We start from the raw sequence: 57,671 nt of genomic DNA, 5'->3' as shown, positions 1-57,671 counted from the left end.
GACTCAAATGGAAATGCTTTGCCATACGCAAGTGTAACCATAGAAAAAACCTACATCGGAACTTCCACAAATGAAAACGGGGAGTACGAATTAAACATCAAAAAAACAGGTAAATACACCTTGGTTTTTAAGATTTTAGGATACAAAACCAAAACAATATCACAAGAAATTAATACGTTTCCTGTAGTAATTAATGCAACGCTTTCCGATGAACAATATTCAATCGATGAAGTAGTTGTAAAAAGTGGCGAAAATCCTGCTAATGGAATCATCAGAAGCGCTATAGCCAACCGAAAAAAAAACACAGAAAAAACGGATAAATATGAAGCCGATTTTTATTCAAGAGGAATTTTTAGAGTAAAAGATATTCCTAAGAAATTTATGGGAATTGAAGTTGGTGATTTAGACGGGAATGTGGATTCTACAGGTGCTGGAATTATTTATCAATCGGAAACCGTTTCTAAAATTAAGTTTGAAAAACCAAATAATTTAAAAGAAGAAATTATAGCTAGCAAAGTGGCTGGAGACGATAACGGATTTAGTTTTAATACCGCAATTGGTACTAATTATGATTTATATCAGAATACCGTTGATTTTAATATTCCAATGATTTCTCCTATTGCTTCTAATGCTTTTACGTACTACAAATATAAAATAGAAGATTCATTTACAGATAGTTATAATAATTACGTATATAAAATAAAAGTTACTCCAAAGCGCGATAAAGAACCCGTTTTTGAAGGTTATATTTATATTATTGACGATACATATGCCATTTATGCAGCCGATTTAGATATTAAGGGATATAGAGCACAGCAAGAGTTTTTAGAATCGTTTAAGTTAGTGCAGAATTTCAATTATAATCCAGATTCTAAAATGTGGGTAAAAAGCTTACAATCATTTGATTTTAAGGCAGGTGTGTTTATGATGAAATTCAATGGGAAATTTACACACGTGTTTAGTAATTATAATTTTGTGTCTAATTTTGAAAAGAAAACCTTTGGTAGTGAAGTAGTTACGTTTGCCGAAAAATCGAATAAAAAAGAAGATTCGTATTGGTTAGAAAATCGTCCAGTGCCTTTAACGGAAGAAGAAACTACCAATTATGTTAAAAAAGATAGTGTTTATAAAGTTCGAAATTCTCAAGTGTATATGGATTCTGTTGATGCGGTTTCTAATAAATTTAAAGTCAGTAAGTTGATTACGGGATACTCGTTTCAAAACAGTTTTAAAAATAAAAGATTCAATTATCAAGGATTATTTAATTTGTCTTCTTTTAATTTTAATACCGTTCAGGGATATCATATCGGTTCAGGATTTTCGTACTCAAGTTATAATGAAGAAAAACAAAAACGAACTGTAATTAACTCAGATTTTCAATACGGATTTTCAGATAAACGCATCCGACCAACGGCGTCTTTTTATCATAAATTCAATAATACAAATGATGCTTATTTTCGACTTTTAGGTGGGAATAAAGTCAATCAATTTAATAGTTCAGAACCTATTTCTAAAATTGAAAACTCAGTAAGTTCGTTAATTTTTAAGAATAATTTTATGAAATTATACGAAAAAGAATTTGTTGAAATAGGAGCAGGTAGAGAAGTCGTAAATGGTCTGTTTTTAAATGCGAATGTTGCCTATGAAAACAGAAAGCCATTGTATAATACCACAGATTTTGCTATAAATAAAACGGATGATGTGTACAGTTCAAACAATCCATTAAATCCAAATTCTGATGTGCTTCCAGCGTTTAATGAACACCATGTCACTAAGTTTAGTTTGAGTTCTCGAATTGTTTTCGGTCAAAAGTACATTACCAGACCCGATGGAAAAATGAATATGAATGAAGGAAAATATCCAACGCTTGGTTTTACTTATACAAAAGCATTTTTAGCTACAGCAAAAGCGTATGAATATGACTTTTTAGAAGCACGTTTAAATTATAACAAAACTTTAGACAACAAAGGTGATTTAGAATTAAATTTGAAAGGAGGATTGTTTTTTAATGCCGACAACATTTCATTTGTAGATTACAAACATTTTAACGGAAATCAAACGCATGTTCGCATTGATGGACAATACAATTCAAGTTTTAATATATTGCCTTATTATTCGCAATCTACTAATAATCAATATTTTGAATTGCATGCAAACTATAATGATAATGGTTACTTTATGAATAAAATTCCGCTAATAAATAAATTAGGTTGGAATTTAGTTGGAGGATTTCACCAATTAGCCACTCCAAATAACAGACCCTATCAAGAAATAACTATTGGTTTAGACCGAATTGGATTTGGAAAGTTTAAAATTTTCCGTGTAGATTATGTTAGAAGTTTTCAAGGAAACAACTTCGGACAAGGATTTATGTTTGGTTTGAGGTTTTAGGTAGAAATTCCAATAAATTAAATTCCAAGATATAAAAAACCTCGAAATTATATAGTTTCGAGGTTTTTTGTATTTAAAATTTTGTGGTTCTCTGTGTTTTCTTTGCGTTACTTTGTGTAACCTTATTACCCTAAAACCACTAATTTATTTTCTCCGTCGACCACTACTTTAGTTAAGCCGTGTTTGGCTAAACCTTTCATAGCAGCATCCCATTTTTTTCCGCTTAAAGCCGATTTGTCTTTTAAAACACCAATTGGTTGGTTGTTTTCTTTTTCTAATAAACCAACAATGAATTTTTCGTCTTCTGTTAATTCATAAGTCACTTTTTTCTCAGGACGCATTTGTGGGAAAAACAACACTTCTTGAATTGAGGCGTTATTTGTTAAAAACATAATTAATCGGTCCATTCCAATCCCTAAACCAGAAGTTGGCGGCATTCCGTATTCTAAAGCCCGTAAAAAGTCTTCATCAATAATTCCGTTCGCTTCATCGTCACCTTTTTCAGCTAAAGCCATTTGTGCTTCAAAACGTTCTCTTTGATCAATTGGATCGTTTAATTCGGAATACGCATTTGCAATTTCTTTTCCACAAACCATTAATTCAAAACGCTCTGTTAAATCAGGATTTTCACGGTGTTGTTTACATAAAGGCGACATTTCTTTCGGATAATCCGTAATAAAAGTCGGTTGAATGTAATTTCCTTCGCATTTTGCACCAAAAATTTCATCAATTAATTTTCCTTTACCCATAGTTTCATTCACCTCAATTCCCATTCCTTTTGCGGCTTCAAATAATTCAGCTTCCGTTTTTCCAGAAATATCAAAACCTGTGAAGTCAATGATAGATTGCGTCATAGTTACTCTTGCATAAGGCGCTTTAAAGCTAATTTTATGTTCGCCAAAAGTTGTTTCTGGAGTATCGTTTACTTTTGTAGCACAATATTCCAAAAGGTTTTCGGTAAATTCCATCATCCAATTGTAATCTTTGTAGGCTACATATATTTCCATTGCTGTAAATTCAGGATTGTGTGTTCGGTCCATTCCTTCGTTACGGAAGTTTTTAGAAAATTCGTACACACCATCAAAACCACCAACAATTAATCTTTTTAAATATAGTTCGTTAGCAATTCGCATATATAAAGGAATGTCTAAGCTGTTGTGATGTGTCATAAACGGACGCGCAGCAGCACCACCCGGAATGGATTGTAAAATAGGTGTTTCAACTTCCATATAACCACTTTCGTTAAAGAAAGTTCGCATCGCAGTAAATAATTTTGTTCGTTTTACAAACACTTCTTTCACTTGTGGATTAACGACCAAATCAACATAACGCATACGGTAACGCAATTCGGCATCATTAAAAGCATCGTACACTTTTCCATCTTCATCAGTTTTTGGAAAAGGTAACGGGCGTAGGGTTTTACTTAAAAAAGTAAAGTTGTTAACTCGTACGCATTTTGCACCAACTTGTGTAGTAAATAATTCGCCTTCAATTCCTAAAAAATCTCCTAAATCAGTTAATTTTTTAAAAACTTGGTTGTATAATGTTTTGTCTTCGCCTTGGCAAATAAAATCTCTGTTAAAATAGACTTGTACTCTGCCTTCGCTGTCTTGAATTTCAGCAAATGTCGCTTTTCCTTGATCTCTTACACTCATTAATCGCCCAGCAATTACTACCTTTTTTCCTTCTTCAAAATTATCCTTTATGGCTTTTGAAGTTTGCTTTACAGGATATAAATCTGCAGGATAAGGATTGATTCCTAAGTTTCTTAGGGCTTGTAATTTCTCTCTTCTAATGATTTCTTGTTCGGAAAGTTGCATAATATATATTATTTAAGAAGGCAAAGATAAGCAATAGAAATATAGTTTCAAAGTCAGAATTTTTAGCAGAATGATTTAAAATTGTATCTTTGACAAATAAATCTATTTTCGTGTATGAAACAAATTCAACTTCTTGATTTAGGTAATAAAGATTACAAAGCAACTTGGGAGTATCAAGAAGAATTGTTTAAAAGAATTGTGGATTTGAAAATTCTAAATAGAAATGCAACTATTCCAATTCCTACGCCTAATTTCTTTCTTTATGTTACACATCCTCATGTATACACATTAGGTAAAAGTGGCGATGTTTCTAATTTATTACTTTCCGAAAAGCAACTATCAGAAAAAGGTGCTACTTTCTATAAGATAAATAGAGGTGGAGATATCACATATCACGGTCCTGGTCAAATTGTAGGCTATCCAATTTTAGATTTAGAGAATTTTTTTACCGATATTCATAAATATCTTCGATTTTTAGAAGAAGCCATTATTTTAACCCTAGCAGAATACGGATTGAAAACAGAACGCAGTCCTGGTGAAACAGGAGTTTGGTTTGATGTAGGAACGCCATTTGCTCGAAAAATTTGCGCTATGGGTGTTCGTGCTTCTCGTTGGGTAACTATGCATGGCTTTGCCTTAAATGTAAATGCCGATTTAGGCTATTTTGATAATATTATTCCTTGTGGTATTCGTGGTAAGGCAGTAACGTCTATGCACGTTGAGTTGGGTAGGGAAGTAAATGAGGAAGAAGTTAAAGAAAAAATTCTAAAACATTTTTCAGTTTTATTTGAAAGTTCTTTTATTTAGAACTTACAATTCTAATATTAATTGTTCTGGTAATAATCTAAACGTTTTTCTGTGGTACTTTGTAATGCCATATTTTCTAATAGCATCTCGGTGCTCTTTTGTAGGGTAACCTTTGTTTTTTTTCCAATTATACATAGGATATTCTTCGTGAATAGTATCCATAAAATCATCTCGATACGTTTTTGCTAAAATAGAAGCAGCGGCAATACTCAAAAATTTAGCATCACCTTTAATAATAGACGTATTTGGAATCGAGGATAATATTTCAATTTCTTTTGTATTAAAAATTTTTCCTTCTTTTTGTTTCATGCCTAATTTTCCGTTTAAAGGTCTGTTTCCATCTACAATAATATATTCGGGTATTGTTTTCAGTTTTAAAACGCTTTCTTGCATAGCTTTCATTGATGCATTTAGAATATTTATTTCATCAATTTCTACATTATATATATGTGTAAAAGAAAAATCAAATAAATCTTCAATAATAGGTCTCAACTCAAAACGTTTTTTTTCAGATAATTGCTTGGAATCATTTATTGCTTGAAATAACAGGTGCTCTTGTTTTTTTTGCTCTTTTGTAAGTTTAATGTTAGGTGATTGTAAAATAATTGCAGCAGCGGTTACAGGACCAGCCAAACATCCTCTGCCGGCTTCATCCGTTCCGCACTCAATAGTAAAATTACTGTAACATTTATTTAACATAAAATATTTTTTACAAAAATAATTAAATTTAAAACAACATTTAACATTTATTCAACGCTATTATATTGTGGGTTCTACATAGTTTTTAAATCCGAAAAAAATTTTAACACAAAAAAAATGACAATATTGTGAAGTATTATTTGTTTATTTAAGAAATTATTAAGAAGTTTGCGGAATAACTAACTCAAATAAAATTAATATGAGATCGAAGTTCAAATGGATTTTTACGCTTTTAGTAGCGTTTACAATGCAGTTTTCTTTCGCACAACAGAAAACTGTTACGGGTACAGTAACAAGTGATGGCGTTAATTTGCCAGGTGCTACTGTGAGTATTGCGGGTACACAACAAGGTACTCAAACAGATGAGAATGGTAAATTCTCAATTAAAGCATCTCAAGGAGATGTCTTGGAAGTTTCTTTTTTAAATAAAGAGACAAAAACAGTAAAGGTTGGTGCTGGTAACGTTATTAATGTTGCTTTATCTACAATAGATAATGTGATTAAAGAGGTTACAGTATCAGGAGCATTAGGTATTAAAAGAAAAAAAGCTGCTGTAACTTCTTCTTATTCCACTGTGAGTAATGAAGAATTGAAAGCTGCTAATAACCCTGATGCTGTAAGAGCATTAATTGGAAAAGTTTCTGGGGTTACTATTAATGCTACAAATAACAATATTAATGGTTCTAATTCAATTAGAGTTCGTTCTATGTTGTCTATTTCTGGTAATACAGAAGCTTTAGTAGTTATTGATGACGTTATTTCTACTGCAGATGTTTTTGCATCTATACCAGCAGATGTAATTTCAAATGTGACTGTATTAAAAGGAGCTCAAGGAGCTGCTTTATATGGTTCTCAAGGTAAAAGTGGTGTTGTTATTGTAACAACAAAAAAATCTAACACAAATGGAAAAGTAAGTGTTACTTTAAATTCTGTGGTAGATATTGAGAATATTAATTTTGTTCCTTTAAGACAAACTCAATATGGTCAAGGTTGGTATGGTTCTTACGATCCTCAAGAAAATGGTGGATGGGGACCTAAATTTGATGGAGTAGTTCGTCAAGTTGGTTTACCAGATGCAAACGGTAATATTATTGAAGCGCCTTATTCTACTTTAGGTGATGATACAATTAAGGATTTCTACAAAACAGGTTATGTTTATCAAAACAACTTAAATGTTAACGTTGGGGGTAAAGATTCTTATCTTAACTTGAATTTAGGTAATTTAAAGCGTGACTTTATTCTTGATGGAGATACATTTAATAGAAATACAGTTGTATTGAATGCTGGTAAAAAAATAAATAAATTTTCTTTAGGAGGTACAGTTACCTTTACAAATCAAAGAACAAAACAAGCAAATGTTAATGCTGCTACTAGTAGAGGTGATTACACTTTATTAACTAACTTATTGCAAACAGCTTCTAATATTCCAATTTCTCAATTTAAAGATAGAGGTATTTATGGTTGGAATGGTTATTATATGAATCCTTTCTGGGCTAAAGATAATAATAGATTAGAAGAGGTTTCAAACTTTGTAAATTTTGGTTTGAATACTTCATATGAAATAAATAAAAACATTAGTTTATCTCACAATGGTTCTGTTCAAATGAGAAATACTAATCAAACTTCATATACTAATGAATTAGCAAATTCAGCTGATTTTTCTGATGGTGGTTTTGATCAAGCATCATCATTTTATCAATCTGTTTTTGGTTCTACTTATTACTACGGAGATTTTTTAGCTAACTTTAACTATGAATTAACTGATGATATTGGATTGAAATTTAATATTGGTCAAAATATTCAGTATAGTGAAAACTATAGAACTTCTATTGGAGGTTCTAATTTAGAAATTCCAGGTTTTTATAACATAACAAATGTTTTAAATCCTGCAAATCCAAGTGCGTTAAGAAATAGTAGATTTGTTTCTAAAACTACTGGTACTTTTATTAATGCGGATTTAAATTATAGAGATTATTTATTTTTAAACGCAACGATGAGACGTGAAGGAAATAGTGTTGCCAAAAAAGGAAATCAGTTTTATAATTATCCTTCTGTTGGTTTATCATTTGTACCTACTAAAGCATTTGACTTTTTAAAAGGAAAGAATACTTTAAGTAATTTAAAAATATATGGTAACTATACTAAAGTTGGTTCATTAGATCCAATTGGAGCATATCAAATATTAAATACAGGAACTTTAGCATCTAATTTTCCTTTTCCTGATACAGGAAACTCTTATCAAGATTTAACAAATATTACAAATGCAAACATTAAACCTGAAACATATACTACAATTGAAGCAGGTGTTAATTTTGGATTTTTTAAAGATAGATTAACACTTGATGTTGCTGGTTATTTAACTAAAACTTCAGATTTAATTACTTCAACTTCAGCTAGTTCTTTCTCTGGTTTAGGTTCTGCTGTTGACAATAATGGTGAATTAGAAGCAAAAGGTTATGAGATTGATTTAGGTTTTATGCCAGTTAATACTGAAAACTTTAAATGGAATGGTAGAATCTCTTTTTCTGGATATGATACGAAAGTTGTTGATGCAGGTGAAGGAGATCAAATTACACTTTATAGTGGAGGTAATTCAAATGTTGATGGTGAAATTGCAGCTGTTGAAGGATATTCTTTCCCTTATATAGTAGGTACAGATTGGTTAAGAGATAATGATGGAAATGTAATTGTAAACAGTGAGGGTCGTCCTACTGTTGATGCAAAATTCAAAAAATTAGGTCAAGCATTACCTAAGTATATTGTAGGATTAACAAATAGTTTTAACTACAAAGGATTTGGTTTATCATTTACTGTAGATTACAGAACAGGTCATAGTTTTATTTCTCAAACAAAACATAATTTAACTTGGAATGGTCATTTATATGAGTCAGGTGAGTTTGATAGAGAAGTAGGTTTCTTAATGCCAGGATCTGTTATAGATAATCCTGCTACAGCTACTGTTGGAGATTATATTCCTAACACAACTGTATTAACTGGTGGTTTTTATACAGGTTATACTGGAAATGCTAACAGAACTCAAGCTTATTATGGTCAAGCAGCTAATTTAGGGTCTCATAATTTAATTGACGCTACATCGCTTAAAGTTAGAGAGATTGCGTTTAGTTACAGTATGCCTGCGAAAATGATTTCTAAAACTGGTTTAACTTCTTTAAAATTTAGTGTTAATGCAAGAAACCCATTTGTTTTCTTAGCTGATGGTAAATTTATTAAAGCTAAAAACGGTTTAGAGAACAGAGGATATGCTGATCCTGAGACTTCAAGTCAGTTTAATAGTTCAACAACTAACGCAGCACAAAATCCAGGTGGAACAGTATCAAATTCATCAAGAAATGGTGTTGGTATTATTGGTGATGGACAATATCCATCAACTAGAACTTTTGGATTTGCAATTAATGCTACATTTTAACAATAAAAACTTTTAATATGAAAAAAATATTTATTAGCTGTTTTGCTCTTTTATCTTTAATCTCTTGTGAGAATTATTTAGATGTCAATGAAGATCAACAGAATAGACCTGGTTTTGATAACATTACCCCTGCTCAAATGTTTGCAGGTGCAGTTAATGGTTATGTAAATCTTCAAACTATTACTTATAATGACTTTGGTAATAAAATGGCCTATGCATGGGGATTGAATAGTGGTTTTACTACTACTGACCCTGCATATGACTACAATTTTACTAGCAGTAGTTATACTGGTAATTTTGAAAGTACAGCATTGATTGCTGACAATTTTCAAGATATTCTTGATAAACAAGCACTGTTTCCAAATTATTCATATCATTTTGGTGCTGCAAAAGTATTCAAAGTAATGTGTATGGATTATGCTACTGCATTATATGGAGATGTGCCATATTCAAATGCTTTTAATTCTTCAGTTTTAGCTCCTTCTTATGATGATGATAAAGCTATTATACCTCAATTATTTGCGGAATTAGATCAGGCTAGAGACCTTTTTAATAATCCATCTGCAAATGTAATTGATTTTGCAACTGAAGACATAGTTTTTGGTGGAGATACTGGTCAATGGATTCAATTCATTAATACAATTGAATTGAAGATGTTAATGCGTTTATCTAAAACAACAGATGCTAATTTAGTGGCATTAAGAACTTCTCGTTTTGCTAATTTACCAATTGATTTTATTTCATCTGATGTTGCTGTAAATCCAGGTTATAACTCAAGTGCTGTTGGACAAAGAACTCCTATTTTTAGAACTTATGGTTTAAATGAAGGTTTTACTGATTGGACTTCTTCTAATAGAGCTAACGCAGCTGGTGATTACATTGCTAAGTTGTTAAACGGCCAAGCAAGTGGTGTTAGTATGACTGCAACTAGTGTAGTTGACCCTAGACGTTCACGATTATTTACTATTGTTGGAACTGGTGTGGTAGGTAATGTTCAAGGGATTTTCCCTAGTGCAGCTATTTCTAGAGTTGCTGCTTTCTTTCATGGTTATACTGGATTAAGTGCAGCTGATGCTGTTAACAATGGTTGCAGTAGAGATGCTTATTTGATGCTTGCATCTGAAAGCGAATTCTTACAAGCTGAGGCTATGGAAAGAGGTTATATGACAGGTTCAGCACAAGCTAAATTTAACGCTGGTATTACTGCTTCTTTTGCTTTTTACAGTAGAAATTGGGGGTTATTACCAGCTGGTTGGTATACAACCTTAAATCCTTCAACTTATATTGCTGCGATTGATTCTAAAAATGGTTTAGGATGGACTGCTTCTACTAATAAGATTAGTGCTATTATGACTCAAAAATATTTAGCACTTGCAAATTGGCATGGTATTGAATTGCATTTAGATAATTTAAGAACTGGTTTCCCTGTGTTGCCAATGCCAAACGGTGTTTCTCAAACTAATAGACCTTATAGATTAATCTATCCGTCTTCTGAGTATTCATCAAACAGTGCAAATGTTCCAAATATTACAAATGCAGAATTATTTACTGTTAACAGTAAAACACCTTATTATTTACAATAATATAATTAATTATGTTCAAATTAAACCTCGATTTTATCGGGGTTTTTTTTTACAACAAATTCTCAGTACATTTGCCCTTTAAATTGTAAAAATGAGAACCCTACTTATTATATTGTTTTTTGCTTTTTCGTTTTCTTTGTATTCGCAAGAACCAGATACTACTAAAGTTGTAGAATTAAAAGCAGATATTAAACTCTATAAAACCTTCAACACTCTAAAAGATACTGTTTATATTGATACGTCTTTAACTATTCAAGATGAATATAAATACAATTATTTAAGAAAAGATAATTTTGGTTTATTCTCCTTTTCAAATGAAGGCTACCTTTATAATCAATTGGATTATTCTAGAAAATCCAAATCGGTTTTGCCTCAATTTGGATTTAATGCGAAACACGTTTCTTATTTAAATACAAATGATATTTATTATTATTCGGTGCCAACTCCTTTAACGGATATCTATTTCAAAACCGTTATGCGTCAAGGGCAAAGTTTAGATGCATTACTATCAGTAAATACAAAACCAAATTTAAATTTTACGATTGCTTATAAATCAATTCGTTCTGTTGGGGATTATTTTAATAATTTGACTAGTTCTGGGCATTTTAGATTTATAACTAATTATCATTCCCTAAATAAAAAATATTTTTTAAAAGCTAATTTCATCGGTCAAGATATTTTTAATCAAGAAAATGGTGGTATAAAAACGTTGGAACAATTAGATGGAACAAACCCATCTTTCAGTCAACGAGAACGTGTAGATGTTTATTTTAATGATGCTTCTTCCAAATTAAAAGGAAACCGCTATTTTTTAGATCAATCGTATCAATTTTCAACCGGTAATTCTTTGGTAATAAAACATCAAACGTATTATGAAAATAAGTTTTACGAATATATACAAGCCACTAAAAGTGATCGTTTAGGAATTTCCAACACAACTTCTATTAATAATAAAACTCGTTATGATGTTTTTTACAATAAGGTTGGCGTTAGTTTTAAAACAAAAACATTAGGGGAACTTAATTTTTTTATAGATAATTATTCATATAATCAATTTTATGTTATACCACAAAATATAGCATTCAATGCAAATGACAAATACAACTTACACAATCGCGTAACTTCAGTAGGCGGTCAATATGAATTTGATAGAAATAAGTGGAATTTCAATATTGTATTACAAAACGCGATTTCAAAACAACCTTCTTCAAATTTTGAAGCTTTTGCCAAGTATACATTTTCTAATGATAATTTTGTAAAAATATCAGCTCAACAAGTTAGCAAAATTCCAGATAATATTTTTGTTTTTCATAAAAGTGATTATGATAATTATAATTGGAATTCGCCTTTTAAAAACGAAAAAATTAGTTCTATTAAAGTAGAAACAAAAAATAAATGGGTAGATGCTACAATTCAAATATCTAATATTAATGATCATTTGTATTTTTATAATACAACACAACGATTGGATAGCTTGGTTGTAAAACCATTTCAATACAATAAATCTATTCAATATGTTAGCGCTGAAATCGCTAAGGAAATTAAATTCAGAAATTGGGCATTAGATAACAGAGTAAAACTTCAAGAAGTACAGCAAGATGCAAAAATTTTAAATTTACCAAATATTGTTTTACGAAACACTTTGTATTACACCAAATCGGTATTTAAGAAAGCCATGTTGTTGCAAACGGGTGTTACGATAAACTATTTTAGTAAGTATTATGCAGATGATTATATTGGTGTCTTAGGAGAATTTTATGTTCAGGATCAATCAAAAGTTGGAGGATTTCCTGTTTTAGATTTCTTTGTAAATGCTCGTGTGCAACAATGCAGAATTTACCTAAAAGCAGAACATTTTAATGCTTTGTTTACTAATAAAGTAGATTATTTTAACACGCCAAATTCTCCATTTAGAGACTTTCACATTCGTTTCGGATTAGAATGGAATTTCTTTAAATAGTACAAAATCGACCAATTGAAGTTATTTTTTGTAAATCATACAAGAACATGTAACTTTGTCATCACAAAATAATAATATGAAATACGCTAAAAATATATTAGAAACTATTGGTAATACGCCAATTGTAAAAATTAATAAAATTACAGCTGAATTGCCTTGTTTGGTTCTTGGGAAGTTGGAAACATTTAACCCAGGAAATTCTGTTAAAGACAGAATGGCGTTAAAAATGGTGGAAGATGCTGAAGCAGATGGCCGATTAAAACCAGGCGGAACAATCATTGAAGGAACTTCAGGAAATACAGGAATGGGTTTGGCTTTAGCAGCTATTGTTAAAGGGTATAAATGTATTTTTGTAATCTCGGACAAGCAGTCAAAAGAGAAGTCAGATATTTTACGTGCAGTAGGCGCGAAAGTTATCGTGTGTCCTACAGATGTAGAACCTACAGATCCACGTTCATATTATTCCGTTTCAAAACGATTAGGGGATGAAATTCCAAATTCTTGGTATGTAAATCAATACGATAATCCAAGTAATGCAACTGCGCATTATGAGCAAACGGGTCCAGAAATTTGGAAACAAACAGAAGGTAAGATTACGCATTTTGTGGTTGGAGTAGGAACTGGCGGAACGATTTCTGGAGTGGCTAAATATCTAAAAGAACAAAATCCGAATATAAAAATTTGGGGAATTGATACATATGGATCTGTATTTAAAAAATACCACGAAACAGGTATTTTTGATGAAAACGAAATTTATTCGTATATAACTGAAGGAATTGGTGAAGATATCTTACCATTAAATGTTGATTTTTCTTTAATAGACGGATTTACAAAAGTTACGGATAAAGATGCTGCAGTTTATACTCGTAAATTAGCTTTAGAAGAAGGAATCTTTTGTGGAAACTCTGCTGGTGCCGCTATAAAAGGTGTTTTGCAATTGAAAGAACATTTTAAGCCAGAAGACGTTGTTGTTGTTTTATTTCACGATTCTGGAAGTCGATATGTTGGAAAAATGTATAACGATGAATGGATGCGTGAACGAGGATTTTTAGAGGAAAATATTACCAAAGCAGAAGATTTAATCAAGGATCATAAAGACAAACCTTTAATTATTGTTAGAACAGAAGAATTGGTTTCTCACGCTATTGAAAGATTAAAAAAATACAAAATTTCTCAAATTCCTGTAATTGATACGACTGGTTTTGTAGGAAGTTTAGATGAATCAGATTTGTTTAGAAGTTATTTTGAAAACAAAGACATAGCTGATTTGCCTATTAAAGAAGTAATGGGTAAACCTTTTCCGGTTGTATTGGCATCGGCTTCTATAGATGAAGTGTCTAAATTAATAAATAAAGACAATCAAGCGGTTTTAGTAGATTTAGGAAACGGAAAACATCATATTATAACCAAACACGATATTATTAGTTCTATTAAATAGAAAATCTAAATAAATATTTTTAAAACGGATAGCAAAATGTTATCCGTTTTTTTTATATTTGGTTTTACTTAAGTTGATTAAATTATGAACCTAAAAAAAATAATTAACATATTGATTTTTCTTATTGTTAATCAATCTTTTTCACAAGTTGAATTGCCTTTGGGGACCTATTTGTCAGAAAATGAAAAAGAATACATTGTTATAATGGCAAACAATTCTTTTGGATTTATTTCTTATGTTAATGAATCGCCTTATTTATATCAGAAAAAGTATAAAAAAAAGAATAATAATATTGATTGTGGTAGAGGTTTTCTGGTTGATATTTCGGGTTCTGGAAAATATAAAATAGAGAATGATTCAATTAAGTTAACTTTTGTAGAATCAAAATCAATAATAGATAGCCTAAAAATAAGTTATCTTTCAACAGAAAAAAATGAAAACCCTGTAAATGTAACTTTTATACCTCATTATAATTATATAAAAATTGGAATAACAGAAGTAGAAGTTAAAGATTCAAATAATCAAATTATTGCTAATGTTTATGATAATAATCTTTCGCCAAATATAGGCATTTTAAGATTTCCATTAGAATTGATACTTAATGATTATAAAAAATTGATTTTAAGCGAACAAAAGAACCAACAAATTGATTTGTTTATAAATTGTTTCAAAACATACAATATAAATACAAACATTAATAAAACATTCAATATTAAATTTTTAAAAAAAATTATTGAAGAGTAATTTTTTCTTGAATTATTTTTATATTTGTTTTATATATAAGCCAAATTAAAAAGTACACGCCATGCAAGAAGAATTTCTCCATTATTTATGGGTAAATAAGAAACTACCATTTACCCAACTCAAAACACATCTTAACGAAAAGTTAGAAATCAATTATTTTGGACAGTATTTACAAAATGCGGGCCCTGATATTTTTAATGCGCAAATTTCTATCAATCAGCAAAAATGGGCAGGGAATATTGAAATTCATGTGAAGTCTTCCGATTGGTATTTACACAATCACGAGAAAGATGCCAATTATGACAACGTAATTCTTCACGTAGTCTGGGAAAATGATACGCCAATTTTCAGAAAAGACAATTCTGAAATACCAACTTTAGAATTAAAAAAGTATGTATCGCTTTCTGAAATAAACAAATATAAATCATTAATAACTTCTAAATCTTGGATAAATTGCGAAAATCAAATCGGAAAAATTGATAATTTTATTTGGGAAAATTGGTTAGAAAGTTTGTTTTTAAATAGATTAGAAAGAAAATCTGAAATCATAGATAATCGATTAGTAGAAACAAATACGAATTGGGAAGCCGTTTTTTTCGAAATGTTATCTAAAAATTTTGGTCTGAATACAAATGGTGAGTGCTTTTTGCAATTGGCTCAATCTATTCCTTTTTCGATAGTTAGAAGAGAAAGTTTTGATGTTGAAAATTTGGAAGCCTTATTTTTTGGTAAATTAAATTTATTAAATGAGCCTATTGAAGATGAATATCACACAAAATTAGCATCGCATTGGAGCTATCTCAAAATAAAATACAACTTAGAGTCAGAATATGGTTTGCATCCACAATTTTTTAAATTACGTCCTGACAATTTTCCAACAATACGTTTGTCACAATTTACAAATTTAATAGCGAATAATCACAATCTGTTTTCTCAACTGATTCAAGCCAATTCCTATTCTCAAATTAAGCAGTTATTAAAAAGTGAAACATCAGAATATTGGAAAAATCATTATAATTTTTCAAAAACAAGTAAAACAAAAAGTAAAGGTTTAACCACTCCATTTATCGATTTGATACTAATTAATACTGTAATTCCTATAAAGTTTTGTTATGCTAAACATCAAGGAAAATTAAATATTGAAGAATTAATTTCACTTTTAGAATCCATACCTTCAGAAAAAAATGCTATTCTTGAGAAATTCTCAGCTTATAATGTAAAATCCGTAAATGCATTTCAATCACAATCATTATTAGAACTTAAAAATGAATATTGTAATAAAAATAAATGCCTTAACTGCGCTGTAGGTTTGCAATTGTTAAAAAACTAAGTATCTTTATGCTTTAAATGTTTACTCATATATATGTATAACTTACTTCATTTTTTCGAAAAAAACGGATTTTTTGTAGCTTCTCGTTTAGCGGACAGATTAGGGATGCGTGCCACTCAAGTGCGTTTGTTTTTCGTATATATATCTTTTATTACAGTAGGCTTAGGATTTGGCTTTTATTTAACTTTAGCTTTTATATATAAACTTAAAGATTTAATTTACACCAAACGAAGTTCAGTTTTTGATTTATAACAGTAAGCTATGTTACGATTTTCTAAAGGACATTATTTCGGAATTGCAATTTTGATTTGTAGCATTGGGTTGTTACAACTATTTATTTATTGGTTTAATAACCAAAAGGATACAACTACTTTGGATTTAACTCCAGATGAGAAAAATTGGCTTTTAGCTCAAAATGAAATTGATAGTTTAAAAGAAGCAGCTCAAGAAAACTCAAATAAAATTTATCCATTTAACCCTAATTTTATTTCAGATTATAAAGGATATAAGTTAGGAATGTCAGAAGCGCAAATTGATAAATTGCATCAGTTTAGAAAGCAAAATAAATATGTGAATTCAAGTGCAGAATTTCAGAAACTAACAGGTGTTTCAAATGAATGGATGAAACTGTATGCAATATATTTTAAATTTCCAGATTGGGTAACCAATAAAACTTCTAAAAACTATCAGTCGAAACATGAAAATACGTATCAGAAATTTGATAAAAAAGAATCTAAAATTGTAGTACAAGATTTAAATAAAGCCAATCAAGCTGAATTAGAAAAAGCGTATATGATTGGAGAAAAATTAGCGCTTAAAATAATATCTGAAAGAGATAAATTCGGCAGTTTTGCTTCCATGGATCAATTAGGTTTTATTTGGGGAATTTCGCCTGAAGCAATTGCGGATTTGAATAAAAAATTCCAAATTAGATCTTCAGAAAACTTAAAAAAGATAAATATTAACACTTCTACGATAAAAGAACTACAACAATTTCCTTACTTTAATTACACTATAGCTAAGAATATTGTAACTTTTAGAAGTATGAATGGCGATTTTAAAAGCAGTGAAGATTTAACAAATGTTAAGCAATTTCCACTTGAAAAATTAAAAATAATAGCCTTATATTTGGAATTCTAAAACAAACAAATAAAATTTCAGTAATGAATTCATTATATTTTACAGAAGAGCACGAATTATTTAGAAAAAGTTTACAAGATTTTTTACAAAAAGAAGTTGTGCCTCATATTGAAAAATGGGAAAAAACAGGCACGATTGAACGCTTTATTTGGAAAAAATTTGGTGAAATGGGCTTTTTCGGAATTAATTATCCTGAAGCTTATGGTGGATTAAACTTAGATTTGTTTTATACGGTTGTGTTTTTAGAAGAACTTCAAAAAATTAAATCTTCTGGTTTTGCTGCAGCTATGTGGGCACACGCTTATTTAGCAATGACGCATTTAAACGCAGAAGGAAGTGAGGCTATCAAACAAAATTATTTAGCTCCAAGTATCTTAGGTGATAAAATCGGCGCACTTTGCGTAACCGAACCTTTTGGTGGAAGTGATGTAGCAGGAATGCGAACTACGGCTGTAAAACAAGGTGATAAATTCATTATTAACGGTTCGAAAACATTTATTACAAATGGCGTGTATGCCGATTATTATATAGTAGCTGCAAAAACAAATCCAGAACTTGGAAATAAAGGAATTAGTATTTTTTTAGTAGACACAAACGTTAAAGGAATTTCTGCAACAAAATTAGATAAGTTAGGTTGGAGAGCTTCAGATACTGCAGAAATTGCATTTGATAATGTTGAGATTCCTTTAGAAAATTTAATGGGTGAAGAAGGGAAAGGATTTCCTTACATTATGCAGCATTTTGCATTTGAAAGATTAATAATGGCTGTCAATGCTCACGCCAGAGCTGAATATGCTATCGATTACACTATAGAATATATGTCGCAACGAGAGGCATTTGGTAGTAAAATTAATAAATTTCAAGCACTCCGCCATACAATGGTGGAACACGCTACTGAAGTAGAACACTGTAAAATATTCAATTACGCAGCGGTTGCCAGATTAAATAAAGGCGAATACGTTGTAAAAGAAGCTACAATGGCAAAATTGAAATCTACAAAAGTAGCTGATTTAGCTATATATGATTGCTTACAAATGCTTGGTGGTTATGGTTATATGGAAGAATATCCGTTAGCAAGACTGTTAAGAGATAGTCGTTTAGGTCCAATTGGCGGAGGTACTTCAGAAATTTTAAAAGAAATTTTATCAAAAATGATAATTGATAATCAAAATTATAAACCAGCTGTTAAATAGTTGTTTTAAAAATAATTTACAATTTATAATTCATTATTAAAAATAAAAATATACTTTTGCACACTTAACGAGAGGAGGTGTCAATATTATGTTAATTATACCAATTAAAGACGGAGAAAATATCGATAGAGCATTAAAGCGCTATAAAAGAAAATTTGATAAAACAGGAACTGTTCGTCAGTTACGTGCACGTCAAGCTTTCATTAAGCCTTCTGTGACAAACAGAATCAAAATTCAAAAAGCGGCTTACATCCAAAACATGAGAGACAACTTAGAAAGTTAATCCATCATTTTTTGATTAAATACTTTAACCGTTAGATTATAAATTATAAATTTGTATCTAACGGTTTTTTTATGCGCAATAATTTACAATCTCATTTAGAATATCTTGAAAAGGAAAAAAAGTATTCTCCGCTCACTGTGAATGCGTATCAAAAAGATATTTTATCATTTCAATTATTTCTAAACAAAAACCACAATGCGAGTTTATTAGAAGAAGTGAATTATCCTTTAATTCGTAGTTGGATTGTTGAATTGTCGGATGCAAAAATCGCAGCTTCTTCAATTAATAGAAAAATGGCTTCCTTAAAATCGTTTTACAAGTTTCTATTAAAAACAAAGCAAATAGATACTAACCCTTTTGTAAAACACAAATCGTTAAAAACACCCAAACAAGTTCAGATTCCTTTTTCTGAAAAAGAAATTAATACCTTATTTGAATTGCATTTTATAGAAACCGATTTTGATAGTATACGAAATAGATTGGTTGTAGAATTATTATACGCAACTGGAATGCGAAGAGCGGAATTAATTAATTTAGAAACAAATGCAATAGATTTTTATGGCAATACTATAAAGGTGTTAGGGAAAAGAAATAAGGAAAGAATTATACCTTTATTAGTATCCACGACTGATGTAATAAAATTATATTTAACAAAACGTAAAGAACTCGATAATATAAGTGTTCCCGAAAAGTTAATTTTATCTAAAAAAGGAAATAAAATAAGCGAAACGTTTGTGTATCGATTAATAAATGATTACTTTAGTACTATATCTGAAAAGGTAAAAAGAAGCCCCCACGTTCTTAGGCATTCGTTTGCAACACATTTGTTAAATAACGGTGCAGATTTAAATTCAGTTAAAGAGTTGCTTGGTCACGCAAGTTTGTCATCTACTCAGATTTACACGCACAGTAGTTTGTCAGAGTTAAAAAAAGTATACAGCAATGCACACCCAAGAAACAAGTAATGTTTAATTAATACCTATAATTATTATGAAAGTGAATGTACATGCAGTAAATTTTAATATCGACAGAAAATTAGTTGATTTTATTGATGAAAGAATGACAAAATTAGAAAAATATTACGATAAGGTAATTTCTTCGGATGCATTTTTAAAAGTAGAAAATATAAGCGAAAAAGAAAACAAAACAGTTGAATTAAAGGTATTGGTTCCTGGTGATGATTTTATTGTAACCAAACACAGTAAAAGTTTTGAAGAAGCTGCAGATTTAGCAATTGAATCTTTAGAACGATTACTAGTAAAGAGAAAAGAAAAATTAAGAGCGCACAGTTAATTGAAAAAAAGATTTAAAAAAGTTTTGATTAATAAATAAATTACATACATTTGCAGTCCGTTAGAAATAGCGGACTTTTTCTATGTATAGAAATGCCGGTGTAGCTCAGCTGGCTAGAGCAGCTGATTTGTAATCAGCAGGTCGTGGGTTCGAGTCCCTCCACTGGCTCTTTGAAATTTTGTAATCAATAATAGATGAATTTATTTTCTAATTTATATTGGAATTTATAATTTGTTTTTATTGATTTTTAAGTAAGGTTAGGGGAGATACTCAAGCGGCCAACGAGGGCAGACTGTAAATCTGCTGTGAAAACTTCGCAGGTTCGAATCCTGCTCTCCCCACAAACTTTTTTAAATGAATTTATTTGAAACTATTTTAAATAAAATCTTTAAAATTGAGTAATAGAATAATAGGATTAAGAACAAATTTAGGTTTGTTTTTAACTCTGAACTCACAAAAGCCGGTGTAGCTCAGGGGTAGAGTGCTTCCTTGGTAAGGAAGAGGTCTCGGGTTCAATTCCCGACATTGGCTCAAAATAGAAATAATTTTTGAACACTAATAAATAACTAAGATTAAATTTTAAAATCATGGCAAAGGAAACATTCGACCGTTCGAAGCCCCATTTGAATATTGGTACTATCGGACACGTAGATCACGGTAAAACTACGTTAACAGCTGCAATTACAAAAGTATTGTCAGATGCAGGTTTATCAGAAGCAAAATCATTTGATCAAATTGATAATGCTCCAGAAGAAAAAGAAAGAGGTATTACAATTAACACGTCGCACGTTGAGTATTCAACTGCTAACCGTCACTACGCTCACGTAGACTGTCCAGGTCACGCGGATTACGTTAAGAACATGGTTACAGGTGCTGCACAAATGGACGGTGCTATCTTAGTAGTTGCTGCTACAGATGGTCCAATGCCACAAACTCGTGAGCATATCCTTTTAGGTCGCCAAGTAGGTGTGCCAAGAATGGTTGTATTCATGAACAAAGTGGATATGGTTGATGATGCTGAATTATTAGAGTTAGTTGAGATGGAAATCAGAGACTTATTATCTTTCTATCAATATGATGGTGATAATGGTCCAGTTATTCAAGGTTCTGCTTTAGGAGGTTTGAATGGAGATCCAAAATGGGTAGCTACAATTATGGAATTAATGGATGCAGTAGATTCATGGATTGAATTACCAGTTCGTGACGTTGAAAAACCATTCTTAATGCCAGTTGAGGATTCATTTACAATTACTGGACGTGGAACTGTTGCTACAGGTCGTATCGAAACAGGTATTGCTAATACAGGAGACCCAGTTGAAATTATCGGTATGGGTGCTGAAAAATTAACTTCTACTATTACTGGAGTTGAAATGTTCCGTAAAATCTTAGATAGAGGTGAAGCTGGAGATAACGTAGGTTTATTGTTAAGAGGTATTGATAAAGCTGATATCAAAAGAGGTATGGTTATTATTAAGCCAGGTTCAGTAAAACCACACGCTAAATTTAAAGCAGAGGTTTATATCTTGAAAAAAGAAGAAGGTGGACGTCATACTCCATTCCATAATAATTACCGTCCTCAGTTTTATGTACGTACAACTGACGTAACAGGTACTATTATGTTACCACAAGGAAGAGAGATGGTTATGCCAGGTGATAACTTAACAATTGATGTTGAATTATTATCTCCAATTGCATTGTCTTTAGGTTTACGTTTCGCTATCCGTGAAGGTGGTAGAACAGTAGGTGCTGGACAGGTAACTGAAATTTTAGACTAATTTAAAGTCAATAATATTTTTTTAAATCAGTATCGAGCAATCGGTACTGATTTTAACTTACGAGCGTAGTTCAAGGGCAGAATAGTGGTCTCCAAAACCATTGATGGGGGTTCGAATCCCTCCGCTCGTGCAAAATAATGTAAATATCATGTTAAAATATTTCTCTGAAGCATTCGAAGAATTAAAATCAAATGTAACTTGGCCAGAATGGGCAGAAGTACAAAAATACACTATCGTTGTAGCATTATTTTCAGTAATATTTGCTTTAGCAACTTGGGGTATTGATTTAACTTTTACAAAAGTATTAAACGGTTTCTTTAATTTGTTAAAAGGTTAATACGAAATGGCTGATAATAACGTAAAGAAATGGTATGTCGTTAGAGCGGTAAGCGGACAAGAAAACAAGATTAAAGCTTATATTGAGCAAGAAGTTAATCGTGTTGGAATGGCTGATTATGTCTCTCAAGTTCTTGTGCCTACTGAAAAAGTAGTACAAGTAAAAGACGGCAAAAAAATATCAAAAGAAAGAGTATATTTCCCAGGTTATGTTATGATAGAAGCTAACTTAACAGGTGAAATTCCACATATTATAAAATCTATCACCGGTGTTATCGGTTTTTTAGGTGAAACTAAAGGTGGTGAAGCAGTTCCATTAAGACTGGCTGAAGTAAACAGAATGTTAGGTAAGGTTGACGAATTATCTGTAACAACAGAAAACATTAACATTCCTTTCTCAATTGATGAAACAGTTAAAGTTATCGATGGACCTTTCAATGGTTTCAATGGAACAATTGAAAAAATAAATGAAGAAAAGCGTAAACTTGAAGTAATGGTGAAAATTTTCGGAAGAAAAACACCTTTAGAGTTAAGTTTTATGCAAGTTGAAAAAGTATAATTTTTGTTACATATATATAAACCCGCATTAATCGCTTCCAATGGTTAATGTAAAAATTTAAAAAATGGCTAAAGAAGTTAGTAAAGTAGTTAAACTACAAGTTAAGGGAGGTGCTGCGAACCCGTCGCCACCGGTTGGACCTGCTTTGGGAGCTGCTGGAGTTAACATCATGGAGTTCTGTAAGCAATTTAATGCTAGAACACAAGATAAACCCGGCAAAATATGTCCAGTACAAATTACTGTATATAAAGACAAGTCTTTTGACTTCGTTGTAAAAACTCCACCTGCTGCAGTTCAATTAATGGATGCTGCAAAATTAAAGTCTGGTTCAGGAGAGCCTAATCGTAAAAAAGTAGCAAGCGTTACTTGGGATCAGATTAAGGCAATCGCTGAAGATAAAATGGCAGATTTAAATGCATTCACAATGGAAGCTGCAATGAGTATGATTGCTGGAACAGCTAGATCTATGGGTATAACTGTAACTGGAGATTCTCCTCTAAAATAAGAGATATGGCAAAATTGACAAAAAAGCAAAAAGAAGCTGCAGCAAAAATTGAAAAGAATAAATTATATTCTTTAAAAGATGCTTCAGTATTAATCAAACAAATTGCTTCTGCAAAGTTTGATGAATCAGTTGATATCTCTGTTAGACTTGGAGTAGATCCAAGAAAAGCAAATCAAATGGTAAGAGGTGTGGTTGCATTACCACACGGTACAGGTAAAGATGTAAGAGTTTTAGCCTTAGTTACTCCAGATAAAGAAGCGGAAGCTAAAGCAGCAGGTGCAGACCACGTTGGTTTAGATGACTACCTTCAAAAAATCAAAGATGGTTGGACAGATGTTGATGTAATTATCACTATGCCAGCTGTTATGGGTAAATTAGGTCCATTAGGACGTGTTTTAGGACCAAGAGGTTTAATGCCAAACCCTAAAACAGGTACAGTAACAATGGATGTTGCTAAAGCAATTCAAGAAGTAAAAGCTGGTAAAATTGACTTTAAAGTTGATAAAACTGGTATCGTTCATGCAGGAATAGGTAGAGTATCTTTCGATGCTGATAAAATCTATGACAATGCACACGAAATTGTTCAAACATTAATCAAATTAAAACCAACTGCAGCGAAAGGTACTTACATTAAGTCTATTCACTTAACAAGTACTATGAGTCCTGCTATCGCTTTAGATCCTAAAGCAGTATAATTGGTAGTTAAATATATTTAGTATGACTAGAGAAGAAAAATCAATTGCTATTGAAGATTTAACTGCACAGTTAGCAGATGTGAATGTTGTGTATTTAGCAGACATTTCTGGACTTGATGCAGGAACTACTTCAGACTTAAGAAGAGCTTGTTTTAAAGCGGGAATCAAATTAGAAGTTGTAAAAAATACTTTATTAGCGAAAGCTATGGAGGTTTCTGCAAACGACTACGGAGATTTATCATCAACTTTAAAAGGAAATACTTCTATAATGATTGCAGATACCGCAAATGGTCCTGCAAAAATTATTAAAGAATTCCGTAAAAAAGGACAAAAACCTGTTTTAAAAGGAGCATATATTAATCAAGAAGTTTACATTGGTGACGAACTTTTAGATAGCTTAGTAGCTATTAAATCTAGAGAAGAAGTTATCGGTGAAATCATCGGATTATTACAATCTCCAGCTAAACGTATACTTTCAGCTTTATTAAACCACGCTGAAACTAAAGGTGAAGCTGCAGAATAACAAAACAAAACGCACTTAATAAATTACATATTTTAAACACATTAAAGATAGAAAAAATGGCAGATTTAAAACAATTCGCAGAACAATTAGTTAATTTAACAGTAAAAGAAGTTAACGAATTAGCAACAATATTAAAAGATGAGTATGGTATCGAGCCTGCTGCTGCAGCTGTTGTAGTTGCTGCTGGTGGTGGTGATGCTGGTGCTGCTGCTGAGCAATCAGAATTTACAGTAGTATTAAAAGAAGCTGGTGCTTCTAAATTAGGAGTAGTTAAAGCGGTTAAAGAATTAACTGGTTTAGGTCTTAAAGAAGCTAAAGATTTAGTAGATGCTGCTCCAGCAAATGTTAAAGAAGGAGTTTCTAAAGATGAAGCTGAAGGGCTTAAGAAAGCTTTAGAAGAAGCAGGAGCTGTTGTTGAGTTAAAATAATCTCACCCAGTTTATAATACAGGTTTAGGTCTTGGAAATCGTTTCCAACGACCTAAACCATTTTTCGTATAATAAAATTATATAGTTTTATAATTTCGAAAAATGTTTTTTTAAATCAATACGAAGAAAAAAAATAAATTTTATTTGTTTTTAAAGATGTATTGGTTGTAAAAAAAAAGTATAAAATATTTTATAAATGTTGTGTTATCACAAAAATTACTTTTTTTTAATCAAAAATATTATCCATTGATGATTGCTAATCAAACAGAAAGAATCAATTTTGCCTCGACAAAAAACATTCCGAATTATCCAGATTTTCTAGATATTCAGGTGAAGTCTTTTCAAGATTTTTTTCAATTAGAAACTAAATCAGACGAAAGAGGTAACGAAGGTCTTTATAATACCTTCATGGAAAATTTTCCAATAACGGATACTAGAAACCAATTTGTATTGGAGTTTCTAGATTACTTTATTGACCCACCAAGATATACAATCGAAGAATGTATTGATAGAGGTTTAACGTATAGCGTTCCTTTAAAAGCACGTTTGAAATTGTATTGTACAGATCCAGAGCACGAGGATTTTGAAACTATCGTGCAAGATGTATATTTAGGAACTATTCCATATATGGCGCCAAGCGGAACTTTCGTTATTAATGGTGCAGAACGTGTTGTCGTTTCTCAATTACATAGATCACCAGGGGTATTCTTTGGTCAATCTTTCCACGCAAACGGAACTAAATTATATTCTGCCAGAGTAATTCCTTTCAAAGGGTCTTGGATAGAATTCGCAACCGATATCAATAACGTAATGTATGCGTACATTGATAGAAAGAAAAAATTACCAGTTACTACGCTTTTCCGTGCCATTGGTTTCGAAAGAGATAAGGACATTCTTGAAATTTTCGACCTTGCGGAAGAAATTAAAGTGTCTAAAACTGGAATCAAAAAATTCATCGGAAGAAGACTTGCTGCTCGTGTATTAAATACTTGGCATGAAGATTTCGTTGATGAAGACACTGGGGAAGTGGTTTCTATTGAGCGTAATGAAATTATCTTAGATCGTGATACGATTTTAGATAAAGAAAACGTAGAAGAAATTATTGAAGCAGATGTTAAAGTAATTTTATTACACAAAGAAGATAGCAATCAAGCCGATTTCGCTATTATTCACAATACTTTGCAAAAAGACCCTACGAACTCTGAAAAAGAAGCCGTAGAGCATATATATAGACAATTACGTAATGCCGAACCGCCTGATGAAGAAACGGCTCGTGGTATTATCGACAAATTATTCTTCTCTGACCAACGTTACAATTTAGGTGATGTAGGTCGTTACAGAATGAATAAAAAGTTAAACTTAGATATCCCAATGGATAAACAAGTTTTAACAAAAGAAGATATCATTACGATTGTAAAATACCTAATTGAATTAATTAATTCAAAAGCTGAGATTGATGATATTGACCACTTATCTAACCGTCGTGTTAGAACGGTTGGTGAACAATTATCAGCACAGTTTGGTGTAGGTTTAGCTCGTATGGCGCGTACTATTCGTGAAAGAATGAATGTACGTGATAACGAAGTATTTACTCCTATCGATTTGATTAACGCTAAAACGTTATCATCTGTAATTAATTCGTTCTTTGGTACAAACCAGTTATCTCAGTTTATGGATCAAACAAATCCATTAGCAGAGATCACTCACAAACGTCGTTTATCTGCACTTGGACCTGGAGGTTTATCCAGAGAAAGAGCCGGATTCGAGGTTCGTGACGTTCACTATACACATTACGGACGTTTATGTCCTATTGAAACACCTGAGGGGCCAAACATTGGTTTGATTTCTTCACTTGGTGTATATGCAAAAGTAAATGGAATGGGATTCATCGAAACACCTTACCGTAAGGTAACTGACGGTGTAGTAGATTTAGAGTCAACTCCAGTTTATTTAAGTGCAGAAGAAGAAGAAGGAAAAATGATTGCACAAGCAAACATTGAAATGGATGCTAAAGGTAAAATTACTGCTGCTAATGTAATTGCTCGTGAAGAAGGAGATTTCCCTGTGGTTTCTCCATCAGCAGTACATTATACAGATGTAGCTCCAAATCAAATTGCTTCTATTTCGGCTTCATTAATTCCATTCTTAGAGCATGATGATGCGAATAGAGCCTTGATGGGTTCTAACATGATGCGTCAGGCAGTACCTTTATTAAGACCAGAAGCACCTATTGTAGGAACTGGTTTAGAAAGACAAGTTGCGTCTGATTCTCGTGTGCTTATTAATGCAGAAGGTGCTGGTATTGTAACGTATGTTGACGCGGATAAAGTGACAATTAAATACGACCGTACTGACGAACAAAGAATGGTAAGTTTTGATGAAGATGAAAAAACATACAACTTAATCAAATTCAGAAAAACCAATCAAAGTACTACTATTAACTTAAAACCTATCGTAAGAAAAGGAACAAGAGTTGAAAAAGGTCAGGTACTTTGTGAAGGATATGCTACTCAAAACGGAGAATTAGCTTTAGGTAGAAACCTACAAGTTGCTTTTATGCCTTGGAAAGGGTATAACTTTGAGGACGCGATTGTAATTTCTGAAAAAGTAGTTAGAGATGATATTTTTACCTCTATTCATGTAGATGATTATTCATTAGAAGTTAGAGATACGAAATTAGGTAACGAAGAGTTAACGAATGATATTCCTAACGTTTCTGAAGAAGCTACTAAAGATTTAGATGAAAATGGTATGATTAGAATTGGAGCAGAGGTGAAACCTGGCGACATTCTTATTGGAAAAATTACTCCAAAAGGGGAATCAGATCCAACTCCAGAAGAAAAATTATTACGTGCTATCTTTGGTGACAAAGCGGGTGATGTAAAAGATGCTTCATTAAAAGCGTCTCCTTCATTACACGGTGTGGTTTTAGATAAAAAATTATTTGCTAAAGCCGTTAAGGATAAACGTAAGCGTTCTAAAGATAAAGAAGATTTAGACAAACTTGAAATGGAATTCGAAGTGAAATTCACCGAATTAAAAGACAGGTTAATTGATAAATTATTCTTAATCGTAGACGGAAAAACTTCTCAAGGTGTAATCAATGATTTAGGTGAAGAAGTACTACCAAAAGGTAAAAAATTCACTAAAAAAATGTTACAAGCTGTAGACGATTTTGCTCACTTAACAAAAGGACAATGGACTACAGACGAACATACCAATTCATTAATTAACGATTTAGTACACAACTATAAAATCAAATTAAACGATTTACAAGGTGTACTAAGAAGAGAGAAATTTACAATTTCTGTTGGAGATGAATTACCTGCTGGAATTTTAAAATTAGCTAAAGTATACATCGCTAAAAAACGTAAGCTAAAAGTTGGTGATAAAATGGCGGGACGTCACGGTAACAAAGGTATTGTTGCTAAAATCGTTCGTCAAGAAGATATGCCTTTCTTGGAAGACGGAACACCAGTAGATATCGTATTAAATCCATTAGGAGTTCCTTCTCGTATGAACATTGGACAGATTTATGAAACCGTATTAGGTTGGGCAGGTTTAAAAACTGGTAAAAAGTTTGCAACGCCTATCTTTGATGGTGCTTCATTAGATCAAATTAATGGCTATACTGACGAAGCTGGAATTCCAAGATTCGGTCATACGTATTTATACGATGGTGGAACTGGAGAGCGTTTCCATCAACCAGCAACTGTAGGAGTTATCTATATGCTTAAATTAGGGCATATGGTGGATGACAAGATGCACGCACGTTCTATCGGACCATACTCATTAATTACGCAACAACCTTTAGGAGGTAAAGCGCAATTTGGAGGGCAACGTTTCGGAGAGATGGAGGTTTGGGCACTTGAAGCATATGGTGCATCAAGTACTTTGAGAGAAATCTTAACTGTTAAATCAGATGACGTTAATGGTAGAGCTAAAACGTACGAAGCTATCGTAAAAGGTGAAACTATGCCAGAACCAGGATTACCTGAATCATTCAATGTATTAATGCATGAATTAAAAGGTCTTGGTTTAGATATCAGATTAGAAGAATAATTTCAGTATTCAGTGGTCAGTTTTTAGTAGTCAGTCTGAACACTAAAAACTGAACACTGAACACTATATTAATAAAGAGTTTTTAGGATTTATACCCGTAAACCGTTCCGATTTTTTATAGAAATATAACTAGCACTTACAACGTTTATGTTGAAGTTTAGAGAAGTAAGCCGAGGTAGCGTTATGTCTAAAGTATTATTTAGAGGATAACAAGAATCAATTTTAAATTGCACATAAATCAATAGTAAAAACTATGATGAATAATAGAAATAATAAAGACAAAAGTACAGGAGTTAAAAGATTTAACAGAATAACAATTGGTTTGGCATCGCCAGAAGCCATGTTAGGTGAATCAAGAGGTGAGGTGTTAAAACCTGAAACCATCAACTACCGTACACACAAACCAGAAAGAGATGGACTTTTCTGTGAACGAATTTTCGGACCAGTAAAAGATTTCGAATGTGCTTGTGGAAAATATAAAAGAATTCGCTACAAAGGAATCGTTTGTGACCGATGTGGTGTGGAAGTTACAGAGAAAAAAGTACGTAGAGACAGAGTAGGACACATCAATCTTGTAGTGCCAATTGCTCATATCTGGTATTTCCGTTCACTTCCAAATAAAATAGGTTACGTTTTAGGATTACCATCTAAGAAATTAGATATGATTATTTACTACGAAAGATATGTAGTAATTCAAGCAGGTATTGCTAAAGGTCCAGAAGGAGAAGAATTAAACAGATTAGATTTCTTAACAGAAGAAGAATATCTAAATATTGTGGATACTTTACCAATGGAAAACCAATATTTAGATGATAACGATCCAAATAAATTTATCGCCAAAATGGGTGCTGAATGTATTATGGATTTATTAGCACGTACAGATTTAGACGCTTTGTCTTATGATTTACGTCATAAAGCTAATAACGAAACGTCTAAACAAAGAAAAACAGAAGCATTAAAAAGATTGAATGTTGTTGAATCTTTCCGTGAATCTAACAAAAACAGAGAAAACCGTCCAGAATGGATGATTTTAAAAGTAATTCCGGTTATTCCACCAGAATTACGTCCTCTTGTGCCTTTAGATGGTGGTCGTTTCGCAACTTCAGATTTAAATGATTTATACAGAAGAGTAATCATCCGTAACAATCGTTTAAAAAGATTAGTTGAAATTAAAGCGCCTGAAGTAATCTTACGTAACGAAAAACGTATGTTACAAGAAGCGGTAGATTCACTTTTCGATAATACAAGAAAAGCTTCTGCAGTTAAAACAGAATCAAACAGACCATTAAAATCGTTATCCGATTCATTAAAAGGAAAACAAGGTCGTTTCCGTCAAAACTTATTAGGAAAACGTGTGGATTATTCTGCGCGTTCTGTAATTGTTGTTGGACCAGAAATGAAATTGTTCGAATGTGGATTGCCAAAAGATATGGCTGCTGAATTATACAAACCATTCGTTATTCGTAAATTAATCGAAAGAGGAATTGTTAAAACAGTAAAGTCGGCTAAGAAAATTATCGACAAAAAAGAACCTGTAGTATGGGATATCTTAGAAAATGTTATCAAAGGACATCCAGTATTACTAAACCGTGCGCCTACACTTCACCGTTTAGGTATCCAAGCGTTCCAACCTAAGTTAATTGAAGGAAAAGCAATCCAGTTACACCCATTAGTATGTACGGCATTCAACGCCGATTTCGATGGTGACCAGATGGCGGTTCACTTACCTTTAGGTCCAGAAGCAATATTGGAAGCACAATTATTGATGTTAGCGTCTCACAATATCTTGAATCCTGCGAATGGAGCACCTATCACGGTACCTTCTCAAGACATGGTATTGGGTCTGTATTACATGACCAAAGAGCGTTTATCAACTCCTGAACATACCATTTTAGGAGAGGGTTTAACTTTCTATTCTGCGGAAGAAGTAAACATTGCTTTAAACGAAGGAAGATTAGAATTAAATGCTAGAGTGAAAATTAGAGCAAGAGATTTTAATGAAAATGGCGAGTTAGTAAACCAAATTATTCAAACTACAGCAGGTAGAGTATTATTCAATGAAGTAGTACCTGAAGCTGCAGGATATATCAATGAAGTTTTAACAAAAAAATCGCTTAGAGATATTATTGGTAAAATTTTATCGGTTACTAGTGTGCCTACAACAGCTGCTTTCTTAGATGACATGAAAGATATGGGTTACAAATTCGCATTTAAAGGTGGATTGTCATTCAGTTTAGGTGATATTCGTATTCCAGAACAAAAAACGCAATTAATTGCTGATGCTCGTGTACAAGTAGAAGGTATTTCTATGAACTATAACATGGGACTTATCACAAATAACGAGCGTTACAATCAGGTAATTGATATTTGGACATCTGCCAATGCACAATTAACAGAATTAGCTATGAAAAATATCCGTGAAGACCAACAAGGTTTCAACTCGGTATATATGATGCTTGACTCTGGTGCAAGGGGTTCTAAAGAACAAATTCGTCAGTTAACTGGTATGCGTGGATTAATGGCTAAACCGAAAAAATCTACTGCAGGTGGTGGTGAAATTATTGAAAATCCAATTCTTTCTAACTTTAAAGAAGGATTATCAATTTTAGAATACTTCATTTCTACTCACGGTGCACGTAAAGGATTAGCGGATACGGCTCTTAAAACTGCCGATGCAGGATATTTAACAAGAAGGTTACATGATGTATCTCAAGATGTTATTATCAATTCTGTAGATTGTGGAACATTAAGAGGTGTAGAAGTTTCTGCATTAAAGAAAAACGAAGAAATTGTTGAAACATTAGGAGAAAGAATTTTAGGACGTGTAGCATTACAAGATGTTGTAAATCCATTCAACTCTGAAGTTTTAATTCAAGCTGGTGAACATATTACAGAAGCAATTGTGAAAGCTATTGAAGCCTCGCCAATTGAAAAAGTAGAAGTTCGTTCGGCATTAACTTGTGAAGCTAAAAAAGGAATCTGTACTAAATGTTACGGTCGTAATTTAGCAACAGGTAAAATGGCACAAAGAGGTGAAGCTGTCGGAGTAATTGCTGCGCAGTCAATTGGAGAACCAGGTACACAGTTAACACTTCGTACGTTCCACGTTGGAGGGGTTGCAGGGGGTATTTCTGAAGAAGCGGGTATTTCTGCTCGTTTTGCTGGAAAATTAGAAATCGAAGATTTAAAAACAGTAAAAGGAGAAGATGCAGATGGAAAACCTATCGATATCGTAATTTCTCGTTCTACCGAATTAAAATTAGTTGACGTTAATACAGGTATTTTATTAAGTACACATAATATTCCTTACGGTTCTACAATTTTCGTTAAAGACGGAGATAAAGTAGAAAAAGGAGCAACAATCTGTAAGTGGGATCCTTATAATGGTGTAATTGTATCTGAATTTACAGGTAAAATTGCTTATGAAGATTTAGAACAAGGACAATCATTCATGGTTGAAATTGATGAGCAAACAGGTTTCCAAGAAAAAGTAATTTCTGAAGGACGTAATAAAAAATTAATCCCAACCTTACATATTTACGGAAAAGATGGTGAATTAATTAGATCATACAATTTACCAGTAGGAGCACACCTTATGGTTGATGATGGTGAGAAAATTAAAGCAGGAAAAATTCTTGTTAAAATTCCTCGTCGTTCATCTAAAGCTAGTGATATTACAGGAGGTTTACCAAGAATTACCGAGTTGTTAGAAGCTCGTAATCCTTCAAACCCTGCAGTAGTTACTGAAATTGATGGTGTAGTTACTTTCGGAAAAGTGAAAAGAGGTAACCGTGAGTTATCAATTGAATCTAAATTCGGAGATGTTAAGAAATATTTAGTAAAACTTTCTGCTCAAATTTTAGTTCAAGAAAATGACTTCGTAAGAGCCGGAACACCATTATCAGACGGAGCAATTACTCCAGAAGATATCTTAAGAATTCAAGGGCCATCTGCTGTACAACAGTACTTGGTAAATGAAATTCAAGAGGTGTACCGTTTACAAGGGGTAAAAATCAATGACAAACACTTCGAAGTAGTGATTCGTCAAATGATGAGAAAAGTAAGAATCCAAGATCCAGGAGATACATTATTCTTAGAAGATCAATTAGCACATACTTCAGACTTTATTCTAGAAAACGATAAGTTATACGGAATGAAAGTTGTAGAAGAAGCAGGTGATTCTTCAAGCTTAAAACCAGGACAAATTATTTCTCCAAGAGAATTAAGAGATGAAAATTCATTATTAAAACGTGAAGATAAAAACTTAGTTACCGCTAGAGATGTAATTACGGCTACTGCAACACCAGTTTTACAGGGTATTACAAGAGCGTCGTTACAAACAAAATCATTCATTTCTGCGGCATCGTTCCAGGAAACAACTAAAGTATTAAACGAAGCAGCTGTTGCGGGTAAAATTGATACATTAGAAGGATTGAAAGAAAATGTAATCGTAGGTCACAGAATTCCTGCAGGTACAGGTATGAGAGATTACGATCATATAATTGTAGGTTCTAAAGAAGAATACAGCGAATTAATGGCTGGAAAAGAAGAATTTAATTACTAATTCTTATTCTTAATATACTAAAAAAGGCCTAACAGATTTTTTCTGTTAGGCTTTTTTTTAATCAAAAGGTTTTTGTATTATTGTATTGCTTAAGCAGAAAGTAAAAATTTTTAAAATCTTTGCGCACTTTGCGATAATCATTGCGCTCTTTGCGGTTAAGAAAATAAACAATTTTAAAAAAGCTTATATTCCCTTAAATACCTTATATGGTTAATTAAAAAGTCAAAATTTACAATTTATAAATCATAATTAATAAAGTACCTAACACCTAATAAAAATGGAAAACAACAACCAAGAAGGTCAAATCAATATTGAACTAGACGAAAAAGTAGCAGAAGGAACCTATTCCAATCTAGCCATAATCAACCATTCGAATACCGAATTTGTATTAGATTTTATTGCTTTAATGCCTGGCGTACCCAAAGCAAAAGTAAAATCTAGAATTATTTTAACACCACAACACGCCAAACGCTTATTAAAAGCATTAAACGAAAATATACATCGTTTTGAAAGCGCACACGGACAAATAAAAGAGGAAGAACATCCGCCCATTCCACTAAATTTCGGACCAACTGGTCAAGCATAAATATAGAAACTTCTCAAAAAATTGGGAACTTTTTCTTTTTTTATTGATAATTTATATTGTTTACTTATAATTTGTTAATAATGTAATAATAGTGATTTGATATTGCTATTTGTTTAAAAAAATAAATATATTTGTGAATTATATTTATTAAATTAAATTAAATTACATATTATGATAAACAATTACGATTCGGTTGCTGCCCTAATTTTTGCAGGTGCAACCAGTTCTCAAAAAAAAGAAAACACATCGTGCACGGCTACAAAACGAAACTGGCTTTCGTTTGTAACGGTATTTGTGGCTATGTTTTGTTTTTCTATGGCACAAGGTCAAACCTATTTGACCGAAAGTTTTGAAAGCGCATGGTATCTTAATGGAGATATTAATACTGCTGCTACTAATGCAGGTCCTAATGCGCCTTCTGGATGGACTCAAACAAGATTAACTAATGCTTTTGTGCCTGTTGCTTGCGCTGCTGGAGCTCATGATTGGGGTCAATCCACATGGTCTTCTGGTACAACTTGGTCGTCGACTAGTTCTTATCCGACAGGCTGCTCTCCATATGGTGGAGCGCCAAACTCTGTTCCTGCCGGAACTAAATCCTTGTGGTTTTATGATGGTTATACAAATGGGAGTAGTACGCGATTAATTTCTAGTCCAGTTGTTGATTTATCTGTTTCTACTGCACCAGCAGTTAGTTTTTCATACTCTTATGCTGGTTCTGCTGTTGTTACCCTTGAGGGTTCATTAGATGGAGGCACAACATGGAGTACTTTATCAACAATTAGTTCTACAACATCTGGATCTTGGGTAACTAAACTAGTAGTTATTCCTTCTTCGTATAAAGTTGCTACAGCTAAATTTGGATTTAAAGTGGTTTCTTCTTATGGAAGTTATGATGTTTTTATTGACAATGTTGTTATTCGTGAGGCGGTTTTACCAATTGCTCCAATAACTTTTTCAACAACTGCATTAACCTCTGCAGGAATGACGATTAATTGGTTGGATAATTCTACTAATGAAACTGCTTTTAAAGTCTATCGTTCTACCGATAATGTAACGTTTACTCAGGTAGGTACAAACATTGCTTCTACAACAAGTGCTGGTACTGGTACTTCTTATAATCAAGTACAGACAGGTCTTTTGCCTAACACTACTTATTATTATAGAATTTCTTCAGTTTTTGAAGCTGAGTCAGCTTTTTTAACAGGTTCACAAGCTACCAATGCCTCAGGAACGTTTGTATCTGTTTTAACTGGAAATTTTGGAACAGCAGCTACTTGGGATATCAATACGGTACCTACTCAATATGATAGTGTTGTTATTAGTGCGGGACATACAGTAACCATAGATGCAACAGGTCAAGTGGCAAATAATGTTACTGTAGCAGGAACACTTACGTATGGTACAACTCCTACTTCGTTTACAGCTAATGGTAATTTAACAGTTAATACAGGCGGTGTAGTAAATGTGTTTAACGGAACAACAGGTAAAACGCTTTCGGTTGCAGGGAATATTACTAATAATGGAACAATGGATGTTTCAGTTGGAGCTACAACAGCTGGTAATTTAACGTTAAACGGAACAGCAGCACAAACGGTTTCTGGTTCTGGTACTTTTAATACGAGTGTAATTAGAAATTTAACTTTTAGTAATACGAATACTACTACGCCAAATATTATTTGGTCATTTAATAATATTAAAATTGCTTATAATCTTAATTTAACAGGTGCAAGAGTAGATATAGGAACTAATAAATTAACTTTTGGTAATGCGGCAGCTGGGAATACATTAACTGCTCCTATAGGAAGTGGTTTTTTGCCTGGTGCAACATTTGCTAGATGGTGGTCTACAACTTCAACGGGTTCTGCAATAACTGCAGGTAGTGATCCAACAAATGCTACATCTAGATATCCATTTATTACATCTACTGGTTTACAGAGAGCAATGTATCTTACTAGAACAGGTTCTACTACTGGTAACGTGGCAGGAGAATTAGCAGTTGCTTATACGGATGCTAGTACAATAACAACAGGTCTTTCAGTTGTAGATGGTGCTTATACTGTTACCGACAGATTTGATGGAAAATGGACCATTTCAAAAGATTTAAACTACTCTCATGCGGGAGCACATACCTTAGTTGCTTTTGCAAATAATGCATTCTATCCTTCCAATGGTAATTCAAGATTAATGTTAGCAAGTGCTCCATTAGCAGGAACGCATCAAAATGGTACCATTACTCCTGGATCTCAGCGTATTGGTTTAACAACAGCACAATTAATAGCAGGTGATATTTATATGGGTATTAATGCTGCAGATATCCCATTTATTTCAGTTGCAAATGGTGACTGGGAAACAGCTTCTACTTGGAATAAAAATGCGGTACCTACAGCTACAGATATAGTTTATATTGCAAACGGCACTACAGTTGCAATAAATGCTACTGCAGCGGTTTCAAATGCTATGACAATTTATGCTGGAGGAACTTTAAATGTTGCGGGTAGTACTTTAGGAGTTACAACCTCATTAACAAATAATGGAACATTAAACGTAAGTGGTGGTGCAATGTCAACTACAACTACGGTTACTAATAATTCATTATCAACAATTACAATTTCTGGTACAGGAGCATTAACGGTAGGAACAACTATGACAAATAATGGTACTGTTAATGCTAATGCAGGTAACTTAACGGTTACAGGCGGAAGTGCTACGGGTATTTCAAACTCTAGTACAGGAACATTTGTTGTTGCTGGAGGAGCAGTAAGACAGGGTCCAATAGGAGGAGGAAATACAACTTTCTCAAATTCAGGAATCTTAACAGTAAGTTCAGGTACTTTGAATATTAATGGTAATTTATCACATTCAGGTACTCAATTCAATCAAAGTGGGGGTAATATTAATTTAGACCCTAATGCAGCTGGAATTACTTCAAATAGTTCAACTAGTTCCAACTATACATTAAATCTTTCTTCATCATCTACAGGGTCATTAAATTGGACTGGCGGTACGTTAACAATTGTAGACCCACCAGCAACTGCTTCAACTTCACATTATAGTATTTATTACTATATGAATGCGCATTCAGAAGTAACTTCAGGTCATACATTACAGTTTGGAGATGGAATATCTTCAGAAGCTGGTGGTGCTGGTAATTCATTTTTAATTTATAATTATGTAGGTTCATATAAAGGAAACTGGAATAATATTATAGTTAATGGACCTGGAAGTGCGGTTACGGCATCATCTTTGAATCGTATAGTAAAGCAACAATCTTATTCAAATAATATTTATGGAAATTTAACCATTAATAATAATGGAGAGTTTGACATGAACAGCATTGGAATTGGTATAGGTAATAACTTAAATGTAAATACAGGAGGTATATTAACTGCTTCTGGTACTTTAACACTTGCAATTCCTTCTGGTACTAGTACGGTTATAAATTCAAACAATGCACAATCAATTAACGGAGGTGGAACAATAAGAAATTTAAGTACTTCTCCAACTGCTAATTTAACTGGTTTACAATTTGGTAATTCAAATTCTGGAGGGATTACTTTAAACACTCCATTATCAGTAAGTGGAACATTAACGATGTCATCAGGTATTGTTAATACAACCAATACAAATTTGTTATCTTTAGGAACGGCTACAGCAGCTGGGACTTTATCAGGTACGCCAAGTGCTACTAATATGGTAAAAGGGCCATTTGCAAGAACGATAGCTACTGCTAATGCAAATACAAATTATATACTTTTCCCAGTTGGAAAAGCAGCATACGCTCCAATTTCTATAGCGCCTGCTACAACAGCAGTAACTGTTATGAAAGCCGAGGCATTTGACTCTAATACTGGAACTCAAAATGCGGCTATTATTAACATGACAACAGGAAGAAGATGGGAAGCTCCAATAGTTTCTGGAACAGTAACAGATTTGAATGTTCGTTTAGGTGATACTGGAATTTTAGCAACAAGTATTCCAGTTCAAGCTCCTTCAGCATCAGGACAATATACAAACTCATTTGGATCGGTTGCAACAGCTGTTGCTGGAGCAACTACTCAATCTAATACTGTAGTTACAAGTGCAAATTATACAGGTTTCTTAAGTTATGCGAATTCAAATGCTTGTAGCGGAACACCTGCTCCAGGTAATACTTTAGCATCTACAAACGCAATTTGTTTAGGTACAAGTGTAACGTTAAGTTTACAAAATGCAACTTCAGGAACAGGTGTAACATATCAATGGAAATCATCAATAGACGGAATTGCTTATACAGCAATCACTGGAGCTACAAATGCAACCTTATCAGTAACTCCAAATGCTCCTTTATATTATTTATGTGATGCAACTTGTTCTGCGGGTCCATCTACTGGTACTTCAACTGTAGTCCAAATTACATTTTCTAATAGTATTACTGCTACAACTCCTGGAACTCGTTGTGGAACAGGAACGGTTAATTTAAGTGCTACACCAAGTACAGGTGCGTCTGTTAAATGGTATGCAACAGAAATTGGTGGTACTACACTTGGAAGTGGAAACTCATTTACAACACCAAGTATTGCTACAACAACTACATTCTATGTTGGTTCAGAATCTGCATCACTTGGTACTGCTCAAATTGGAAATGGAGTTACAACTTCTGGAACAAACCTTTCAGCATTTAATAATTATAGAGCAAGTGCAAAATATCATATGATATACACGGCTAGTGAATTAGTAGCTATTGGACTGAGTGCTGGTAATATTACTTCAATTGCATATAATGTAACTTCATTAGGTTCAGCGGGTACGAATGCTAATTATACAGTAAAAATTGGTACTACTACTTTGTCAACTTTTGCTAATACTACTTTTACAACCCCAACATTTACAACATGTTATGGTCCTTCAACCTATGTTCATACCGCAAATGGATGGCAAACTATAAACTTTACTACTCCATTTAATTGGGATGGTACTTCAAATATTATTATTGAAGTTAGTCATGATGGTATTGATGCATCTGCCAGCGCAAATACTTTATATACTGCTACAACAGGTAATACTGTATTGTACTCATATAATGCTAGTGATTTAAATAACACTTTATCTACAAATAGATTTAATGTATTATTTGCAGGACAAGTAGCTTGCCAATCTAATAGATTACCAGTGTTGGCTACAGTTACTACACCACCTGTATTAACTTTAAGTGCATCGACTGCAATAATATGTGAATCTGACAGTACACCTTCAATAACAGTGACTTCAACTGTTGGAGATTATAATACTTACTCTTGGTCGCCTAATAGTGGTGTAACAGGAAATGAAAGTACAGGTTGGGTGTTTAATCCATCAGTTTCTACAGTTTACACATTAACAGCTACACAAACAAGTGGTAGTTTATGTTCAACGACTGCTACATTCGCAATTACAGTGAATCCAAGACCATCTGTTATGTCAATTACTCCATCACCTGCACCAGTATGTTTGGGAACAGTCCAATCTTTGGTAGTAACTGGAGGAACGTTAAATAATGTTTCTATATTAAATGAAAATTTTAATGCATCTACTAATTCTTGGACATTATTAAATGCTTCAACAGGCGGAACACCAGCAGATGCGGAATGGACTTTAAGAAATAGTGGATATATATATTCTACTTATGGAACATTCAGTTCAAATGATGCGTCACAGTTTTATTTGTCAAATAGTGATGATCAAGGAAGCGGAGGTACAACAAATACTACCTTAATATCACCATCGTTTGCAACAACTAATTTTACAGCTGCAACAGTATCTTTTTGGCATTATTATAGATCATCTGGAACAGCAAAAGTTCAATATTCAACAGATGGAGGAACAATTTGGACAGATATTCAATCATATTCTGCAACAACAGGTGCAATAGCAGGTTTTGTTCAAGCTAATTTAGTATTACCTGCTGGTGCATTAAATCAAGCTAATGTTAAAATTAGATTTAAGTATGATGCATCTTGGGGGTATTTCTGGGCAATTGATAATGTATCTGTCTCAGGTACACAAACACAACCTGTTACATGGTTACCTATAACAAATTTATTTTCAGATGCAGCAGCAACAATACCTTATTTAGCGAATACAAATGCTTCAACAGTTTATTTCAAATCTGCAACCGCTGCTTCTGCAATCACTTATACTGCAACGACGACTACAGCATTAGGCTGTTTTAGAAGTTCTTCTGTTCAGGTTACAGTTAATGCATTACCAAACGTAGTAACAGTTGCTCCAACTAGTGTGTGCTTTGGAAGTACAGTTGATCTTACAGCATCATCGGTAACAATAGGTTCAGATTCTGGATTAACATTTACATATTTTACAAATGCTTTAGCAACTACCGCTTTAACAAATCCGAGTGCAGTAGTAACTTCTGGTACGTATTACATTAAAGGTACAAATGCCAATGGTTGTTCAGTAGTTGTGCCAGTTATAGTAACAGTCAATCCGTTGCCAGTGTTAACAATAACTGCCCCAGTAACAGTTTGTAGTCCAGCTACCGTGGATATTACAGCAAGTGCAATTACAGCAGGTTCAGATACAGGGTTAACATTAACATATTGGTCAGATAGTAATGCTACAACAGCTTTAACAACGGCTAGTGCGGTAACTACCTCTGGAACATATTACATTAAAGCAGTTAATGCAAATGGTTGTGTGAAAATTATGCCAGTAAGTGTAACAATTAATGTTACAAATGCACCAACAGGAACCGCTTCTCAAGCATTCTGTGGTTCGGCTAATTTATCTCAATTAGTAACTACAGGTACTAATATCAAATGGTACAATGCTGCTACAGGTGGTACAGAATACCCTGCTTCATTATTGCCTTTAGTTGGGTTAACAAATGGAACTATATATTATGCTTCACAAACAGTTAATGGTTGTGAAAGTACAACTAGATTTGCAGTAACAGCAGTTGTTAATCCAATTCCATCGGCACCAAATGCAACAGCTCAAACTTTCTGTAATGCAGCTTTAGTTTCTGATTTATTGCCAAACGGTTCAGCTTATACTTGGTATGATGCTTCAACAGGAGGAAACGTTGTTGTATCAACAGCTTCTATTTCTTCAGGAACTTATTATGTATCACAAACTTTTAACGGTTGTGAAAGTACAAGAACTGCAGTTACTGTTACAATTAACACAACAACTGCACCTACAGCTTCTGCACAAACATTCTGTAATAGTGCTTTAGTAGCTAATTTAGCTGCTATCGGTACAGGTTTACAATGGTATTCAGCTTCAACAGGTGGATCTGCATTAAGTGTTTCAACAGCTTTAGCTACAGGCACTTATTTTGTATCTCAAACAATAAATGGTTGTGAAAGTACAAGAACATCAGTTGTAGTTACTGTAAATGCAACAACAGCACCAACAGCAACCTCTCAAACATTCTGTTCTTCTGGAACTGTGGCCAATTTAGTTGCAACAGGTTCTAGTTTACAATGGTATTCAATACCTACTGGTGGTTCACCAATAGCTACTAATACTGCTCTTACTAGTGGAATCTATTATGTTTCGCAAACAGTTAATGGTTGTGAAAGTACTAGAACAGCTGTAAATGTTACAATATCTTCACCAGCTACACCAACGGGTGCTGCTACACAAACTATTTTTGGAGGTGTAGGACCTGATGCAACAATTGAAGATATTTCAGTATCAGGAACAAATGTAATTTGGTATCCAACTGCAGCTGATGCAGCAGCAGGAACAAATGCAATTGCAGCAGGAACTCAATTAATTAGTGGAACTACATATTACGCAGTTTCAGTTGTGGGAACTTGTAGAAGTACTCCTTTAGCAGTTACTGTAACAGTAGTGTTAGAAAACGAAAGTTTTGATATCAAATCTTTAAAATTCTATCCTAACCCAGTAATTGATATATTAACTATCAGTTATTCTAGTGAAATTACTGCTGTTCAAGTGTACGATATTAGTGGAAGACAAATTAGAAATATGAATCCAAATAGTAATTTAGTTACTGTTGATTTATCTGATTTAGCTACATCAGTTTATGTAGTAAGAGTTTTTGCTAATGATACTTCAAGTGAATTTAAAGTAGTTAAAAAATAGAAATTAACTTACAAATAAAAAAAGGGTCAATCTACACAGATTGGCCCTTTTTGTTTTATTTTAGCAAAATGAAAATGAATGTTTGTACTAGAGAACAACTTCCCATAGTTCGCGATTTAGCTTATAATATATGGCCTTCTACTTATGGTGATATATTATCTAATGCGCAATTAGAATATATGTTAGACTCGTTTTATTCCATTGCCAATTTAGAAAGGCAAATGGATAATGGTCAAGTTTTTGAATTGTTGTTTGATGAGACAAATGCTATTGGTTTTGTCGCTTATGAATTAAATTGCAACTTTGAGAATTTCAGTAAGCCATTAACTAAAATCCATAAAATTTATTTGTTACCAGAAACGCAAGGTAAAGGTTTTGGAAAATTTATGATTGATGAAGTGTCTAAAATCGCCAAAAGTAATAAACAGAAGGGCATTTATTTAAATGTTAATAAATATAATACAGCTAAATTTTTCTATGAGAAATTGGGTTTTGTTATTTCAAAAGAAGAAGTAATTGATATAGGAAATGATTACGTTATGGACGACTACGTAATGCAATATCTGTTCTAATGAAAACGTATTTGCGTTAGTGGTTGTAGCAGCATCCTTTTTATATTTTGTTGCCTTCGAGTGCCTCAGGCAACAAAATATAAAAAGATATAGCGGAAGACACGACCTGAAAGGGAACGCCCAAATAAAATTATCTATTTCGCTTGTCGTAATTTCTACTTCCGTAATTGGTTTTCTTATCTCTTAAAATACTCGCGTCTTCGGTTTTGCTTGAAGGTTCGATAAGTGTATTTAATTCTACGATTTCTTTGTCGGTTAACGGGCGGTATTTTCCAACAGGAACATCTAAAATAATATTAATAATTCGGATTCTTTTCAATGAAGTCACTTCGTAATCTAAATATTCGCACATACGACGAATTTGACGATTTAAACCTTGTGTTAATACGATTTTAAATACAAACTGACTCATTTTTTCTACTTTACATTTTTTGGTAATGGTGTCTAAAATAGGCAATCCATTGCTCATTTGATTAATGAAAGTTTCAGTAATTGGTTTGTCAACGGTAACAATATATTCTTTCTCGTGATTGTTTCTGGCGCGTAAAATTTTGTTTACAATATCGCCATCATTTGTCATAAATATTAATCCTTCACTGGCTTTGTCTAATCTTCCGATTGGGAAAACACGTTCGGGGTAATTGATATAATCTAAAATGTTGTCTGGAATATTTAAATTAGTCGTACATTCAATTCCTGCAGGTTTGTGGAAGGACAAATAAATGGGTTTTTTATTCGCGTTGGATACTAATTCGCCATTTACACGAACTTCGTCTCCTGGAGCTACTTTAGTGCCTAATTCTGGAGATTGTCCGTTGATGGTGATTCTGCCTTCTTCCAATAATCGGTCAGCCTCTCTACGAGAGCAAAATCCTGATTCTGATAAATATTTATTGATGCGTACTAATTGTTCTTCCATTAGGCAAAGGTAGTATTTTAGTTTAAATGTTTATGAGGTTATTTTGTTTATGGGGTTTATTTCATAAAAAAAATCCCAATTTACATTGGGATTTTATATTGTATGTATTGGTCTATTTTTTCGACTTTAAAACTTTCGACTTTAAGCCCTTCTACTATTTCAATTACATTTTGGCGAAAATTTTCTCCATTTTTTCTCTTTCTTCGTCAGCTAAAACACTGTCTACTAAAATACGTCCACTGTGCTCATCGGTTAAGATTTTCTTTCTACCTGCAATTTCCATTTGAGTTTGTGGTGGAATAGTAAAGAAAGAACCTGCAGACGCGCCACGCTCTATAGAAACAACTGCTAAACCGTTAACAACGCTATTTCTAATTCTGTCGTATGCCGCTAATAAACGAGTTTCAATTTTACCTCTAAAATCATTAGATTTTTCAATTAAAAAGTTTTCGTCTTTTTCGGTTTCTGCCATAATATCACTTAATTCAGCTTTTTTATGTTTTAAGTGATTTTGTTTGCTATCCAGTTTGTCTTTAGTTTGATTAACAATTTCTTTTTTGTTTTCTAAAGTAACTTTCATTTCTTTAATGTGCTTTTCTGCCAATTGAATTTCTAATTCTTGAAACTCAATTTCTTTTGATAAAGAATTAAATTCTCTATTGTTACGCACATTTTTTTGCTGTTCTGTATATTTTTTTATTGCTGCTTTGTGGTCATCAATATTGTTCTTTTTTTCTTTTGCTTGATGATCGATGTTGTTTAAATCGTCGTTTAATTTTTCTAAACGTTTAGATAATCCAGCTACTTCATCTTCTAAATCTTCAACTTCTAAAGGTAATTCTCCTCGTACGTTTCTTATTTCGTCAATTTTAGAATCAATTAATTGTAAGGCATAAATTGCTCTTAATTTTTCTTCTACGCTTAGTTCTTTTGTATTTGCCATATTGTTAAAAATATTTAACGGGATTTGTATTTAATTCTGATAAAATGATTGCAAAATTAGTGATTTTTTCTTTAAGAAAGTCAACAATATAAATTTTTGTATATCTTTCGCTTTCAAAATGACCAATATCCGCCAAAAGTAGCTTGTTTTCGGCTTCATAAAACTGATGATATTTTAAATCGGCGGTTAAAAAAGCATCGGATCCTGCTGCAATTGCATTTTTTATGGCAAAACTACCGCTTCCGCCTAAAACAGCAACTTTTTTAATTTCCGTTGTTAAAAATTGACTATGACGAATGCCACCACATACCATTTTTTCTTTGACAAATTGTAAAAAAGCGTTTGGTTTCATAGGATGCGCTAATTCGCCAATCATACCTAAACCAATATTTTGATGTTCGTTTTCGGTTTTGTAAATTTCATATGCCACTTCTTCGTACATATGATTAGCAAATAATGCCTTTAATATGTTATTTTGCAAGTGTTTTTCGAAAATTACTTCTATTTTTATTTCTTCTTCAATTTGTAAAATATGTTTTTGACCAAGTACCGGATTGCTGTTTTCATTACCTTTAAAAGAACTATTTCCAGCTGTCGTAAAACTACAATTATCATAGTTGCCAATACTACCAGCACCAGCTGCAAACAAGGCTTGTTTTACTTGGTTTTCGTTTTCAGGTTTCGTATATGTTACTAATTTATAAATGAAATTTTGTTTAGGAATTAGAACTTTAGTATTCGTTAAGCCTAAAGCATTACAGAAAATTTTATTTACTCCATTTTGATGATTATCTAATGCGGTATGAACGGCATAAATAGCAATATCATTTTTTATGGCTTTGATAATCGCTCGTTCTACATAATTTTTTCCTGTAATTTTTTTTAATCCAGAGAATAAAATAGGATGAAAACAAACTATTAAATTGCATTTTTTGGAAATGGCTTCTTCAATAACTTCTTCTAAAGCATCGTGGCAAACCAAAATACCAGTAATGTCATTAGTGTGAGCGACTAAAAGCCCAACATTGTCAAAATCTTCAGCGTATGCCAAAGGAGCCATTTCTTCAAGATGTTTTGTAATTTCAGATAATTGCATTTTTCGTTTTAGTAATTTTGTGTTTTTCAAAGATAAAAAATGCAATTGATTTTAAATATAATTTACTTGAAATTTAATTCATACGATTTTTGTACATTTGTATATCTAATTCATTTTATTATGACAACGCTAACAATAAAAATTAATGAACGCACGAAAGCTGGAAAAGCTTTTATGGCTATGTCCGAATCTTTTTTTAAAGATGTAAACGGCATTGAAATTATTAAGTTAGAAGACGATAAAAATCAGAAAGAAGAAAATTCTTATAATCCTGAGTTTGTAAAAATGGTATTGGATGCTAAAAAAAGAGGCAATTATACAACAATTGATCCAAAAGATATATGGGGAAGTTTGGGGTTAAAATAGAAGATTTAGCGAAATTTCATATAAATAAACATATTAAATCTGGAAATAAAGCCAATATAAAAAGAATTCAAAAAATTTTAGAAGAACTATCTGAAAATCCATTTGAAGGAATTGGTAATCCGGAACCTTTAAAGTATGAACTTACTGGTTTTTGGTCGAGAAGAATAAATTCAAAAGACAGACTAATTTATTTTGTTGAAGAAGAAATTGTAATCGTTTATGTGATTTCTGCTATAGGCCATTATTTAGATAAATAACTATGATTTTTTTAAGAAAATTACTTTTTCCGCTTGGAGGTGTATATTGGATAATTACCTTTATAAGAAATTGGTTATACGATTTAGGTGTTTTTCCTTCAAAATCATATGAATTACCAGTTATTGCAATAGGGAATTTAAGCGCTGGAGGAACAGGTAAAACACCTCAAACAGAATACATCATTCGATTATTGAAAGATACTTATAAAATTGCTGTTTTAAGTCGTGGTTATAAACGAAGTACAAAAGGATTTTTAATTGCCAATACAGATGTTTCCGCCACCGAATTAGGTGACGAATCGTTTCAAATGTATTCAAAATTTCCTGAAATTTCCGTTGCCGTTTGTGAAAACAGACAAATAGGAATTGAAAACTTAATTTCGAATAGCAATCCAGGTATTATTTTGTTAGATGATGCGTTTCAGCATAGAAAAGTAAAAGCAGGTTTTAATATATTATTAACGGCTTACGATGAGTTGTTTTCAGATGATTTTATTTTGCCTTTTGGGAATTTACGAGAAAGTGCCATTGGTAAAAAGCGCGCCAATGTAGTTGTTGTAACAAAATGCCCTCAAAATATTTCAGATAAAAACAAAGATGAAGTAAAAACAAAATTAAACGTAAATGTCCCAGTTTTTTTTACTTCTATTGACTACGATTCTAAAGTATTTAGTACTGAAAATAGTATTTCGGTTTCAGATATACTTTCTAAAGAAAAAGTTATTGTTGTAGGAATTGCAAAGCCAAATTATTTTATTGATTATTTAAATTCTGGTACTGATAAAGTTATGATATATCCAGACCATCATAATTTTTCAGAAGCGGAAATTTCAGAAATAAATGAATTGTCAAAAGATAAAATTATTGTTACTACAGAAAAGGATTTTATGCGTTTAAACGGAAAAATAAACTCGAGTAACTTGTTTTATTTACCTATTCAATCTAAATTTATCTCAGATAAAGAACAATTTGATGCATTAATAAGTAATTGGGTAAAAAGTTATACTACGTAATCACTTATAACGCTATAAAAATACTCTGGATTAAAAGGTTTAGTAATTACTTCATTCATCCCAAAAGATAGCAACGTTTCTTTGTTTTCGTTTAACGAAATTGCGGTTAATGCTATAATTGGAGTTGTTGTATCAAATTTTCTAATTTCTGCTGTAGCTTCTGTTCCATTAATTCCTGTTAAGTGAACGTCCATTAAAACCAAATCAAAGGTGTTATTTTGCATTTCAACAATTGCCTCTTCGCCGTTGTCAATTATAGTACAAATCATACCTTTATTTTCCACCATTTTTTTAGTAATCATTTGGTTGATTTTGTTGTCTTCAACCAATAAAACGGTTTTGTTTTTTAAATTGTCGTAAGAAGTAACTTTCTTTTTCTCGTGATTTAAAATAATTTCGGCATTTGATTTTCCGAAATTTAAATCGAAATACAATTTTGTTCCTTCGTTTACTTTACTTTCTAAATGAATTTCACTGCCTAATAATTCAATAATTTTCTTAACAATTGAAAGTCCTAAACCCGTTCCGCCATACGTTCTGTTTATTTCTACTGAACCTTGCGAAAAACTATCGAAAATATTTGCGATTTTGTCTTCTGGTATTCCGATTCCGTTATCTTGAATTATGAAATTCAAAGTTACCGTATCATTCTCTTCTTTTATGGTTTTTACCGAAAGCGTAACCTTGCCGTTTTTAGTGAATTTAATAGAATTATTGATTAAATTTATTAAAATCTGTGATAATTTTGTAGGATCGCCAAGTAAATTTTTGTGATTTTCTAAATCTAAATCTAATCTAAAATCAATATTGTTTTGTTCAATAAAACCATTGAACGATTCACGAATATTTTGAATTAATTCTTCTAAATTGAAATTAATTCGCTCAATATGTATAGTGTTCGATTCCAATCTGTTTATCTCCAAAATATCATTAATAAAACTTAAAAGATAATTTCCAGAAAACTCTAACGATTTTAAATAATTTAATTGTGTCGATTTTGGATTTTCTTGTAAAAGCAAATGCGTAATTCCGTTTATAGCATTTAATGGCGTTCGTAACTCGTGACTTACCGTAGATAAAAACTCCGAACGGGCATTTGATGCGAGCTCTGCTTTTTCTTTTTGTTCAGTTAATTCTTCGTTTTTTTCTTGTAAAAGTTTATTCGTAACGGTTCTAATTTTATTGTTCTTGTATAAAGAAAAACTTAGTAATGATAAAATGGCAATTAATACAATGCTCATTATACTTATCAGTTTGTTAAACCGAATGGATTTTAATTGGTCGTTTTTTTCTTTTTCCAGTTTTTCAACAATTTCTAACTGATTGTCGTGCTCTTTTTTATTGATAAGTAAATCCGTATTGGCAAGACTTGAGTTGTTTTTAATCTCATTTAAAGTTAAAAATTCTTTTAAATAAAAATTGGATAATTTATAATCTTCTTGTTTTTCACTAATTAAAATAAGGTTGTTTAATATTTTCTTTTTAGAAATTCCGACCGTATTATTTTCTACTAATTTTAATGCTTTTTTTGAGAAATCTAATGCTTTTTCATACTCTTCCTGCGAATAATAAATTTTACTAAGCTGATAAAGCGCTTCAATTTTACTTGGTTCTACATCTCTGCTCGTATTGGCAATATTATCAAACACAAGAATGGCTTCTTCTAAATTATTGTTGGCTTTTAAAGTTAACCCTTTCTGAAGTTCAATTAATACTAAAGTATTGTTTGAATTGATTGCATTGTAAATGGAATACGATTTGTTGAAATATAATTTTGCAATCTTAAAATTCCTTTTTTCTAAATATAAGGTTCCTAATGCGTAGTTGATTTTAGCGACTTTAGAAGTACGAACTTGATTGATTTCATAGTAATTAGAACATTTTATGAAGTTAACAATAGCTTCATTAAAATTATTGGTTTCTAAATACAAGCTTCCTAAAAAATAGTAACAATCATATAGTTTTTCTTGATTTTTGTATGCTTTAGAATACTCAATAGCTTTCTGAGCGTACTTTATGGCGTCTTTTGAATTGTATTTTTCTTCAAAAGAATAATTGGCTAATTCTAAAAAATAGGTAATGCTATCAGTTTTGTTTTCCTTTGTCTGAGAAAAAGTAAATAGTGAGAAAAAAGTAAGTAGAAAAAGGAGTTTTTTCATTATTTAGTATTCAAAACCTATATTAATATTGTTAAAATTAGTATTTATTTTTCGATAAAAAAAGAATTAAATCAATTATACGAGAAGAATATCCAATTTCATTATCATACCAACCCACAATTTTAACCATTTTATCAATTACAGAAGTAAGTTGCGCATCAAATACACACGAATTTTTATTACCGATAATATCTACCGATACAATTGGGTCTTCGGTATAGGCTAAAATATTTTTTAATTTGTTTTCAGATGCATTTTTAAAGGCTAAATTAATTTCCTCGATAGTAACTTTTCGGTTTACATTAAATGTAATATCGGTTAACGAACCGTCAGGCACGGGAACTCGAATTCCACATCCGCCAATTTTTCCGTCCAATTCCGGAAAAATTTTTGTTATTGCTTTTGCAGCGCCAGTTGTAGTTGGAATTATAGATTGCGAAGCACCTCGTGCACGTCTTAAATCTTTATGAGGTTGGTCGTGCAAACTTTGGTCGGTAGTGTAGGAGTGAACCGTGGTAATATATGCTTGTTCAATACCACATAATTCTTGTATGATTTTAAGCATTGGTGCTGCGTTATTTGTAGTGCAGCTGGCATTGGATATGATAGTTTCCGAACCATCTAAAATATGTTCATTAACACCTAAAACAACAGTTTTTATTGTTTCATCTTCTGGAGGCGCAGATAAAATTACTTTTTTCGCACCAGCTAAAATATGTAAACCAGCAGTTTCTGAAGTTTTAAATTTTCCGGTCGACTCAATAACAAAATCGATATTTAGGTTTTTCCAAGGTAATTTAGAAATATCACTTTCGTGGAAAAATTGAAATTTTAAATCGTCAATTAATAACGTTTCATTTTCGGATGAAATAGAATGTTGTAAAACACCGTGAATGCTATCATATTTCAATAAATGACTCATAGTTTTTATATCCGCAATGTCATTTACAGCAACAACTTCTATGTTAGGATGATTTAGTAATAATCGGAATACATTTCTTCCAATTCTACCAAAACCATTAATAGCGACACGTATTTTCATTTTTTAGGTTGTTTGTTTATTTGTTAATTCGATTGGTTGTTAAAAAGTTTTACTTCTAAACAAAAAACAAATAACCGAATAAACTATTTTAGTGAATATGTTTTTCAGCATGATACGAAGAACGCACTAACGGACCACTCTCTACATGAATAAAACCTAATTCTTTGCCTATTTTTTCGTATTTTTCAAATTGTTCTGGTGTGATGAATTCTTTTACGGGTAAATGTTTTTTACTTGGCTGTAAATACTGGCCAATAGTCACTACATCTACTTTCGCATCTCTTAAATCATGTAAAGTCTGAATAACTTCTTCTTCTGTTTCGCCAAGTCCAAGCATAATTCCCGATTTTGTTCGGTTTAAACCTTGTTCTTTTAAATATTTTAAAACGGCTAAGCTTTTATCGTATTTTGCTTGAATACGTACTTCGCGTGTTAATCTTCTTACTGTTTCAATATTATGTGAAACCACTTCTGGAGCCACTTCAATAATTTTGTCCAAATGCGATTCACTACCTTGAAAATCTGGAATTAGCGTTTCTAAAGTGGTTTTCGGATTCATTCTTCGTATGGCTTTTACAGTTTCCGCCCAAATAATGGTGCCCATATCTTTCAAATCGTCTCGGTCAACACTTGTAATAACAGCGTGTTTGATATTCATAATTTTAATGGAACGAGCCACTTTTTCTGGTTCTTCCCAGTCTACATTTTCAGGACGACCTGTTTTTACGCCACAAAATCCGCAAGAACGGGTGCAAATATTTCCTAAAATCATAAATGTTGCGGTTCCTTCTCCCCAACATTCTCCCATATTCGGACAACTACCAGAAGCGCAAATGGTATTTAATTTGTATTTGTCAACCAAACCTCTAAGTTCAGTATATTTTTGTCCAACGGGTAATTTTACGCGTAACCATTTTGGTTTTGGAGTAGGAGGAAATACGCTTTCTGTTGCCATAATTTGAATATAAAATCTACCGCAAATATACAAAACGCATTAAAAACAAATCCTATTTTAAAGTGTTATTTTTCAATTGTAACATATTGCTAACTTTTGTTTAATTATTTTGATTTTAGAACTATTTTTAATCAAAAAACCACATAATGTAAGTGTTATGTGGTCTTTAAAATTTAATAAAATTAAGCTATTTCTATTCTGTTTCAAGTAGGTTAATTTGAATTGGAAGTCTTTTTTCGCTTCTTACCACTTCGCCATTTACGAGACCTGGTGTCCATTTCTTTTTCATAGATGTTAAAACTCTAATTGCTTCTTTTTCTAATGCTTTATCTCCTTTACTTACCATTCTGATATCGGTCATTGATCCATCTTTTTCTATCACAAAAATCATTTCAATAAACAATACGTCTTGATCAAACGAATTTGGAACTTTGTAGTTTTCAGCAATAAAAGTTCTGAACATATTAATTCCTCCTGGGAAACTCGCTTCAGAACCTAATACGCCTTTATATACACTTGTACCAGTTCCACTTCCTGGCGTAGTTGTTGTAATTGGAGTAGTAGAAGTGCCTAACGGATTTCCAACAGGTCCAGGATTCCCATTTTCGCTACCATTTGGATTAAATGGTGTAGAAGGATCAGGGTTTTTGGGTTCAACAATAGGTTTTACTTCTGTTCTATCCACAACAACTGGTGGAACTTTATCGGGTGTTAGATTTAATTTTGGTTTATCCGTTCCTTTAGTTTGAATTGCTTTTTCTGTTGGAACTTTAGGTGTAAATTTTACGATTGTTACAATTGGTGGCAACACATTAGGTTCTGGTTTTACTATTGGTTTAGTTTCAGGAGTTGTAAATGAAAACAATCCAATCCCAAAAGCTATAAACCCGAAAGTTAACAACATTGCTTTTATAGTCGTTGCGTCACTTTCTTTTCTTAATTGGTAAGCACCGTATGCTTTGTTTCTGTTTTCGAAAGCTACTTCAAGCCAGCTATCGTTTTGTACATTGAAGTTTGACATAATATATAGTTTTAAGGGTTACAACTTGTGTATAATTTAAACTATATGAAATAATCGTGCCAAAAAATCAGGTTTTGGACTATAAAGAAGATTTATTGTTATTTATGGATAATAATTTCTGCTAATAATTTTTTAGCTCGAAGCAATTTTATTTTGATGTTGTTAAGCGGTTCGTTCAATTGTTCTGCCATATCTTGATAGCTCATTTCTTGAAAGTAACGCAATTGAATAACTTCTTGATACGCAGGTTTTAATTGCTTAATTTGTTGTAGTAATTGCGATAAGTTTTGTTCGGTAATTAATTTATCTTCAATTGTTGGAGTATTGTCTAAAACTTGATTGGCCAAACTGTCTTCTTCATCCGTAATTTCTAAAAACAATGTAGACTTTTTTTTGCGAAGCATATCAATATGAGCGTTTTTGGCAATGGCAATTAACCAAGTATTGAAACCAAATTCAGGGTTATATGTACTTATTTTATCAAATGCTTTAGCAAAAGTTTCAATTACGATATCTTCTGTATCTGTTTCGTTTTCGGTACGTTTTAGCATATATCCATACACTTCATTCCAATAAAAATCGAGAAGAAAAGTAAAAGCCACTTGATCGCCAAGTTTTGCTTTTTGAATGTTTTTGAGTATTTTTTCTTGTTTTACTTCCAATGTTCTGGTTTGTGTATCAAATTGGTAAAAGCCACTCTGATTTGAGTTATTAGTATAATAATTTCAAAAATTGGATACCAAACAATAATATCTTTTTCTTTTAATTTAGCTGCGCCATAACCAAAAACTATCCAGTTAAAAGCGTATCTAAAACCTAAAACGCTTGATACAATAATCCAATTATATTGGAAAGATAGTAAAATTATGGCCAAAATAATACAAAATAGTTGTGAAATGAAATACAATCCAAGTTGCAGCTTGTCAAAACTTTTATAATGTTTTTTGGTTGAGGTTTCTTTTCTTTTCTGATTTAACCATTCTTTAAAAGTTGTTTTTGGTTCAGAATAAGTGAAACTTTCTGGACTATAACAAATGGTTGTATTGCTTGCATTTGCAGCTTCGTTAATGAACAAATCGTCTTCCCCAGAGCGCACTCGAATGTGATTGATAAATCCGTTTACGTTGAAAAATTCTGATTTTTTATACGCCAAATTTCTACCAATTCCCATATAAGGTTTTCCGATTTTTGCCCAAGAAAAATATTGTATGGCAACAATAACCGCGTCAAAACGAATTATTTTATTTAATACAGAACCTTTAATTTTATTATATGCACCATATCCTAAAACGATTGTTTTTTTGAATGAAAAGTGCGAGGTCATTTCTAAAATCCAGTTTTCAGATGTAATGCGACAATCAGCATCTGTAAACAATAAATATTCGTTTTTTGCAGCTTTTATTCCTAAGGTTAATGCAAATTTTTTATTTCCCCAGAAGGCTTCATTGTTTTTTACTTTGACTAATTTAACAAAAGAATATTGTTTTTCGTATGCTTCAAATAAGTCTAATGTTTCGTCGTTAGACGCATCATCAATAAGTACTAATTCGTAATTTGGATAATTTTGAGTAACTAAAACAGGAAGTTGAATTACTAAATTTTCATATTCGTTTTTTGCCCAAACAATTACAGAAACAGGTACGCTTTTTGGAGTTTCTTTTTTAGGTTTCACAAATGAAAAACGACTAAAAACAAACGATTGATAAACGAATTGAACGGCGAAAAAAACTAAAAATGCAATAAAAAGTATAAATAATGTTGTTTCCATATTCTTTTTAAAAGTTGTGCAAAGGTAACTTTTTTTTGTTTAAATTTCGTTGGTATTAATGTTTAGAGGCTCAGACTTTATTTTGATTTTTAAATCTTTTTCTAAATTTTGAAAACCAGGCCAATGGTAGCAACTGAAAGAAAATGATTTTTTCTGATTTTGATGAGATACTTCAATTAATGAATTACTACTTGAAATACATATTATGTTGGGTTTAATGTCTTTTAAGTTTTCAAATTCTTTTAAAAATTTTTTTAATATAAAAATTTTTTTCTCACTCAATCTTTTGGTTTTAGAATTGTATTTTAAAAATAATTTATCTTTTTTTCGAATTATTAATACTTCAAATTTACCTGAATTGAAACAACCACTAAAAGAATAACTTAATTTAATTTCTTCATTATTCTTTAATTTGTCCAAAATTGAATTTGTAGAATTAAGTATATTTTCTTCTAATTCATCTACACAAATTACAAACGAATCTGCATTTACTGCTTTTTTTATAGAAATTATCTCTGATTTCTTTTTTCCGAAAAAAGTATTTGCAATAATGTAATAATTACCTTCAGGTATATTTTTATATTGTTTAAAACCTAAAATATCAGTTTTACTGTTTTCTACTAAGCTGTCATTCTTGTATAATGAGAATTCGGAAAATTGTTCAATACTTGATTCAATTTCTTTGCAAGAACGAATATGAACAGAAAGTATGTTTTGACCATTGCTCAAAAATGTAGAAAGTAAAACTAATAATATATATTTCATTTTTTTAAAATTTAACTTCGTAAATTGTAAATCCCAATTCGTAAATTAAATCACATTTACTTCTGCCTCAATATGAATCCCGTATTTTTCAAAAATAGTTTTTTGGATATTTTGCGCAACGTTCCAAATTTCATTTCCTGTTGCGTTTCCGTAATTCACTAAAACTAAAGCTTGTTTGGTATGAATTCCAGCATCTCCGAAACGCTTCCCTTTAAAACCAGCTTGCTCAATAAGCCAACCCGCAGGCACTTTTACAAGTGTTTCTGAAACTGGATAATGTGGCATATCTGGATAATTCGCTTTGGCTTTTTCGTAAACTTCAATCGGAACAATCGGATTTTTAAAGAAACTTCCGCTATTTCCTAATTCTGCCGGATTGGGTAATTTACTTTCACGAATGGCGATTACGGCTTTACTAACCTCTTGAATGGTTGGGTTTTTGATGCCCATATTTTCTAATTCAACATCAATTGCTCCATATGATGTATTTAGTTTGTGATTCTTTTTTGTAAGTTTAAAAACAACCGATACAATTACGTATTGGTTCTTTAAATCAGCTTTAAAAACACTTTCTCTATAACCAAATTTACAAGCAGCTTTGTCAAAAGTGGTAATTTCTTGTGTGTCAATTTTCATCGCTTCACACGACACAAATGTATCTTTAATTTCCACACCATATGCACCAATATTCTGAATTGGAGTAGCGCCAACATTTCCAGGAATTAAAGATAAATTTTCAATTCCACCATAATTGTGTTTGATACAATATTTTACAAATTCGTGCCAAACTTCCCCAGCATTTCCTTTTACCCAAACAAACTCGTCATTTTCCTCTACAACTTCAATGCCTTTGTTATTAATGTGTATCACGAATGCATCGACATTTTGAGTTAAAAGCATATTGCTTCCACCACCTAAAATAAACAGTTTTTTTTCTTGATTTTCTTTTAAAACGCGTGCCAAATCCGAAATTGAATTCACTTCACAAAATTCTGATGCAAACGCTTCAATGCCAAAAGTGTTGTATTTTTTTAACGATTGTTGTTGTACGATATTCATATTTTTTTATTTTTTAACACATAGATTTTGATTTTGCTATGTGTATTAAAAGTAGCTTCGCTAAACATAGAAATCATAGAGAATTCTAGAAAAACTATGTGCCTATGTGTTTTAATTATAAAGCTTTTCTCAATTCTTCTTCGCTAACAAATTCATTTTTAAAGAACGTTTGTTTTCCGTTTTTAACTACAATTACAACAGGTAAACCTTGGTAGCCTAATGCGTTAAATAATGATTTGTTTTTATCAGCATCAATTCTGTGAATGATTACTTTGTCAGCTAATTCTTTGCTAATTTTATCTAAATAAGGTCCCATTTTTTTACAAGGTCCACACCATTCTGCATAAAAATCAATTACAACCGTTTTATCTGAAATCATTAGTTTATTGTAATCTTCTTGTGTTATACCAGACCAAACGCCATTAGTTTTTGGGTTTGATTTTTCCCAAGCCATATAACCGCCATCTAATTCGATAATATTTTTAAAGCCCAATTCCACTAAATGATTGGCTGCTTTTTTACTTCTTCCTCCACTTAAGCAATATACAAAAACAGGTTTTGATTTGTCTAAATTTGCGACTTGTGTATCAAAAGAATCTCCATTCCAATCTACGTTTTTAGCATCTGCAATTTTTCCATTTGCATATTCGCCTGGTGTTCTAACATCTAAAATTTGTGCATCATCTGTTTTTGTAATAGTTGCTTTAAATTCAGTTGCATCTACACTTTTAAAATTTTGACTATTGATACAGCTAATTGATAAGGTAAGGATTGCTGTTGCGATAATTGATTTTAAGTTTTTCATTTTTATTAATTGTTACGCAAAGATTCACGAAGAAATCGCAAAGTTTCGCAGAGTTTTTTTTATCCTATAAATTGTCTAAATATCTGAATATCTAAAATCTGAAAATCTAAATATTAAATATTTTATAGCTTTTATGTGTCTGTTTTATAATGTTTTCGGTTCTTTCGGGATGTGTGTCGGAAATAAAAATTTGCCCAAATACATCATCGTTTACCATATTCACAATTTGTTGTACTCTAAATGCATCTAACTTGTCAAAGATATCATCAAAAAGTAAAATCGGCAATGTTTTTGTGTGTTTTTTAATGAAATCAAACTGCGCTAATTTCAAAGCAATTAAAAATGATTTTTGTTGTCCTTGCGATCCGAATTTTTTAATCGGAAAACCAGCGATGTTGAATAAAACATCATCTTTATGAATCCCGCAAGTGGTATATTGCGTAATTCTGTCTTTTTGAAGATTTTGAATTAGTAAAGTCTCCAAATTGTAATCATGAAGTTGACTTTCGTATTCAATAGTTACTTTTTCTGCATTTTCTGAAATAACTTCATATAATTCTTGAAAAACAGGGATGAATTTTTCTAAAAAATCTTTTCTCTTGGTAAAAATTAGTTGTCCAAATTCCGATAATTGCTCGTTGTAAATATTCAAATTGTCTGCGTCAAAAACCTGATTTAAAGCAAAATACTTCAATAAAG

43 protein-coding genes, 4 tRNA genes and 1 pseudogene (1 of these 48 running past the window's edge) are annotated in these 57,671 nt (G+C 32.1%); 33 read left to right on the top strand and 15 right to left on the bottom strand.

Annotated elements, in window-relative coordinates; genetic code table 11:
* Window positions 1-2,391, top strand: the 3' portion of a protein-coding gene (locus tag KA468_RS01435) for a DUF5686 and carboxypeptidase regulatory-like domain-containing protein (protein ID WP_291241171.1). The gene continues 75 nt to the left of window position 1, outside the view; only the last 2,391 of its 2,466 coding nucleotides appear in the window; the start codon falls outside the window, past its left edge; it ends in the stop codon at window positions 2,389-2,391.
* Between the two features lie 125 nt (window positions 2,392-2,516).
* Here KA468_RS01435 and lysS read toward each other — a convergent pair whose 3' ends face one another.
* Window positions 2,517-4,211 (bottom strand): lysine--tRNA ligase, encoded by a 1,695-nt coding sequence (gene lysS, locus KA468_RS01430; protein WP_291241170.1) that lies wholly within the window; start codon window positions 4,209-4,211, stop codon window positions 2,517-2,519.
* 114 nt (window positions 4,212-4,325) lie between these two features.
* On the opposite strand from lysS, the gene lipB reads away from it, so the two are divergent.
* Window positions 4,326-5,018 carry a lipoyl(octanoyl) transferase LipB gene (gene lipB, locus KA468_RS01425; protein WP_291241169.1) on the top strand — a complete coding sequence of 231 codons (693 nt, stop codon included), beginning with the start codon at window positions 4,326-4,328 and terminating at the stop codon, window positions 5,016-5,018.
* Between the two features lie 3 nt (window positions 5,019-5,021).
* Here the strand turns inward: lipB and KA468_RS01420 are convergent, their stop codons facing one another.
* Entirely contained in the window at window positions 5,022-5,717 is a 696-nt protein-coding gene (locus KA468_RS01420; protein ID WP_291241168.1) for a ribonuclease HII, read from the bottom strand.
* A 199-nt stretch (window positions 5,718-5,916) separates the two neighbouring features.
* Between KA468_RS01420 and KA468_RS01415 the strand changes: the two genes are divergently transcribed.
* The 28 genes from KA468_RS01415 (at window position 5,917) to KA468_RS01280 (ending at window position 42,804) form a co-directional block, all read left to right on the top strand.
* A complete protein-coding gene (locus KA468_RS01415; protein WP_291241167.1) occupies window positions 5,917-9,144 on the top strand; it encodes a SusC/RagA family TonB-linked outer membrane protein in 3,228 nt (1,075 codons plus the stop codon).
* Window positions 9,145-9,161: 17 nt separating this feature from the next.
* Window positions 9,162-10,727: a SusD/RagB family nutrient-binding outer membrane lipoprotein gene (locus tag KA468_RS01410; protein ID WP_291241166.1), complete on the top strand. Its 1,566-nt coding sequence runs from the start codon at window positions 9,162-9,164 to the stop codon at window positions 10,725-10,727.
* 91 nt (window positions 10,728-10,818) lie between these two features.
* Window positions 10,819-12,687: a putative porin gene (locus KA468_RS01405; RefSeq protein WP_291241165.1), complete on the top strand. Its 1,869-nt coding sequence runs from the start codon at window positions 10,819-10,821 to the stop codon at window positions 12,685-12,687.
* Between the two features lie 76 nt (window positions 12,688-12,763).
* Window positions 12,764-14,125 carry a pyridoxal-phosphate dependent enzyme gene (locus KA468_RS01400; protein WP_291241164.1) on the top strand — a complete coding sequence of 454 codons (1,362 nt, stop codon included), beginning with the start codon at window positions 12,764-12,766 and terminating at the stop codon, window positions 14,123-14,125.
* Window positions 14,126-14,209: 84 nt separating this feature from the next.
* On the top strand, window positions 14,210-14,869 hold the full coding sequence (locus tag KA468_RS01395) for a hypothetical protein (RefSeq protein ID WP_291241163.1): 660 nt from the start codon (window positions 14,210-14,212) through the stop codon (window positions 14,867-14,869).
* 61 nt (window positions 14,870-14,930) lie between these two features.
* Window positions 14,931-16,199 (top strand): DUF2851 family protein, encoded by a 1,269-nt coding sequence (locus KA468_RS01390; RefSeq protein WP_291241162.1) that lies wholly within the window; start codon window positions 14,931-14,933, stop codon window positions 16,197-16,199.
* A gap of 33 nt (window positions 16,200-16,232) precedes the next feature.
* Window positions 16,233-16,451, top strand: a complete 219-nt coding sequence (locus tag KA468_RS01385; RefSeq protein WP_291241161.1) for a PspC domain-containing protein — start codon at window positions 16,233-16,235, stop codon at window positions 16,449-16,451.
* A gap of 9 nt (window positions 16,452-16,460) precedes the next feature.
* A complete protein-coding gene (locus KA468_RS01380; RefSeq protein ID WP_291241160.1) occupies window positions 16,461-17,339 on the top strand; it encodes a helix-hairpin-helix domain-containing protein in 879 nt (292 codons plus the stop codon).
* A gap of 23 nt (window positions 17,340-17,362) precedes the next feature.
* The gene (locus tag KA468_RS01375; protein ID WP_291241159.1) at window positions 17,363-18,532 is read left to right on the top strand and encodes an acyl-CoA dehydrogenase family protein; all 1,170 of its coding nucleotides are present in this window, start codon (window positions 17,363-17,365) and stop codon (window positions 18,530-18,532) included.
* 88 nt (window positions 18,533-18,620) lie between these two features.
* Window positions 18,621-18,815 carry a 30S ribosomal protein S21 gene (gene rpsU, locus KA468_RS01370; protein WP_166127146.1) on the top strand — a complete coding sequence of 65 codons (195 nt, stop codon included), beginning with the start codon at window positions 18,621-18,623 and terminating at the stop codon, window positions 18,813-18,815.
* A 71-nt stretch (window positions 18,816-18,886) separates the two neighbouring features.
* Window positions 18,887-19,780 (top strand): tyrosine-type recombinase/integrase, encoded by an 894-nt coding sequence (locus KA468_RS01365; protein WP_291241158.1) that lies wholly within the window; start codon window positions 18,887-18,889, stop codon window positions 19,778-19,780.
* Window positions 19,781-19,805: 25 nt separating this feature from the next.
* Entirely contained in the window at window positions 19,806-20,108 is a 303-nt protein-coding gene (gene raiA, locus KA468_RS01360) for a ribosome-associated translation inhibitor RaiA (protein WP_291241157.1), read from the top strand.
* A gap of 94 nt (window positions 20,109-20,202) precedes the next feature.
* A tRNA-Thr gene (locus KA468_RS01355) sits at window positions 20,203-20,276 on the top strand.
* Window positions 20,277-20,368: 92 nt separating this feature from the next.
* A tRNA-Tyr gene (locus KA468_RS01350) sits at window positions 20,369-20,449 on the top strand.
* Between the two features lie 118 nt (window positions 20,450-20,567).
* Window positions 20,568-20,639, top strand: a tRNA-Thr gene (locus KA468_RS01345).
* A 56-nt stretch (window positions 20,640-20,695) separates the two neighbouring features.
* Window positions 20,696-21,883, top strand: coding sequence for an elongation factor Tu (tuf, locus tag KA468_RS01340; RefSeq protein ID WP_291241156.1), 1,188 nt, complete (start codon window positions 20,696-20,698; stop codon window positions 21,881-21,883).
* A gap of 59 nt (window positions 21,884-21,942) precedes the next feature.
* A tRNA-Trp gene (locus KA468_RS01335) sits at window positions 21,943-22,013 on the top strand.
* An 18-nt stretch (window positions 22,014-22,031) separates the two neighbouring features.
* Window positions 22,032-22,220: a preprotein translocase subunit SecE gene (gene secE, locus KA468_RS01330; RefSeq protein WP_291241155.1), complete on the top strand. Its 189-nt coding sequence runs from the start codon at window positions 22,032-22,034 to the stop codon at window positions 22,218-22,220.
* Between the two features lie 6 nt (window positions 22,221-22,226).
* Complete coding sequence (gene nusG / locus KA468_RS01325; protein WP_291241154.1) at window positions 22,227-22,778, top strand: transcription termination/antitermination protein NusG; 552 nt, start codon at window positions 22,227-22,229, stop codon at window positions 22,776-22,778.
* 64 nt (window positions 22,779-22,842) lie between these two features.
* Window positions 22,843-23,283 carry a 50S ribosomal protein L11 gene (gene rplK, locus KA468_RS01320; protein ID WP_091309369.1) on the top strand — a complete coding sequence of 147 codons (441 nt, stop codon included), beginning with the start codon at window positions 22,843-22,845 and terminating at the stop codon, window positions 23,281-23,283.
* A gap of 5 nt (window positions 23,284-23,288) precedes the next feature.
* Window positions 23,289-23,978: a 50S ribosomal protein L1 gene (rplA, locus tag KA468_RS01315; protein WP_166075916.1), complete on the top strand. Its 690-nt coding sequence runs from the start codon at window positions 23,289-23,291 to the stop codon at window positions 23,976-23,978.
* 22 nt (window positions 23,979-24,000) lie between these two features.
* Complete coding sequence (rplJ, locus tag KA468_RS01310; RefSeq protein ID WP_291241153.1) at window positions 24,001-24,501, top strand: 50S ribosomal protein L10; 501 nt, start codon at window positions 24,001-24,003, stop codon at window positions 24,499-24,501.
* 56 nt (window positions 24,502-24,557) lie between these two features.
* Window positions 24,558-24,929, top strand: coding sequence for a 50S ribosomal protein L7/L12 (rplL, locus tag KA468_RS01305; RefSeq protein WP_291241152.1), 372 nt, complete (start codon window positions 24,558-24,560; stop codon window positions 24,927-24,929).
* Window positions 24,930-25,178: 249 nt separating this feature from the next.
* Window positions 25,179-28,991, top strand: coding sequence for a DNA-directed RNA polymerase subunit beta (gene rpoB / locus KA468_RS01300; RefSeq protein ID WP_291241151.1), 3,813 nt, complete (start codon window positions 25,179-25,181; stop codon window positions 28,989-28,991).
* Between the two features lie 253 nt (window positions 28,992-29,244).
* Window positions 29,245-33,555, top strand: a complete 4,311-nt coding sequence (gene rpoC / locus KA468_RS01295) for a DNA-directed RNA polymerase subunit beta' (RefSeq protein ID WP_291241150.1) — start codon at window positions 29,245-29,247, stop codon at window positions 33,553-33,555.
* Window positions 33,556-33,832: 277 nt separating this feature from the next.
* Complete coding sequence (locus KA468_RS01290) at window positions 33,833-34,141, top strand: DUF3467 domain-containing protein (protein WP_291241149.1); 309 nt, start codon at window positions 33,833-33,835, stop codon at window positions 34,139-34,141.
* A 171-nt stretch (window positions 34,142-34,312) separates the two neighbouring features.
* Window positions 34,313-42,232, top strand: coding sequence for a T9SS type A sorting domain-containing protein (locus tag KA468_RS01285; RefSeq protein WP_291241148.1), 7,920 nt, complete (start codon window positions 34,313-34,315; stop codon window positions 42,230-42,232).
* Window positions 42,233-42,300: 68 nt separating this feature from the next.
* Complete coding sequence (locus tag KA468_RS01280) at window positions 42,301-42,804, top strand: GNAT family N-acetyltransferase (RefSeq protein ID WP_291241147.1); 504 nt, start codon at window positions 42,301-42,303, stop codon at window positions 42,802-42,804.
* 130 nt (window positions 42,805-42,934) lie between these two features.
* On the opposite strand, the gene rluF is transcribed toward KA468_RS01280, so the two are convergent.
* The 3 genes from rluF to KA468_RS01265 form a co-directional block, all read right to left on the bottom strand.
* Window positions 42,935-43,723 (bottom strand): 23S rRNA pseudouridine(2604) synthase RluF, encoded by a 789-nt coding sequence (gene rluF, locus KA468_RS01275; RefSeq protein ID WP_291241146.1) that lies wholly within the window; start codon window positions 43,721-43,723, stop codon window positions 42,935-42,937.
* A gap of 163 nt (window positions 43,724-43,886) precedes the next feature.
* On the bottom strand, window positions 43,887-44,666 hold the full coding sequence (locus tag KA468_RS01270; protein WP_291241145.1) for a hypothetical protein: 780 nt from the start codon (window positions 44,664-44,666) through the stop codon (window positions 43,887-43,889).
* A gap of 4 nt (window positions 44,667-44,670) precedes the next feature.
* Window positions 44,671-45,762 (bottom strand): Nif3-like dinuclear metal center hexameric protein, encoded by a 1,092-nt coding sequence (locus KA468_RS01265; protein WP_291241144.1) that lies wholly within the window; start codon window positions 45,760-45,762, stop codon window positions 44,671-44,673.
* A 120-nt stretch (window positions 45,763-45,882) separates the two neighbouring features.
* Between KA468_RS01265 and KA468_RS01260 the strand changes: the two genes are divergently transcribed.
* Genes KA468_RS01260 through lpxK form a run of 3 tightly spaced genes read left to right on the top strand, consistent with a single transcriptional unit; the run spans window position 45,883 to window position 47,398 of the window.
* The gene (locus KA468_RS01260; RefSeq protein ID WP_291241143.1) at window positions 45,883-46,128 is read left to right on the top strand and encodes a DUF2683 family protein; all 246 of its coding nucleotides are present in this window, start codon (window positions 45,883-45,885) and stop codon (window positions 46,126-46,128) included.
* Window positions 46,104-46,385, top strand: a complete 282-nt coding sequence (locus KA468_RS01255; protein ID WP_291241142.1) for a Txe/YoeB family addiction module toxin — start codon at window positions 46,104-46,106, stop codon at window positions 46,383-46,385. The genes KA468_RS01260 and KA468_RS01255 overlap by 25 nt, the downstream gene beginning before the upstream one ends.
* A 2-nt stretch (window positions 46,386-46,387) precedes the next feature.
* Window positions 46,388-47,398 (top strand): tetraacyldisaccharide 4'-kinase, encoded by a 1,011-nt coding sequence (gene lpxK / locus KA468_RS01250; RefSeq protein WP_291241141.1) that lies wholly within the window; start codon window positions 46,388-46,390, stop codon window positions 47,396-47,398.
* Here the strand turns inward: lpxK and KA468_RS01245 are convergent.
* The 10 genes and pseudogenes from KA468_RS01245 to KA468_RS01200 form a co-directional block, all read right to left on the bottom strand.
* Window positions 47,386-49,557 carry an ATP-binding protein gene (locus KA468_RS01245; protein WP_291241140.1) on the bottom strand — a complete coding sequence of 724 codons (2,172 nt, stop codon included), beginning with the start codon at window positions 49,555-49,557 and terminating at the stop codon, window positions 47,386-47,388. The two genes, lpxK and KA468_RS01245, sit on opposite strands and share 13 nt — an antisense overlap.
* 37 nt (window positions 49,558-49,594) lie before the next feature.
* A complete protein-coding gene (gene gap, locus KA468_RS01240) occupies window positions 49,595-50,599 on the bottom strand; it encodes a type I glyceraldehyde-3-phosphate dehydrogenase (RefSeq protein ID WP_291241139.1) in 1,005 nt (334 codons plus the stop codon).
* Window positions 50,600-50,687: 88 nt separating this feature from the next.
* Complete coding sequence (gene lipA / locus KA468_RS01235; RefSeq protein ID WP_291241138.1) at window positions 50,688-51,554, bottom strand: lipoyl synthase; 867 nt, start codon at window positions 51,552-51,554, stop codon at window positions 50,688-50,690.
* 193 nt (window positions 51,555-51,747) lie between these two features.
* Window positions 51,748-52,575 (bottom strand): energy transducer TonB, encoded by an 828-nt coding sequence (locus KA468_RS01230; RefSeq protein WP_291241137.1) that lies wholly within the window; start codon window positions 52,573-52,575, stop codon window positions 51,748-51,750.
* A 98-nt stretch (window positions 52,576-52,673) separates the two neighbouring features.
* Window positions 52,674-53,237, bottom strand: a complete 564-nt coding sequence (locus KA468_RS01225; RefSeq protein WP_291241136.1) for a sigma-70 family RNA polymerase sigma factor — start codon at window positions 53,235-53,237, stop codon at window positions 52,674-52,676.
* Window positions 53,228-54,343 (bottom strand): glycosyltransferase, encoded by a 1,116-nt coding sequence (locus tag KA468_RS01220; RefSeq protein WP_291241135.1) that lies wholly within the window; start codon window positions 54,341-54,343, stop codon window positions 53,228-53,230. Before KA468_RS01220 ends, KA468_RS01225 begins: the two co-directional genes overlap by 10 nt.
* A gap of 39 nt (window positions 54,344-54,382) precedes the next feature.
* Window positions 54,383-55,108, bottom strand: a complete 726-nt coding sequence (locus KA468_RS01215) for a hypothetical protein (protein ID WP_291241134.1) — start codon at window positions 55,106-55,108, stop codon at window positions 54,383-54,385.
* Between the two features lie 45 nt (window positions 55,109-55,153).
* Window positions 55,154-56,167 carry a UDP-N-acetylmuramate dehydrogenase gene (murB, locus tag KA468_RS01210; protein WP_291241133.1) on the bottom strand — a complete coding sequence of 338 codons (1,014 nt, stop codon included), beginning with the start codon at window positions 56,165-56,167 and terminating at the stop codon, window positions 55,154-55,156.
* 115 nt (window positions 56,168-56,282) lie between these two features.
* On the bottom strand, window positions 56,283-56,972 hold the full coding sequence (locus KA468_RS01205; protein WP_291241132.1) for a thioredoxin domain-containing protein: 690 nt from the start codon (window positions 56,970-56,972) through the stop codon (window positions 56,283-56,285).
* 106 nt (window positions 56,973-57,078) lie between these two features.
* A pseudogene (locus KA468_RS01200) lies at window positions 57,079-57,671 on the bottom strand (DNA replication and repair protein RecF); the annotation flags it as partial.

Source organism: Flavobacterium sp., from assembly GCF_017985075.1.
GTDB lineage: Bacteria > Bacteroidota > Bacteroidia > Flavobacteriales > Flavobacteriaceae > Flavobacterium.
This window is presented reverse-complemented; position numbering and strand designations above follow the sequence as displayed.

Bases quoted from the DNA above. Each gene is read 5' to 3' on its own strand.
- lipA (WP_291241138.1), bottom strand. From the start codon at position 51,554: ATGGCAACAGAAAGCGTATTTCCTCCTACTCCAAAACCAAAATGGTTA.
- KA468_RS01405 (WP_291241165.1), top strand. From the start codon at position 10,819: ATGAGAACCCTACTTATTATATTGTTTTTTGCTTTTTCGTTTTCTTTG.
- nusG (WP_291241154.1), top strand. From the start codon at position 22,227: ATGGCTGATAATAACGTAAAGAAATGGTATGTCGTTAGAGCGGTAAGC.
- KA468_RS01220 (WP_291241135.1), bottom strand. From the start codon at position 54,343: ATGGAAACAACATTATTTATACTTTTTATTGCATTTTTAGTTTTTTTC.
- KA468_RS01230 (WP_291241137.1), bottom strand. From the start codon at position 52,575: ATGTCAAACTTCAATGTACAAAACGATAGCTGGCTTGAAGTAGCTTTC.
- rluF (WP_291241146.1), bottom strand. From the start codon at position 43,723: ATGGAAGAACAATTAGTACGCATCAATAAATATTTATCAGAATCAGGA.
- lysS (WP_291241170.1), bottom strand. From the start codon at position 4,211: ATGCAACTTTCCGAACAAGAAATCATTAGAAGAGAGAAATTACAAGCC.
- KA468_RS01410 (WP_291241166.1), top strand. From the start codon at position 9,162: ATGAAAAAAATATTTATTAGCTGTTTTGCTCTTTTATCTTTAATCTCT.
- tuf (WP_291241156.1), top strand. From the start codon at position 20,696: ATGGCAAAGGAAACATTCGACCGTTCGAAGCCCCATTTGAATATTGGT.
- lipB (WP_291241169.1), top strand. From the start codon at position 4,326: ATGAAACAAATTCAACTTCTTGATTTAGGTAATAAAGATTACAAAGCA.
- rpsU (WP_166127146.1), top strand. From the start codon at position 18,621: ATGTTAATTATACCAATTAAAGACGGAGAAAATATCGATAGAGCATTA.
- rplL (WP_291241152.1), top strand. From the start codon at position 24,558: ATGGCAGATTTAAAACAATTCGCAGAACAATTAGTTAATTTAACAGTA.
- KA468_RS01265 (WP_291241144.1), bottom strand. From the start codon at position 45,762: ATGCAATTATCTGAAATTACAAAACATCTTGAAGAAATGGCTCCTTTG.
- lpxK (WP_291241141.1), top strand. From the start codon at position 46,388: ATGATTTTTTTAAGAAAATTACTTTTTCCGCTTGGAGGTGTATATTGG.
- KA468_RS01290 (WP_291241149.1), top strand. From the start codon at position 33,833: ATGGAAAACAACAACCAAGAAGGTCAAATCAATATTGAACTAGACGAA.
- rplK (WP_091309369.1), top strand. From the start codon at position 22,843: ATGGCTAAAGAAGTTAGTAAAGTAGTTAAACTACAAGTTAAGGGAGGT.
- rpoC (WP_291241150.1), top strand. From the start codon at position 29,245: ATGATGAATAATAGAAATAATAAAGACAAAAGTACAGGAGTTAAAAGA.
- gap (WP_291241139.1), bottom strand. From the start codon at position 50,599: ATGAAAATACGTGTCGCTATTAATGGTTTTGGTAGAATTGGAAGAAAT.
- KA468_RS01255 (WP_291241142.1), top strand. From the start codon at position 46,104: ATGGGGAAGTTTGGGGTTAAAATAGAAGATTTAGCGAAATTTCATATA.
- KA468_RS01260 (WP_291241143.1), top strand. From the start codon at position 45,883: ATGACAACGCTAACAATAAAAATTAATGAACGCACGAAAGCTGGAAAA.
- rplA (WP_166075916.1), top strand. From the start codon at position 23,289: ATGGCAAAATTGACAAAAAAGCAAAAAGAAGCTGCAGCAAAAATTGAA.
- KA468_RS01215 (WP_291241134.1), bottom strand. From the start codon at position 55,108: ATGAAATATATATTATTAGTTTTACTTTCTACATTTTTGAGCAATGGT.
- KA468_RS01380 (WP_291241160.1), top strand. From the start codon at position 16,461: ATGTTACGATTTTCTAAAGGACATTATTTCGGAATTGCAATTTTGATT.
- KA468_RS01385 (WP_291241161.1), top strand. From the start codon at position 16,233: ATGTATAACTTACTTCATTTTTTCGAAAAAAACGGATTTTTTGTAGCT.
- KA468_RS01400 (WP_291241164.1), top strand. From the start codon at position 12,764: ATGAAATACGCTAAAAATATATTAGAAACTATTGGTAATACGCCAATT.
- KA468_RS01375 (WP_291241159.1), top strand. From the start codon at position 17,363: ATGAATTCATTATATTTTACAGAAGAGCACGAATTATTTAGAAAAAGT.
- KA468_RS01205 (WP_291241132.1), bottom strand. From the start codon at position 56,972: ATGAAAAACTTAAAATCAATTATCGCAACAGCAATCCTTACCTTATCA.
- KA468_RS01415 (WP_291241167.1), top strand. From the start codon at position 5,917: ATGAGATCGAAGTTCAAATGGATTTTTACGCTTTTAGTAGCGTTTACA.
- KA468_RS01395 (WP_291241163.1), top strand. From the start codon at position 14,210: ATGAACCTAAAAAAAATAATTAACATATTGATTTTTCTTATTGTTAAT.
- KA468_RS01365 (WP_291241158.1), top strand. From the start codon at position 18,887: ATGCGCAATAATTTACAATCTCATTTAGAATATCTTGAAAAGGAAAAA.
- raiA (WP_291241157.1), top strand. From the start codon at position 19,806: ATGAAAGTGAATGTACATGCAGTAAATTTTAATATCGACAGAAAATTA.
- rpoB (WP_291241151.1), top strand. From the start codon at position 25,179: ATGATTGCTAATCAAACAGAAAGAATCAATTTTGCCTCGACAAAAAAC.
- KA468_RS01270 (WP_291241145.1), bottom strand. From the start codon at position 44,666: ATGGCAAATACAAAAGAACTAAGCGTAGAAGAAAAATTAAGAGCAATT.
- secE (WP_291241155.1), top strand. From the start codon at position 22,032: ATGTTAAAATATTTCTCTGAAGCATTCGAAGAATTAAAATCAAATGTA.
- KA468_RS01245 (WP_291241140.1), bottom strand. From the start codon at position 49,557: ATGAAAAAACTCCTTTTTCTACTTACTTTTTTCTCACTATTTACTTTT.
- murB (WP_291241133.1), bottom strand. From the start codon at position 56,167: ATGAATATCGTACAACAACAATCGTTAAAAAAATACAACACTTTTGGC.
- KA468_RS01285 (WP_291241148.1), top strand. From the start codon at position 34,313: ATGATAAACAATTACGATTCGGTTGCTGCCCTAATTTTTGCAGGTGCA.
- rplJ (WP_291241153.1), top strand. From the start codon at position 24,001: ATGACTAGAGAAGAAAAATCAATTGCTATTGAAGATTTAACTGCACAG.
- KA468_RS01420 (WP_291241168.1), bottom strand. From the start codon at position 5,717: ATGTTAAATAAATGTTACAGTAATTTTACTATTGAGTGCGGAACGGAT.
- KA468_RS01280 (WP_291241147.1), top strand. From the start codon at position 42,301: ATGAAAATGAATGTTTGTACTAGAGAACAACTTCCCATAGTTCGCGAT.
- KA468_RS01390 (WP_291241162.1), top strand. From the start codon at position 14,931: ATGCAAGAAGAATTTCTCCATTATTTATGGGTAAATAAGAAACTACCA.